The sequence below is a fragment of the Spirochaeta isovalerica genome, from assembly GCF_014207565.1.
In the GTDB taxonomy this organism is placed as follows: domain Bacteria; phylum Spirochaetota; class Spirochaetia; order DSM-2461; family DSM-2461; genus Spirochaeta_F; species Spirochaeta_F isovalerica.
On the sequence record NZ_JACHGJ010000004.1, the window covers coordinates 288,358 to 340,827 of the forward strand.

Annotated in this window: 41 protein-coding genes (1 of these 41 only partly in view); 15 read left to right on the forward strand and 26 right to left on the reverse strand. The window is 46.6% G+C overall.

Going from position 1 to position 52,470, the window contains the following annotated elements; translation table 11 throughout:
* The 5 genes in view from HNR50_RS12775 to HNR50_RS12795 are tightly spaced (at most 36 nt apart) and all read right to left on the reverse strand, a layout consistent with a single transcriptional unit that may run on beyond the window.
* A protein-coding gene (locus HNR50_RS12775; RefSeq protein ID WP_184747152.1) for a SpvB/TcaC N-terminal domain-containing protein crosses the window boundary here: on the reverse strand, window positions 1-3,307 show its beginning. 6,848 nt of this gene lie to the left of the window's left edge; 3,307 of the gene's 10,155 nt are visible here — the first part of the coding sequence; its start codon is at window positions 3,305-3,307; the stop codon falls past the left edge of the window.
* 18 nt (window positions 3,308-3,325) lie between these two features.
* The gene (locus tag HNR50_RS12780; protein WP_184747153.1) at window positions 3,326-3,979 is read right to left on the reverse strand and encodes a hypothetical protein; all 654 of its coding nucleotides are present in this window, start codon (window positions 3,977-3,979) and stop codon (window positions 3,326-3,328) included.
* A complete protein-coding gene (locus HNR50_RS12785) occupies window positions 3,979-4,731 on the reverse strand; it encodes a hypothetical protein (protein WP_184747154.1) in 753 nt (250 codons plus the stop codon). The genes HNR50_RS12780 and HNR50_RS12785 overlap by 1 nt, the downstream gene beginning before the upstream one ends.
* Window positions 4,721-5,710 (reverse strand): hypothetical protein, encoded by a 990-nt coding sequence (locus tag HNR50_RS12790; protein ID WP_184747155.1) that lies wholly within the window; start codon window positions 5,708-5,710, stop codon window positions 4,721-4,723. Before HNR50_RS12790 ends, HNR50_RS12785 begins: the two co-directional genes overlap by 11 nt.
* 36 nt (window positions 5,711-5,746) lie before the next feature.
* A complete protein-coding gene (locus HNR50_RS12795) occupies window positions 5,747-6,871 on the reverse strand; it encodes a tetratricopeptide repeat protein (RefSeq protein ID WP_184747156.1) in 1,125 nt (374 codons plus the stop codon).
* Window positions 6,872-7,606: 735 nt separating this feature from the next.
* Here HNR50_RS12795 and HNR50_RS12800 point away from each other — a divergent pair.
* From HNR50_RS12800 to HNR50_RS12815, 4 genes are all read left to right on the forward strand, one after another.
* Entirely contained in the window at window positions 7,607-11,992 is a 4,386-nt protein-coding gene (locus tag HNR50_RS12800) for an acyl-CoA dehydratase activase (protein ID WP_184747157.1), read from the forward strand.
* Window positions 11,993-12,088: 96 nt separating this feature from the next.
* Window positions 12,089-12,745 (forward strand): response regulator transcription factor, encoded by a 657-nt coding sequence (locus HNR50_RS12805; RefSeq protein WP_184747158.1) that lies wholly within the window; start codon window positions 12,089-12,091, stop codon window positions 12,743-12,745.
* The gene (locus HNR50_RS12810) at window positions 12,742-14,166 is read left to right on the forward strand and encodes a sensor histidine kinase (RefSeq protein ID WP_184747159.1); all 1,425 of its coding nucleotides are present in this window, start codon (window positions 12,742-12,744) and stop codon (window positions 14,164-14,166) included. The genes HNR50_RS12805 and HNR50_RS12810 overlap by 4 nt, the downstream gene beginning before the upstream one ends.
* 25 nt (window positions 14,167-14,191) lie before the next feature.
* Window positions 14,192-14,878 (forward strand): hypothetical protein, encoded by a 687-nt coding sequence (locus tag HNR50_RS12815; RefSeq protein WP_184747160.1) that lies wholly within the window; start codon window positions 14,192-14,194, stop codon window positions 14,876-14,878.
* Between the two features lie 24 nt (window positions 14,879-14,902).
* On the opposite strand, the gene HNR50_RS12820 is transcribed toward HNR50_RS12815, so the two are convergent.
* The 5 genes from HNR50_RS12820 to HNR50_RS12840 all read right to left on the reverse strand — a co-directional run bounded on the left by HNR50_RS12820 (window position 14,903) and on the right by HNR50_RS12840 (window position 20,498).
* Window positions 14,903-15,793: a hypothetical protein gene (locus tag HNR50_RS12820; protein WP_184747161.1), complete on the reverse strand. Its 891-nt coding sequence runs from the start codon at window positions 15,791-15,793 to the stop codon at window positions 14,903-14,905.
* 68 nt (window positions 15,794-15,861) lie between these two features.
* Window positions 15,862-16,671, reverse strand: coding sequence for a GntR family transcriptional regulator (locus HNR50_RS12825; protein ID WP_184747162.1), 810 nt, complete (start codon window positions 16,669-16,671; stop codon window positions 15,862-15,864).
* The gene (locus HNR50_RS12830; RefSeq protein WP_184747163.1) at window positions 16,661-17,932 is read right to left on the reverse strand and encodes an MFS transporter; all 1,272 of its coding nucleotides are present in this window, start codon (window positions 17,930-17,932) and stop codon (window positions 16,661-16,663) included. Before HNR50_RS12830 ends, HNR50_RS12825 begins: the two co-directional genes overlap by 11 nt.
* A 93-nt stretch (window positions 17,933-18,025) precedes the next feature.
* Window positions 18,026-19,996: a bacteriohemerythrin gene (locus tag HNR50_RS12835; protein ID WP_184747164.1), complete on the reverse strand. Its 1,971-nt coding sequence runs from the start codon at window positions 19,994-19,996 to the stop codon at window positions 18,026-18,028.
* 70 nt (window positions 19,997-20,066) lie between these two features.
* On the reverse strand, window positions 20,067-20,498 hold the full coding sequence (locus tag HNR50_RS12840; RefSeq protein ID WP_184747165.1) for an ATP-binding cassette domain-containing protein: 432 nt from the start codon (window positions 20,496-20,498) through the stop codon (window positions 20,067-20,069).
* A gap of 122 nt (window positions 20,499-20,620) precedes the next feature.
* Here HNR50_RS12840 and HNR50_RS12845 point away from each other — a divergent pair, with 122 nt between their 5' ends.
* Window positions 20,621-21,622 (forward strand): Gfo/Idh/MocA family protein, encoded by a 1,002-nt coding sequence (locus HNR50_RS12845; protein WP_184747166.1) that lies wholly within the window; start codon window positions 20,621-20,623, stop codon window positions 21,620-21,622.
* Between the two features lie 19 nt (window positions 21,623-21,641).
* A complete protein-coding gene (locus HNR50_RS12850; protein WP_184747167.1) occupies window positions 21,642-22,814 on the forward strand; it encodes an MFS transporter in 1,173 nt (390 codons plus the stop codon).
* Here the strand turns inward: HNR50_RS12850 and HNR50_RS12855 are convergent.
* From HNR50_RS12855 to HNR50_RS12875, 5 genes are all read right to left on the reverse strand, one after another.
* Complete coding sequence (locus HNR50_RS12855; protein ID WP_184747168.1) at window positions 22,783-24,720, reverse strand: two-component system sensor histidine kinase NtrB; 1,938 nt, start codon at window positions 24,718-24,720, stop codon at window positions 22,783-22,785. The two genes, HNR50_RS12850 and HNR50_RS12855, sit on opposite strands and share 32 nt — an antisense overlap.
* 385 nt (window positions 24,721-25,105) lie before the next feature.
* A complete protein-coding gene (locus tag HNR50_RS12860) occupies window positions 25,106-25,438 on the reverse strand; it encodes a DUF4180 domain-containing protein (protein WP_184747169.1) in 333 nt (110 codons plus the stop codon).
* 22 nt (window positions 25,439-25,460) lie between these two features.
* Entirely contained in the window at window positions 25,461-25,862 is a 402-nt protein-coding gene (locus tag HNR50_RS12865; protein ID WP_184747170.1) for an excisionase family DNA-binding protein, read from the reverse strand.
* A gap of 147 nt (window positions 25,863-26,009) precedes the next feature.
* Window positions 26,010-29,159: an efflux RND transporter permease subunit gene (locus tag HNR50_RS12870; RefSeq protein ID WP_184747171.1), complete on the reverse strand. Its 3,150-nt coding sequence runs from the start codon at window positions 29,157-29,159 to the stop codon at window positions 26,010-26,012.
* Window positions 29,143-30,351, reverse strand: a complete 1,209-nt coding sequence (locus HNR50_RS12875) for an efflux RND transporter periplasmic adaptor subunit (protein ID WP_184747172.1) — start codon at window positions 30,349-30,351, stop codon at window positions 29,143-29,145. Before HNR50_RS12875 ends, HNR50_RS12870 begins: the two co-directional genes overlap by 17 nt.
* A 226-nt stretch (window positions 30,352-30,577) precedes the next feature.
* On the opposite strand from HNR50_RS12875, the gene HNR50_RS12880 reads away from it, so the two are divergent.
* From HNR50_RS12880 to HNR50_RS12890, 3 genes are all read left to right on the forward strand, one after another.
* Window positions 30,578-30,937, forward strand: coding sequence for a hypothetical protein (locus HNR50_RS12880; RefSeq protein ID WP_184747173.1), 360 nt, complete (start codon window positions 30,578-30,580; stop codon window positions 30,935-30,937).
* An 80-nt stretch (window positions 30,938-31,017) separates the two neighbouring features.
* Window positions 31,018-32,472 (forward strand): MocR-like pyridoxine biosynthesis transcription factor PdxR, encoded by a 1,455-nt coding sequence (pdxR, locus tag HNR50_RS12885; protein ID WP_184747174.1) that lies wholly within the window; start codon window positions 31,018-31,020, stop codon window positions 32,470-32,472.
* Window positions 32,469-33,107: a hypothetical protein gene (locus HNR50_RS12890; protein ID WP_184747175.1), complete on the forward strand. Its 639-nt coding sequence runs from the start codon at window positions 32,469-32,471 to the stop codon at window positions 33,105-33,107. The genes pdxR and HNR50_RS12890 overlap by 4 nt, the downstream gene beginning before the upstream one ends.
* Window positions 33,108-33,131: 24 nt before the next feature.
* Here HNR50_RS12890 and HNR50_RS12895 read toward each other — a convergent pair whose 3' ends face one another.
* Entirely contained in the window at window positions 33,132-33,716 is a 585-nt protein-coding gene (locus HNR50_RS12895) for a redoxin domain-containing protein (protein ID WP_184747176.1), read from the reverse strand.
* A gap of 280 nt (window positions 33,717-33,996) precedes the next feature.
* Between HNR50_RS12895 and HNR50_RS12900 the strand changes: the two genes are divergently transcribed.
* The 3 genes from HNR50_RS12900 (at window position 33,997) to HNR50_RS12910 (ending at window position 36,323) form a co-directional block, all read left to right on the forward strand.
* Window positions 33,997-34,530, forward strand: coding sequence for a thioredoxin family protein (locus tag HNR50_RS12900; RefSeq protein ID WP_184747177.1), 534 nt, complete (start codon window positions 33,997-33,999; stop codon window positions 34,528-34,530).
* 68 nt (window positions 34,531-34,598) lie between these two features.
* On the forward strand, window positions 34,599-35,450 hold the full coding sequence (locus HNR50_RS12905) for a bifunctional methionine sulfoxide reductase B/A protein (RefSeq protein WP_184747178.1): 852 nt from the start codon (window positions 34,599-34,601) through the stop codon (window positions 35,448-35,450).
* Window positions 35,451-35,465: 15 nt separating this feature from the next.
* Window positions 35,466-36,323, forward strand: a complete 858-nt coding sequence (locus tag HNR50_RS12910) for a YitT family protein (protein WP_184747179.1) — start codon at window positions 35,466-35,468, stop codon at window positions 36,321-36,323.
* Here HNR50_RS12910 and HNR50_RS12915 read toward each other — a convergent pair.
* The 5 genes from HNR50_RS12915 to HNR50_RS12935 all read right to left on the reverse strand — a co-directional run bounded on the left by HNR50_RS12915 (window position 36,313) and on the right by HNR50_RS12935 (window position 43,635).
* Window positions 36,313-37,176: a hypothetical protein gene (locus tag HNR50_RS12915; protein ID WP_184747180.1), complete on the reverse strand. Its 864-nt coding sequence runs from the start codon at window positions 37,174-37,176 to the stop codon at window positions 36,313-36,315. The two genes, HNR50_RS12910 and HNR50_RS12915, sit on opposite strands and share 11 nt — an antisense overlap.
* Complete coding sequence (locus HNR50_RS12920; protein WP_184747181.1) at window positions 37,169-37,774, reverse strand: TetR/AcrR family transcriptional regulator; 606 nt, start codon at window positions 37,772-37,774, stop codon at window positions 37,169-37,171. Before HNR50_RS12920 ends, HNR50_RS12915 begins: the two co-directional genes overlap by 8 nt.
* A 184-nt stretch (window positions 37,775-37,958) precedes the next feature.
* Window positions 37,959-42,101, reverse strand: a complete 4,143-nt coding sequence (locus HNR50_RS12925; protein ID WP_184747182.1) for an acyl-CoA dehydratase activase — start codon at window positions 42,099-42,101, stop codon at window positions 37,959-37,961.
* Window positions 42,101-42,952 (reverse strand): AraC family transcriptional regulator, encoded by an 852-nt coding sequence (locus HNR50_RS12930; protein ID WP_184747183.1) that lies wholly within the window; start codon window positions 42,950-42,952, stop codon window positions 42,101-42,103. Before HNR50_RS12930 ends, HNR50_RS12925 begins: the two co-directional genes overlap by 1 nt.
* A 245-nt stretch (window positions 42,953-43,197) precedes the next feature.
* Window positions 43,198-43,635 (reverse strand): Hsp20/alpha crystallin family protein, encoded by a 438-nt coding sequence (locus HNR50_RS12935; protein WP_184747184.1) that lies wholly within the window; start codon window positions 43,633-43,635, stop codon window positions 43,198-43,200.
* A 400-nt stretch (window positions 43,636-44,035) separates the two neighbouring features.
* On the opposite strand from HNR50_RS12935, the gene HNR50_RS12940 reads away from it, so the two are divergent.
* Window positions 44,036-44,995, forward strand: coding sequence for an L-threonylcarbamoyladenylate synthase (locus HNR50_RS12940; protein ID WP_221439870.1), 960 nt, complete (start codon window positions 44,036-44,038; stop codon window positions 44,993-44,995).
* Between the two features lie 5 nt (window positions 44,996-45,000).
* Here HNR50_RS12940 and HNR50_RS12945 read toward each other — a convergent pair whose 3' ends face one another.
* The 4 genes from HNR50_RS12945 to HNR50_RS12960 form a co-directional block, all read right to left on the reverse strand.
* Complete coding sequence (locus HNR50_RS12945) at window positions 45,001-46,431, reverse strand: histidine kinase dimerization/phosphoacceptor domain -containing protein (RefSeq protein ID WP_184747185.1); 1,431 nt, start codon at window positions 46,429-46,431, stop codon at window positions 45,001-45,003.
* Window positions 46,424-46,768, reverse strand: a complete 345-nt coding sequence (locus tag HNR50_RS12950) for an Hpt domain-containing protein (RefSeq protein ID WP_184747186.1) — start codon at window positions 46,766-46,768, stop codon at window positions 46,424-46,426. The genes HNR50_RS12945 and HNR50_RS12950 overlap by 8 nt, the downstream gene beginning before the upstream one ends.
* Window positions 46,769-46,920: 152 nt before the next feature.
* Entirely contained in the window at window positions 46,921-48,099 is a 1,179-nt protein-coding gene (locus tag HNR50_RS12955) for an MFS transporter (RefSeq protein ID WP_184747187.1), read from the reverse strand.
* A gap of 123 nt (window positions 48,100-48,222) precedes the next feature.
* On the reverse strand, window positions 48,223-49,359 hold the full coding sequence (locus tag HNR50_RS12960; protein ID WP_184747188.1) for a bactofilin family protein: 1,137 nt from the start codon (window positions 49,357-49,359) through the stop codon (window positions 48,223-48,225).
* A gap of 170 nt (window positions 49,360-49,529) precedes the next feature.
* On the opposite strand from HNR50_RS12960, the gene HNR50_RS12965 reads away from it, so the two are divergent.
* Window positions 49,530-50,519, forward strand: coding sequence for a sensor histidine kinase (locus tag HNR50_RS12965; RefSeq protein ID WP_184747189.1), 990 nt, complete (start codon window positions 49,530-49,532; stop codon window positions 50,517-50,519).
* On the forward strand, window positions 50,501-51,247 hold the full coding sequence (locus HNR50_RS12970) for a LytR/AlgR family response regulator transcription factor (RefSeq protein ID WP_184747190.1): 747 nt from the start codon (window positions 50,501-50,503) through the stop codon (window positions 51,245-51,247). Before HNR50_RS12965 ends, HNR50_RS12970 begins: the two co-directional genes overlap by 19 nt.
* A gap of 43 nt (window positions 51,248-51,290) precedes the next feature.
* Here the strand turns inward: HNR50_RS12970 and HNR50_RS22625 are convergent, their stop codons facing one another.
* Entirely contained in the window at window positions 51,291-52,091 is an 801-nt protein-coding gene (locus tag HNR50_RS22625) for a tyrosine-type recombinase/integrase (protein ID WP_184747191.1), read from the reverse strand.
* Between the last annotated feature and the right edge of the window lie 379 nt (window positions 52,092-52,470).

Below are 52,470 nucleotides of genomic sequence, written 5' to 3' on the forward strand. Positions count from 1 at the left end.
GGTCATGATAATAAGAGGAAGAAAGCGATTCAATAAAATGAAGAACAGGCTCTTCTCCATCACGGACAATAGGCAGAATGGCATTTTCAAAAAGTTCCGAATCGACCATATCAGGATATTCAGCCGACGCCAGAGTATAAATATGTTCAACCTGATTCCTGGTAAATGATATTTGTAAACCGTTCCTCTCGAAATCCAGCTCTCGGGACTGCAGATCGGAATCGATCTCCTGAAGACTCAAATGGCCCTGGTTATCCCTGTAGAGAAAGAAATCCCAGTATTTTTCATTAGATTCGTCAACGATTCTGTCCAGATAGATACGGTTATCCAGACCGTAAGATTTGCCCAGATCTGTTTCATCGGGAAAAGCGGGAATATCATTGAACAGAATGCTGTCCATTATATCGAATCGGCTATATCCGGTCTTAGGCAATCCTGCTGAATCCATATCCCAGAATTGCGGCGCTCCATTGAAAACAGGCAAAGCCATTTGGACCAGCTCGCCGCTGTCAAAAAGTGAGACCAATTGGCTTAAGCAACTTTTAATCTTTATGATTATTTCACGTTCATACCCTTTGTCGAGCTTCTGCAAAACAAACCGGTCTATCTTCTTATCGTAGGGATAGAGAATATGCATCCACGATTTCTGGAATTCAGAAGCCGCGTTGTATATTCTCCGGAACTGATCAAATGTCAGTTCGGGGGGAATAAAACTTCCCATGCCTGTTAATTCCAGAATCACTTTTTTCTTTGACTCATAGTCAAGATCTTTCAGGTCGCTTTCAGCAGAATCAGATAAAGCCCATCGATCCGGATCATTCTCATCTTCCTTAGCTATTTTTGAGTAGAAAGAATTCAGAACAGATGACGGTTGAACATATAATGGTTCCGGAAAATAAAATGAGGCCTGCCTGCGGCTGTTTCCCTGAAAGATTTCGATTGCCTCATACTCTATTTCTGTCGACCAGAACAAATCATCACAGTACGGATCTGAATTTTCTTCATCATTATCCTTGATATCGCTGCCCGAATCGAGGAGCATATAAATAAACTCTCCCGATTCCACAATATGATTTTCAGTGAAAGGTTCGCTATCCGGATCAGCAGACTCCACGTTATAGGTAACAGTTCCGTCATCGGGATACTGAACAACAGCGCGAACGCCGTCATCAGAACTGACTGATCCATCAGCCTTATATATTTTATGGGTTACATTAATAACACCCGGTTTATAGGCTTCCCATCGTTTTACCGGTTCTTCTACATAATAGGCTTTTTCATAATCATCCCTTTCTTTATCGGAGACCACCCTTACCGGTCCCTGCTCCATACCTTCAGACCAGGGAATGGATTCAAAATCGCCCTTGCCTTGAAAACGGGAAAAATTATTCAGACCTTTTGTGACCACATCTATAAATCCATCGCCATTGATATCGGACAAAGCGGATTTGGAATAGGAGTTGGAGTGCTGAATGGTCAAACCTCCGCCGACTCCGGCCGCCGATGCTGAAACGCCGGCATTAAAGGAATCCTGATCCCCTTTATTGAGAATCCCCGGAAAATTTCCAATATCTGCTGACCCGGAAAAGCCGTCTCCCCGATTGGTGATACCATGAAGAGAACTGCCGTTCTGCCAGACAAGATCGGGCAACCCGTTACCATCCAGGTCCGCCATTGTGCTGTTGCCCCAATTAAAAGTATGACTGTATCCGCCGCTCAATCCGAAGCTGACCAGAGGAAACCTCTCAACTCCCCAGAAATAAAATTTCCAGAAATCAATAGATAATCCAAGGTACAAATCCAGGCCTATGGAAGCGGAGCTGCTCTTTTCCATCGGTCGGGTCGTACCTGTGTACCAGGTTTCGGTTTTATCTCCGAACCCTTCAAACCCGCCGGATCGCTCAGGCAATGAAGAATACTCAAAACCATACTCATACAGAACACTGCCTGTCCCGTCACCTTCACTGTAGGAGGTCATCTGTGTCTGCCCGAAAATGTTGTACTCGTAATTGAAGGAATAAGTCCTGTATACCTGCCCGTTATAGGACAAATCAAGGGATTTCAACCGCTGTGAGAGCTTTGATATATATTTACCCCTGTTATCGATCCTGCGATCCTGCCTGGCTTCAAGTTCAAAATCCGCCGAGTACAATCCTTCATCCTGACCATGCCCAGACCAGCTGATACTTGCGGGATATGTATAGCCATCAATAGTTGTGTAGTGATAACGGACAAAATTCCCGTTACTGTCCCGTTTCTCCTTCAAATACCATGTATAAACCTGATTTCTATTATTACCGTTCCAGGCATCATCTGTTCCGTAAATGCTGACCGTTCCGACCTTATCGGTCACTTTCCACCAGTCCGCATCGTTTTCTCTGTAATGGAAAATCTCTTCAAAAGATCCTTCGTTCCGTTTCAGATATTTAGACACATCTCCTGCGCTCTCCTGAAGAACCAGAGCCGCGCCATTCAGCATATAGTCATCGTCCCCATCATAATCCGGAAGCCCGAAACGGGTATCGGTTGTAATGGAGGGAATTGAAATATCAAACCCCTTGCCCAGCCAGCTGTTAGCACTATTGACATTGTAACTGAGAGCTAGCTGAGGAGTCGCTTTGCCCCGGCCGGGAGTCAACCGGAAAGGTACGGAAAATGATCCGCCGCCAAAAGGTCCCGGTTCCAATCCCTTGATTTGTGGAACTACCGAACCGGGGTCGGCAGCTTTCAATTCCTTAATGCTCGTCGGATTAAAATTGATGGGAGAGGGAGACTCGGGCAGAGTCAGTGTTGATGTAATCATATCGGTAAAGTGATTGGTCAACGCTGTAATCGTACGGTTGTCCTTATCCACCGTATAATCGGGAAGCCCTTCCCAGCATTTCTCATCTTCATTATAAAACCAAATACCCAGATTGGATAACTCGGTTTCCGATGTACCGGCGCTTCGGGAATAGGGCAGTGAAACCTTAATGTTTTTCTCAAATGTAAAGGGATGAGGACTGAACCGGTAACCCGACGCTCCCTCTGTCACGTTTTCCATACCCTGATTAAGCGACCGGACACGATTAAGCTTTTCTATGGTCAGTTCAACCGGCTCTTTTACAGCACCGGCGGGGATTTCCAGAGACACTGAGCCGAAACGGACAAGATGGTCTTTATCCGGTGTAATCGTGTAGGAAATTTCTTCCTTAACATCTCCGGAGGAATACACAGGCGGTTCCAATGCATAGACAAGAGGATTGCTGGTCCATAAAAATGATACGAGGACAATGAATGCTGATAAACGTGTTGCAGAATCTTTCATGGAAGCGGCTCCTGATTGTTATTGTTTTTCAAATTCGATTTTGACGGGGACGGAGGGAAAGTTTTCCAGAGGAGAGACGACAGCCAGATATCCGAATCCTCCGCCTGTATGTGCCTCTTCTGAAGAATCTTCAAATGAGTAAACTTCCTCTCCGTTGATTATAATTCTGTATTCACCTGTATCGATGGCCTCAACAGAGAGGATATTATTCAGGCTGTATCCATAGGAAAGGGAATCGGAATCGGTCCACTCTTTGATATAGGAAAAAGTCCCCTGTTCAATCAGTCCGACACAAAATTCTCCGACTGTATTGATAAAAACGGCAAGGGCGGAAAAGTCAGCAGTTCCGCTATTCCTCTGGGCGAAAAACACACCATATCCCCCCAGTGAATGACCCGAATTTTTCGTCAGCCTTACAGCAAAATCGGAGAATACCGGAACTGGTATCTCCTCTTCTATCCAGTAAGTTGTTCCATTACCGGCACCGAACTCAAAAACGTTAGTGGAGAAAAGCCGAACCGAATCATTTAATTCGAAAAGAGTGTTCTCTTCTACAAACTCCGGAAGCTCAGGTTCAGGCGGTTCATATGTCGAATTACCCGTTGGAGAGGGGCAGGCGGTGAAAAATGACACTGTTACAGTCAGGATAAGAAATGGTAGTATCCGCTTCATCACAACTCCTGTTCCGCAGTAAAGTCAAGATCGTATTGAATAATCTTCCCTCCCCCGCTGCTGCCGGTCAGAATGTTGGCGCCGTATGGGTAGATGCAAAAATTAAAAATCTTGCTTTCCATGGTTGTATTGACGATGGTGATTTCCGATTCGCTATCCAGTCCCTGAGGCGTCTCGGGCTGGCAATAATATTCAAGCTCCTGGGATCCGGTACCCGTGTACAGAACCTGAAAGGTGAAGCTTCTCCTGGGCCCGACTTCCACAGAATACCAATCGCGGTCTTCAAGAATATGCTGCTTGGTGTTATCTGCGTAATATTGAACATTGGCCGAAAGATCGTAGAGAAAGGGCGTGGCGTTCTCTTCCCTGTCATTGGATTCAAATTCATCTTCCATTGTCATGCTGGCGACCCCGAGAACGGGAAGAGAAGGTCCGAAGGCTTCCTCGCCTCTCATTTTGACCAGAGTATAGAGATAGCGGCCCTGCTCAGAAACATCGGAATCAAAGAATTCAAGTGAAGTTCCCTGGTAAATTTTCTCATAAGTTCCGATATTGTCGTCTGCTCTATAAAGTACGTACTCATCGGCTCCGGGATCCTCTTCCCAACTGATTTTTATTTCCAGTTCTTCAGTAAAGGATTGAACCCACGGCTTTTGAACTTCCGGATCATCTATAGTCCGGCTCATATCTTCAAAAAGACTGGCAGAACATCCGGCAAGCAAAAACAAAAGGGGCATCAGTCTACTTTTCATCATTTTTCTCCTTGAAGTGAACAACTTTGTAAGAAATGGAAATTGAGGGTTTATAGCTGATCAGAAGATCATCATAAAAAGCGAAATCTAAAGCGTTGATAAGTCCGATGCTCAAATTACCGGCAACAGGATTGTAACCGTATGTGAAAAAAGCACTGAGAACAAAGGCTCCCGATGTACTGGTATATTCATCTCCGTACTTTCTGCTCTGTACCAGATAATCAATCTGATACCCGGGAGCGACTCCAAGCCGTAAACTGTGATGGGCATTCAGATCCAGAGAAAGATCCAATGGGATGGAAATCATAAATGAGTGGCTGAAAAAGTTTTCCACAGTCGATTGATTTCCCGCCAGTCCGTAGTCCAGCGATAAACCGAAGCGGGGATACATCTCATGACCGTTAAAACAGAAACGCGGCTCTGAAAGAGCCACAAATCCGCTCATTCCAAAATGAAAATATCCCATCATGATCTCATTCCAGGGTTCGAAAAAGATTCCCCGGTAACCGGGATTGATAGAGAGCTCTATATAACCGGGGGATTTGTCCTTAATCCGCCGCTTTTCTATGGCGAAGCGGTCATAGAGGTAGCCAACCAGCTTCCGTCCAGCTTCATCCATTAATAGAGAGGAGAGACCGGCATCGGATTTACTGTAGATAACAGCAATGACGCTATCCGATTCCCGCTCATAGAGGGAAAGCCGGACTTCATGCCAATCCTGCCGGAGTGTCAGAGTCCCGTAAAGTAAATAATCATAAGACTCTCTCATGGCCAAAGAACCGGCATCGATAAGGGAGGCAATAACCTTCCCGGAATCTATTTTGCGTAATTGAATATTATTGAGAGCATCATATATGCCGACAGCTTCTTTGAGTTCTTTAGAAAAATCTCTATCATCTGAATCCAGACCGGTATGATTATCAATTTTCAGGTCAGAACAAAAAACCTGGAGAGCGTTCAGATTTACTCCGGAAACCAATAATAATATTAGAAAAAACACTCTGCATTTTTGCATTTAAACACCGCCTCCAGCCGATTTCATGGCTGTCAGTTCCTCATCGTAGGGAGAATCGGGATACCGTTCTTCAAAAAGACGGAGTTTCTCCTCAAAAAGCTTCTCTTTCCCACGACTGAGCAGAGAGCTGAGATAGAAATAGAACACATCCGCATCTCCGCCTCTTTCTTCAACGGATCGATAGAAATCCTCAACTTGACGGTACTGTCCTGTCTCAACAGACAAGCGCGCCATTTTTCCATAGAGGCTTTTTATTTCTCTATCTTCTTCAACACTGAACCCGTCATATTCCCTCAGAGCGGCTTGCCATTGAGACAAAGCTCCTCCGGACTCTCCCTTTAAATAGAGAAGATCTCCCAGAGATGTGGCTATATGGGGGTCGTAATTCAGTTGAAGAGATTTTTCAAAGGCTTGTTGAGACAAAGTGAAAGCTTGATTCTTCCAATAGATTTCACCGGCCAGGTTGAGGGAGACCACAGATTCTCCATCGAGAGAAAGAGAGGCCTCAATAGCTTCGACAGCATTACCCACTTGATCGCTGTCCAAATAAGAACGGGCAAGACTGTTGAAATAGAAGGGATTTTCAGGCTTAAGCCGGGTGAGTCTATTATAAAGGTATACAGCTTTACTGTAATCACCCTCTTTAAGACTTATCCTGGCCAGTAGAGTGTAGGCTTCTTCATTAAAAGGCTCCTGTTCCACAAGCTCTTCGAGATAGCTACTCGATGAAACAAGATCTCCTTCTTCGAAAAAGATTTCCCCCAGAGTCATTAATGCTCTGCCGTCATCGGGATGTTCTTCCAGACGGACAATAGCCCACTCTTTTTCTCCCTTTAGGAAATTTTCTTCTGGAGGAACAACCGGTTCTGATTGAATATTTGAAGTCAAAGAACTGATTTTTTCTTCCAACACATCAAGTGTTACAACCCGTCGCTCCAATGATAATACTTTCCCGACAGCTCTATCATGAAGCGTTTGATTTTCGTCACGAAAACGTCCGATAGATACATTCAATGCCTCTAAGTCAGTCAGAAGAGCCTTGTTCTCTCCCTGGATTGTTGAAAGCTCCTCCCGAATCTGGGAATTCTCATCAATCTGTTGCAAGACTAGACCTGTTAATGTCATCAATTCCTGTTCAACTTTGCTATATTTTCTTTCAATAAAGGAAAAAAGAAGCAAAAGGATTAATAAACAAAAAAAGATTCCGAAATATATAAACCATTTTTCTCTTACATAGAGTTTCATACAAAAGAATAATACAAATGAAATGTTTCAATTACTCAAACCTATAAACAATTTTTAAATATTTAATATTTTTCAATCAAATATTCGACCATATGAAAGTAATAAATCAAAAATGAAACAAAAAAAACACATTGAAACATTATTATGATATATGATTTTCATTTTTACAACACTTATTATAAGAAATATTTTTACGAATAGCATTAATCCGGAATCAGTATAAGAAATCCCACATATTTCAGCCGCGGTTCACGTTTGTTGAGTACCATACATGGGTATTACAGGAGAAAGATCTTTATTGCTTCAAAAAAACGGAAATTTGTTTATTATTTTAAGATTTCCAGTAAAAAACAAACTTCAAATACCAGAACTTCAGACATTCATCCCTTTCATACCTCCAACATAGCCACCCCTAATAAATGACACATGTCACATTTGTTAATCAAAATTTTATATTTCTAGAGCGCCCAGAATTGGGTTAGAATCATTATTTTCCGGTAATACCAAAAAAACTCTTTGATTTTTTAAACAGTTTCGATACAATTCCTCTGATACTTACGGGTTTCGAAGCCAACAGCCCGGTGCCCGGATAGAAAAAAGTGTAAAGAGGATTTCGTGCACAGTTTAGGTATAAACATAGGTTCATCGAGCCTGAAATCGGTACTCCTGAAAAACGGAGAAATTATCTGGACTTCGGTTATTCCCCATGACGGGAATTTTACCGATGCCGTGAACAGAACTCTCGGTAGTCGGGAGATTCCGGCAAACTGTCCGACTCTCGTTACGGGAACGGAAGGTCGTTATCTTTTCAGTCTCAATAATGTTATTGAACCGCTCTGTATAGAGAAATCCCTAGAGGCACTCCGGGAAAAAGTCGACGCCATCGTCACAATGGGCGGCGAAGACCTCATTGTCTACACCATCAGCGATGAAGGAAAAATCGTAAACAACTTCTCTGGCTCCAAATGCGCGTCCGGTACGGGAGAGTTTTTCAAGCAGCAGCTGGGAAGAATGAATATGACTCTCAGCGATGTAAACGGCGTCAGCGATGACAGCCAGGTCGTTACCCTGTCCTCCCGCTGTTCCGTTTTCATGAAGAGCGATTGTACTCACAGGCTCAATAAGAAAGAATCGACACCCGACGATATCGTCGTGTCGCTCAGCAACGTCATGGCCGTGAAGGTTATCGACTTCCTGAAAAAAGCGGGAATCCGGACCGGAAGGGTTATGCTGACCGGAGGGGTGACCCTCAACCGGCACATCATACGCTTTATGAGAGAACAGGCGCCCGATATCGATTTCATCATCCCCGAAACTGCTTCTTATTTCGAAGCGTACGGCGCGGCTCTCCTCGCAGCGGAAACAGGAACACCCTACCCGGGAACCGACCGGCTTATGAAACCCGGTCAGGTCAAGTTCTCGAATCTGGACGACCTGAAATCGGCCATGGACAAAGTTTCCTATTTTTCCGCTGAAGAAACGAAACTGGTAGAAAGCAAGGAATATATCCTCGGTGTGGACGGCGGTTCGACGACGACCAAAGCCTGTCTGATCGACAGGGAAACCAATCAGATCGCCGCCAGCCATTACGGTCGGACCCACGGCGACCCGATCAAAGCCCTGAAAAACTGTATTGTAGAAATCAAGAAAAAGATTAAGGAAGATATAGGTGACGGGAAGATAAAAATCACCCTGGCCGCAACAACCGGTTCATCGCGAGAAATTCTCGGTGTTTTCCTGGAAACAGGCGGCGTTTACAATGAAATTATCGCCCACGCCTACGGAACCACATTCTTCTCGGAAGATGTCGACACCATATTCGAGATCGGCGGACAGGATGCCAAATATGTTCTGCTGAAAAACAAGGTGCCCATAGACTACGCCATGAACGAAGCCTGTTCCGCCGGAACGGGATCATTCCTGGAGGAATCAGCCCATGGAGACCTCAATATCGGTTCAGCCGCAGAGATCGGCGATATTGCCCTTCTGGCAGACAATCCTTTGAAATTCGGCGAGCACTGTTCCGCCTTTATCAATTCCGATATCCGAAAGGCCATCCAGCAGGGCGCGACCCGGGAAAACATCACGGCGGGAATCGTCACCTCCATTGTTGCCAATTATCTGAACAGGGTCGTAGGCAATAGAACCATCGGAAACAAGATCTTTCTTCAGGGAGGAGTGGCTAAAAACAAAGCCGTACCTCTGGCATTCGCCATGTTTCTGGACAAGGAGATTCTCGTTCCGCCCAGCCCCGAACTGATGGGCTGCTTCGGCGTGGGAATCCTGGCGGCTCAGAAAAATTCCGATGGTTTCCTCGATAAGGGAGATTTTGATCTCGATGCGATTCTGGAAACGGAAATCACTTACGATAGAGTTTTCACCTGTAAATCCTGCGACAACTTCTGCCCCATCCAGGTGCTTAACGTCAACGGACACAAATATATGTTCGGCGGACGTTGTAACAAATATGCCAACAGCCGCCGGAAAGTCGATGAATCCGTAAAGGTTATCGATTATGTGGAGCAGAGGAATCAGCTGCTTTTCCACGATTGCGCAGCCGACCAGGAGAACATGACGGTTAAAAGAGATTTTACCGTCGGTATTCCCAGAGCTTTTTCCGTACACACCATGTACCCGCTCTACTCATGGTTCTTCCATCAGCTGGGAATAAAAACGGTTCTCTCCACGGATATCGCCCACGACGGCGTGGCCCGGGTGGAAAGTTCCTACTGTTTCCCGGCGGAAATAGCCCACGGTGCGGTTCAGGATATACTGGACAAGGGTTGCGACTACGTTCTGGTTCCCCATTACCGGGATATGGAAAGTCTGGAGAAAGATGTTCATGCCAACTTCTGCCCCATAACCCAGAGTCTCCCCTACTACATCAAAAAAGCTTTCCCCGAAGTGCCCGAGGAGAAGTTCCTTCCCCTCATTGTTACATTCAAATTCGGAGAAGAGAAAGCTCTCGAATACTTCATCCAGATGGGCGCCCAGCTCGGTATCGGTGAAAGCGAAGTAAAAAAAGCATTCCGTTTCGCTTTGGATAAACAGAAGGATTATTTCAGACAGGCTTACGAACTGGGCCAGAGGGCCCTTGATGAGGCACAGCAGCAGGACAGAGCAGTCATCGCTCTTCTCGGCCGCCCCTACAATGCTCTTACAGCCGAAGCCAATATGGGAATTCCCAGAAAATTTTCCACGAGAGGATATTCCATCATCCCCTTTGACATCATACCGGTAAGCGATGAAGATATTTTCTCCAATATGTATTGGTATTACGGCCAGCTCGATATGAAAGTGGCTGTGAAGCTCAAGGATATGGACAATGTCTTCATTACCTATATCACCAACTTCTCCTGCGCCCCCGATTCGTTCATTCTCCACTACATCAAGTGGCTTATGGGAACGAAACCCTTTCTGATTCTGGAACTGGACTCCCACTCCGCCGATGCCGGTGTCGATACCCGGGTAGAAGCTTTTCTCGATATCATCGAAGGTTACCGCTCCAAGCTGAGCGAAAAGGAAGGGGACCGGTACGACAACGGACTGCGATTCATTAACAACGGGGAAGAGGAAATCCATCTTCTCAATGTTCATGAGGACAAAAAAATCCCGATCAAAAACAATAAGAAGGTTAAGATCCTTCTTTCCAATATGGGAAAACTGTCCACAGAGATCGTCGCGGCTATTATGCGGTCCAACGGCTTCGAGGGAATAGCCCTCCCCGGCGCCGATCAGGAAGTCCTCCGCCTCGCCCGGTCCCATGCCTCGGGAAAGGAATGCGTACCCTCCCATCTGGTACTGGGAAGCGCCTTGCGTTTCTTCAATTCTCCGGAATACAAAAAGGACGAGATCTACATGCTCTTTGTCCCCATTACGACAGGCCCCTGTCGGACCGGACAGTACTTCGTTTTCTACGAAAACCTGTTTAAGGACATGCAGCTTGAGAACGTGGTCGTCTTTACCATGAGCGCCGACAATTCCTATACGGAACTGGGTCCGGACTTCTCCAGACACTTCTGGAAAGCGGCGGCCGCTGCGGATTATATGAAGGATATCCAGACATCGCTCAGAGCCTGTGCGGTCGATCCCGCTTCGGCTCTGAACCAGTTCGACCAGCTGTGGAACCACCTCTGCGTTTCCGTCGAGAAGGATTTCAGAAATCTGATGCCCGAACTGAAAAAGGCGGCCGATGCCATCAAAGAGATTCCTCTGAAGAAAAAAATGGTCGACTGTCCCAAGGTTCTCATCGTCGGTGAGATCTATGTCCGCCGAGACGACTTTGCCGTTGATGAGCTTATCGAGCATTTCAGCCGGAAAGAGATTATTGCCAAAGTGGCCGGTATCGGTGAGTGGATCCATTACCTGGACTTCGTCAGAACCTACGACCTTAAAAAACGGCTCAGGCTTCAGCCCTGGTGGAAAAAATTCCTTAGCAAAGAGCGCTTTGATCTTATCAGGCTCAGCATTGAAAAAGCATGGAAACACAGCACGGAACACGCCATCAAGGAAGTCCTGGCTCCTACCGAGCTGATTCCCGACTCTCCCGATGATATGGAAGTGATGATGCGCAACAGCTCGGATCATTTCGTCAACCACGAACTGAACTCGGAGATTACCGTTTCGACCGGTTCCGCCGCGACGGCCATGCAGAGCGGCTATTCCGGCGTTGTAAACATCTCTCCTTTCGCCTGTCTGATCGGACGGGTTATAGAGGGATTGTACACTCCCTGGGCCAGAAAGCAGAACTTTCCCACCATGTCTCTCGAGGTGGATGGAAACCAGCTGCCGCCCAATATCATCAACAAGCTCAACATCTTTATGATCAACGTTCTGCGTTTCCGCGACAACCCGGGAATCGCCGAGCTGATCGAGACGGAAGAGCCGATTTACGGCCAGGAAGCATCGGCCTGCAGTACAGAAGCCTGCGGAACCGATTCCTGTTCGACATGCGGGACCGAGTACAGTAACTTCAACGAGTTCATCAAGAACGCTGATTGATTAGTTATTTAAGCAATATAAAAAGGCTGCCTTTAACCGGGTGGCTTTTTTTATTTTTTATTGAACTATTTTTTGACCGGAACTACAATTGTCAGCATGAATAACGTGCTTCTGGTTGAAGATGATCTGGCGATCAGCGATCTGCTGGAGATTAACCTTTCCATGTCGGGATTTACGGTTGAATGCTCTGACGGGATTCAGGCTGCCGCAGAACTGATTAATGAAAAAGAATTTTCTATTGTCCTCCTGGATCTCTCCCTGAATGACGGATACGGTCTTTCCCTGATCCCCGTCTGCGAATCTTTCAAAATCCCTGTTCTGATCCTTACAGCGGACAATTCCCTTAGAACAAAGATCAATAGCCTGAATCTCGGCGCTGATGATTATGTCGTTAAGCCTTTTGAAACAGCCGAATTGATTGCCAGAATCCATGCTATTCTCAGACGGTCGGGTCAAGTCGAAGGCCCATCGGAAGAAGTGATCGATGACATTATCATTGATGTGGAGAGAAGAGGAATAGTCCGGGACACAGAGGAAATATACCTGACTACCAAAGAGTGGCATCTGCTTCTGTTCCTGCTCAGAAACAGAGGATATGTTCTCAGCAGAGATGTGCTTCTCGACAAAGTCTGGGGTTACGATTATTACGGAAACAGCAGAACTGTGGATATGCATATACAGCGCCTGCGGAGCAAGCTAGGAACCGATAAGATTTCAACTGTCTATAAAGAGGGATACAGACTCGAATTATGAAGTTTCGTCATGCGGTGCTTCTTCAGATTATGCTGGTATCCTTTTTTTCATTGTCTTTGTCTGGAATTTCATTAATTCAACTTAACCACGCTTTCAATATAAAACAGGAATTGTCAGGTCTGCAGAAGGAAGCAGAAGTTCTCAGCCTGTTTATTGCAGAAAAAGTGGTAGAGGATTTCAATGAATATAGATTCAGCGAAAGCTTGGTATTCAAACTGCTGAGACCGGCGCTCATTGAAAAACAGAATATCTACTCCACTTGGAGAATATCTTTCAATGTAATTCAAAAAGGCGTTCCCCTTTTTAAAAATCCATCCTTCGATATTTTGAACTTACCGGAAGAGGTAAAGACTGCAGAACGGGGCGGCAATGTCTGGGTGCTGCGAAGGACCGGAGATTCCTGCTACTTAAGAGTCGCCATGCCTCTAGATATTTTCCGGGGAGAAACAGTCATTACATTTGAGAAAGAAATCTCCCAATTATTTGAACAGAGACAGAAACTGATCGGATATATGCTGATTTTTATATTGGCATTTATGTTCATATTTGTTCCTTTATCGCTGCTGCTATCAAGGACGATAACTCTGCCGCTTGAAAATATTCTTTCACAGATGGAAAATTTCGTCAGCGATAATAATTTTGATACAAGAAAGCTTTCGGTCTTTGAAGAGATCAGGCAGTTGCAGAAGCATTTCGCCAGTTTATCGATGGATATATCAAGTCAGATAGATTTCCTGAAGAGAGAGAGCGAATCGAAAGAGCTATTCCTTGCCAAAGTGAATCATGAAATTAACACGCCGATAACTTCAATAAAAGGCTTTGCCGATCTCCTTCTCCGTTCGCCATATGACGAACAGTTATATACCAAGGCGCTTAGCCATATAAGCCACGAAAGTTTACGCATCAGCGAACTCAACGGGAATCTGCAGAAATTGGTTATACCTTCCGATGAGTACCTCTGGGAGACATTTTCGCTAAATAGCGTTATAGATGATGCTGTCGAATCCCTCCGCTTTCTTTTTGAGAAAAAAGGCGTGAGGGTGGAAAGAGAAAAAACCGCCCGGAATATCCGGGGAAATCTCCCTTTACTGGTCACTGCTTTTAAAAACTTTATCCACAACGCTATAAAAGCTTCTTTCAGGGAGGGAATAATTTTTATAAAAGCCGAAGAGAGCAATGGTGAATTGAAGGTCTGCATCATCGACGGGGGAATCGGTTTTTCCGGGAATAGAGCGGAAGAAGCAAACCTATACGAATCTTTTTCCGGATTGGGTCTGGCTCTATGCGATGAGATTCTGCGCCTCCACAAATGCCATTGGCTAATTACCCCCCTTAAGAATGGCGGAACAAAAGTCTGTCTGGATTTTACAACTATTTTACAAAAAGAAGATAAATCTGATATTCCTGCGATTCATCATTAGAAATCTTAATTCGAAGGAAACAGTTATGAGAAAGATTTTCATTATTGCTTTTACATTCACCGCGATCCTCTGGCTCTTGCCCTCTTGCATTCAGGAAGGGAAAATTTATGAAACCGAGAAATCTTTAGTAAGTGTCATAGAGGACATTCGCGAACCGGACTTTATAACCGAAGAAATCTACAGCTACAAAAAGACGCTCGGTGTTGATCGCATCTTTCACACATACACCCTCAAAGAGCCGAGCCGGGATTATCCGGCAGATGAAGAAGAACTAATCAGAAATCTAGAAAAGATCAGGCCTTCAGTCTCAACTCTTCCTGAGATTCTGAATCTCTTCGGCAAACCTCCCCGTGTAATTATTGCGACTAACACGAGCTCGGAATATCAGAATTATCATCTCAACCTGCAATATAATGATTTCACTTTATATTTTGGATCGGAAAAGGAAACACTAATTGAAATAAGAATTGAGGATGAGACTTCAATTTATGCCTATGATGGAAAAATTAAATACGGACAGTCATTGGATTACGTTCTGTCCTATATGCCGGCGACTGAAATCATAGAAGGCGAGGAAATCGATTGGGAGAAATCAGGAGTACTTTTTAAAAATATTGAAGGCCGTGAAAGTCTGGCTTATATCGATTACAAAGATAAGCGGATAAGAATGTTTTTCAACAATAACAGGCTGTCGGCCTTGTACTTATATTGAGCTAAGCTCATCAAAGGAGAGGGATTAAAACAGAACGACATCCCGGGTAAAACTCTCTTCGATATGTAGTTCCGAATACTCATCTCGTAGAGCCTGACGCTCTTCCTCGACCGAGAGTTTATCGACAATCTTCTGAATAATCGTACTTGTAAACCGGCATTCCTTCAATGGAAGGGGGCCGCCGAGATCATTCAGATTTGTTTCCACATCCTCTTTCAGACTGATACATAAAACAAGTTCCCGGTTGAGATCCTCTTGCAGGATTCTCAGCCTTTTAAAGAAGTTGCTGTACTGCTCCAGTTCAAAGGAAAGCGTTTTAGTGCTTTTTACGGCGGACAGCACCGCCTGGTTATTCTTTTTATCTGAACGATCTATCTCTTTTCTGTCATTATAGAGAGCAATAATTCTCGTATGAAGATCGGAAAATCTCTGGTCCATTATATCGACCAGATCGGTCAGGTCGTTGTTTATGTGCCCCATCTGCTTTTCCAGGTTATTGAGCAGAAAGGAAACGAGGGTAAACAGATGGCGGTAATCTTCCTTTAATTCGGACGAGCCCTTTTTCTTGTCAAAATCCTCAAAGAAAGCTTCGTCCTCAACAATTATCTCACGGACATCCGTAACCGCATCGACAAGATGATTCAGCTGCTGATTGATAATATCCTGCCTCTGCATTTCGATTATGATTTCAAATATGGGAATCCGCACCTGTCCGAGATCCTCCACAAGGCTCTTAAGCAATTCGGAGTCATCTTTTTCAGTTTCCTGAAGAGTTCTGATTTCTCCAAGCCTGGCTTCGATCTGATTCCCGACTATCGGCAGATTTTCAGATACATGAATAAAAATGCGATTAAATTCATCGATATAAAACCCTAAACTCGTTGAAAAGGTTCCTAATAATCCGGCAATATCCATCAGGACTCCTTAATTCGATCGGACGCAATACCTCTCTCTATAAACTATGGGAGAAACGCCGGAAAAACTCAAATTTTGTAGGAAGAATAGAGAATATCTCCCGGGATTTCCGGACTTGTACCTATGGGAGAACTTTTCAGGATATCAATTAATTCCTTGCTGTATCGGTAGAGCTTCTCTATTTTCTCAGCGGCTTCAATTCGAGAAGAGCATTCCACAGCACTGATATAGTTTTCGATTGCGGCTTTTTCAAGTTTGACAATATCATTGTCAGGATCGACATCGGTAATGGTTCTCCATTTTCTCATGGATATGAGAACTTCGCCCATCAGCTCAACCATTTTGTTATGTGTCGCTTTAAATACTGCCATCATAAAATCCAGAAAACAGGCCTTGGCTTCCGTTTCTGCAGCAGGGAGCTTATCCGTGAGGCTTTTCTGCTCCAGCTTGAACATGTCAGCATAAGCCTTGAGATAGTTTTCTCCTTTTTTCCGGATTTCCCTCTTCTCAGCAGTGGATGCCGATTCTGCGGCAAGACCGAATACCTGAGGCAGATAAATCTGTTCGAATTGTTCTACGTCCCAGACTGTAGCCTGATCGCGGCGCAGAGATGTCAGCAGAGCATCAGTGAAAGCTTCAATCTGGGAATGGGAGACATACATGCCCTTACCGTGCTTGACTTCCACAAGTCCCTGCGCTTTCAGCATCCTCACGGCATCCCGTATTACTGCACGGCTTACACCGAATTGTTTCTCCAGTTCCGGTTCGGTGGGCAGAACATCTCCGCCTTTCATTTCTCCCGTTAGTATGGATTCTTTTATAATCCGGCTGACTTTTTCCGGGAGTGTCTCCCTCCGGTCGATTTTTTCAAAACTCACTGTTCAAGCCTCCTGCATGTTTCTTTTGGTAATAGGGAATAAGCAGATATAGCGCGGCGGAAAGGATAATGACAATTGAAGCGACGATCCAGGCTCTTCCTATGTAATAAGTTTCGGCGAGAAAAGCAAGGGCGACCGACCCCGCTATTCCTCCGGTCTGCATGAACAGGGAGGAAAAAGAGAGAAGCGTGGATCTTTTCTCCGATGGAACCGATTCATTGAAAATTGAACTTTCCGGTGAAGACTGAACGCCGTTGAAGAGAAAAAGTGTAAAGTAGAAAAAGGCAAAGGGAATCAGTCCGCTCTGATATGCCAATATAAAATAGAGAGAACCCATCAGCGTTCTGGCGGTAAAGAGAGCCAGATGATACCGGTCGCCGAAGAGACGGCAGAAAGGAATGGACACCAGGCTTCCGACCGATGCCGCCAGAAAATACCCCGTTGTAAGAAGCCCGTAAATCCAGCTTCCTGTTCCGTCTCCGGCGATAGCCTGCACACGGGGTTGCCACAACTGCTCCAGACCGGATATGGAAAATCCCCAGGCAAAAGTAGCCAGAAGCAGAAGCAGCAGAACCGGGTGCCCCAGTCCGTATTTCACAGAGGTTCCGACGACTTCAGGTATTTTCCTGAATCCCGCAGCTAAACCGGCTTCTTCTCCATCGGGCTGTTTCTCATGAACCAGTAGAGATGTTGTTATCAACTGAACAATAAGAGCAATAATAAAAATGATGTAATTAGAAGCATAAACACTGTTGAAAATACCCTGACTGGTCCATTTTCCCAGTGCCATGGGGATAAAGCCGCCCAGGAGAGAACCGATCCCCAGACCGAGAGGAATAAATGTACCGATCCTGGCCATTTCCTTCTGAAGATTCACCACAGGATCAATCCTGTAGAACTCATCAATGAAATGAGCATCCATGGTTCCAGAGGAAAGGGACCGGGCCACCCCCTGGAATATGAAGCAGATCATCAGGGCGGGCAGCGAATTGACAAAAAGAACCAGAAGCGCTCCGGTTATCTGAAAAAGGAGAGAATATATATAGACTTTCTTTCGCCCCAGAGCATCGGCCAATCCGCCGGTAGGCAGCTCGAGGAGTACAGTTGCTGCCCCGTAAGAAGCAAATGTTATTCCGACCTGAGCCAGGGACAGACCCTTTTCCAGAAGGAAGAGCGTCATGACGGGGATAATTATCCCGAGGGTAAACCAGTGAAAACTCATATTCCAGGATGCCAGTAATCTCAATTTTTTCATTGTCATATTCATATCCTCATATGGTCATATGATGACCATATGTTAAAAATAACACCGCCATCTGAAAAAGTCAAATTCAGACTGCGGTGTAAAAGGATGTCAGGAAATATTTTTACCGGACAGGAAAGCGGAATACTGGGAATCGACTTTCATAATATGATTGACAACCCAGTCCTGGAGGAAGTCGAGAACTTCATTCGACAGGACGGCGCTGCCTTCGCGCATACCCTTCTGGAGCTCCTTTGCTTTGGCAACGAAACTTCTGTGCTGCTTTTTATGAGCATCGATTTCGGGATAGTTATATTTCTCAAAGGCTTTTTCCTCTGCGGAGAAGTGGTATTCCGTATACTGAACCAGTTCGTCGAGGATAGTCAGAAGAGGTGAAGTGCCCTCCCCTTTTTCCATTGACAGAAAGAGTTTATTAATCAGTTCTATCAGCTTCTTATGGTGGTTGTCAAAAAGTTCCACTTTTACGCTGATCGACTCATCCCATACCAGATTCTCGTTATAGCCCAGAGTTGTGAGAATCTCAATGATTTTATAGGATGTATCCTGAATGCCCCTGAAAGTCTTTTCCAGATCCTTTCTATTACCCTGCTTAACAGAATCCACAATAAAGGAAACATCTCTATGAATGTTATTGTGCCATGTTTTGAGATTCGACAGTTTGGAAGAATCGGTGATTTCCTGGGCTCCATGTTCTCTGATCCACACCCCCAGGCTGCAGGTGTCAGCTTCGAGATTTCCGAGACCCTCAGGCTCGATTGATCCGTCTATCAAAGCACGTGTCGTAGCGACCCAGCCCACATGAGCCAGAATCATGTTATTCATTTTTACGCGGCCTATGGAACCGGTTTTACCGGATTGATTGGTCAGGATATTTTCAACCATCGATTCCAGTGCTTCATTGGACTTGATAAAAGCCTGGGCTATTTTGGTGGAAATGAGATTGATGTCCTTCGAATTGCGGCTAAGCTCATTCATGCTGTTGTCCAGCTTTTCCGCCACTTCCTTGGAATCGGAGAGAATCTTTTCAATTTCTGTCGCTCCCAGTTCCATCTCATTCATACTGAGAGAGGTGATGGATGAAATTTCCTGCAGAGAGACTGTTGAATTGACCACTTCCTGAGTATTTATGGTAATGGCTTCCGTTCTATCGTTAATCTGACCGAAAGTCCGGGAAACCTGGGAAACCCCTTCGGCTATTCTCGTAAAAGCTTCCTCGCTTTCACGGCTCAGTTCACCGGCGCTCTGAATATTCTCAACCAGTTTTTTTAAAGTGACCGATATGTTTCTGGCGTTTTCCGCAGTCGATTCAGCCAGTTTTCGGATTTCTTCTGCAACAACGGCAAAGCCTTTTCCCGAATCGCCGGCATGAGCGGCTTCTATCGCCGCATTCATGGAAAGCAGATTGGTCTGTGAAGCAATCTCATCAATGACAGTTATAAGCGATAAAGCGTCGGTTACTTCGCTCTCTACAGTCTGCATAACTTCTGCCGAAGCCTGGACTTTTTCGCTTCCTTCGCCTGTAATGTCAACCAGATTATCAATATCCTTTGTTCTTCCCGTAATCAGATCGGCCACTTCTTTCAGAGAACTGTTTATCTCACCGACGGCTTCCGAAGTCTGATTAACCGCATCAGTCTGGATATTCACTTTATCTTTGAGGCTTCTTATCGATGCGTTGATTTCTTCTACGGCTGCCGATCCCTCGCTAACATTGGAAAACAGAGATGCGGCGATATTGCGGTTCGCTTCGGTTTCCATACTGATATCGGAACTGTAAATGAGAGATTTCTGAATATTCCTGGACAGCCGGGTTGCGCCGCGCTCGCTTTCATTGGCTTTGACCCGGGCATCGGCGTAAGCCTGATCTCTCAATCTATACCGGGCCAGATACCCCTCCAGAGCCGCATCGACCCTCCTCGGATACTTTTCCGATTCATTTCTTCTTTCGGATATATCACTCAGGACTTTTTTCAGAAGAGCTCTTTCTCTGAATAGTAAAAAAACAGACAGCGCTGTAGAGAAAAACAGCAATGCCATAAGAATGATTGATAATAAACTCATATTTTACCTGTTTTTGTGCTTGAAAATCTTCATCAATTCTAACCTCTATCAAGGGAGGACTCAAGCATTATTAAGAATTATTACTGCAATGCGAATTATCCATCAGTTTTTCCAAGTGCCAGTGTTTCATTATCTGACTCTGCAGGAATTCCCTGTTGTGGGAGACAAGAATAACAGCACCGGGATAGTCAAAGAGAGCCTCTTCCAGTACCGAACAGCTTTCAGCATCGAGATGGTTGACCGGTTCATCGAGCAGCAGAATGGATTTGTGAGGGATATCCTTTTCAAGGGCTATGGCTATGAGCAGTTTTTTCATTTCTCCTTTGTCGGGAGTTATGCGGCCTCCCAGAATCTGGAGAAGCGTGCTTTTCCCGGAACCGTTGGGGCCGGCGACAGCTGTCCAGCCGCCGGGGAATGAGATTGTCGTATCTGAAAATAGTATTTTTTCCTGATTGATATAACTGAAAGAAAGATGTTGTACCGATAGAACTGATTCTGACATAGATAACTCCTTATACTGCCGCGTGACGGGATTCTGTATGAGTTATCTGATAATCATTCCGGTAAAACTCCTTGTAATTTACCCCATAATACACTTTATACTATCGTAAGACGAGGTAAAAAATGAATAAAATCAAACTGGCCATAATTGGATGCGGAATTATAACCAAAGAAGCTCATCTGCCGGCATTAAAGCGGCTGACAGACAGGATGGAAGTCGCAGCGGTCTGCAACCGAACGGCCTCCAAAGCCGAAGATATAGCAGAGGAACTGGGTCTGGACCATTCGGCGGTCTGGACGGACTGGAAGAAAATGATCAGCGAATTGAAAGATCTCGATGCCGTTCTCATAGCCCTTCCCATAACGATGAATTATGAAGTGAGCCGGGCCTGCTGCCAGGCGGGACTAGCGGTTCTGTGCGAAAAACCCGCGGCCATGACCGCCCGGGAAGCCGAGGAAACTGCAACCTTCTCTACGCAATTCGGCGTCACCTATATGACAGCGGAAAACTTCCATTACGACAGAGGCTTTCTCAAAGCGGCAGAACTGGTCAAAGCCGGAAAAATCGGAAATGTCCATTCCATGAGCTGGAATGTTCTATCCTGGATGGAAGTGGATAACAAATATAATAAAACTGAATGGAGAGCCCACAACGAATACCCCGGCGGGTACGTTCTCGACGGCGGCGTTCATTTCGTACACGCCCTGCAGATGATCGGAGGACCGGTAGAATCGGTTTTCGCCCATACGGCTTCCGTTGACGGAAGACTGGGGACAATGGATACAGCCATGTCTCTGATCAGACATAAATCGGGATGCGTCAGCTCACTGAACATGGGTTGGCGGTCCGCCTCGGATGACGGGGCTCTGAGAATTTTCGGAGACAAAGGAAGCCTGATAATGGGCCGGGGAAATGTCAAGGAGCTGAAACCTGACGGGACGGAAGAATTGCACACATTTGAAGAGGAGAGCAGTTTCTACCTTCAGTGGAGTGCATTTCTCGATGCTCTGGAAGGAAAAAAGGAAGGTCTGATCCCTGAAAGAATGCCTGCTGATGATGTAAAAACCGTTCTGGCAATGATCGAATCAGAAAAAAACGGTATGGCAGTTACAATAAACAGCTGAAAAAACATATAATGACCCTATGAGCCATGATGCCCGACATCTGAAAACTTACGGGGTCTCTTATTTCTTTATTTTCGGTGCTCTGGCAGCGGTTTTCCCCTTTTACCCGCTTCTGCTTCAGCATAAGGGTTTTAATCCCTCCCAGATCGGTTACATAATGGGAGCCTATGACCTTATAAGCATGAGCGGGCTTTTGATCATGGGTTTTCTCTACGACAGGATCGGCGCACCGAAACGAACCATTACAGCTATAATCCTCATCAGCGCGGTTATCCTGCTCTCTCTGACTCTGACATCATTTCCTCCGGTGGTCATATTGCTAACCATTGTACTGGGGTTCTTTATTAAATCCCCCTCGTCTCTGCTCGATGCCCATTTCGGTCAGGCGCTTCCTGATCACAATGATTCCTACGGCAGAACCAGGCTGGGCGGGAGTCTTGGTTTTATGCTGATGGCTCTGCTTATCCAGGTTACCGGTGCAGTAAGCGGTTCACAGCCGGTATCGGTTTTTGCCGGCTACGGCATCACAATGATATTCACAATAGCGGTTCTTTTTTTCCTTCCCGTTGCTAAACCCCATGAAACACAGGAAAGCGGAGCGGAGAAGAAAAGCGGCTTTCTCAGCAGCATAAAAACCTTTCCCCGCCTATACTGGATCGGTCTGCTGATCGGCTTTCTCAATTCCCTGGCCCTTTCGGGGCATTACACGTTTTTCTCTCTTATGCTGAAAAACCGCTTCGGAATGGAGAATGTAAGCGGATTCTGGGCTATAGGCCCGTTCTTTGAAATCCCCATGTTTTTCTTCTCAACAATCCTGCTGAAGAAAATCAGACTGAGGACTCTCTGGTCTTTCAGCATGCTGGCCGGCACCACACGGATGCTGTTCTATGCCCACTCGACCACACTTCTTCCTCTCTACATCATCCAGATCAGCCATAGCTTCTCTTTCGGGATCAATCATTTCTGCATGATAAATCTTATAAACCGGAAAACACCGGCTTCAGAGAGAGGGCTGGCCATGTCGATTTTTACTGCTGTAGGAATGGGTCTATCCCTCTTCGCAGGAGGAATTATCGGAGGCACAATACTGAAATTCGGAGATTTTGCCCTACTCTTTCAAGTCTTTTCACTCTTTCCTCTTGCGGCCATCGCCATCAACTTTATTTTTCTGCCGAAGGAAGTTCGATCCTGAAAGTCGTACCGCTGCCCGGTTCGGAACGGACCGTCATATCTCCTTTGTGGTTACCCTTGATTATATAATAGGAGACGCTCAATCCGAGACCTGTGCCGACGCCTTCACTTTTTGTCGTATAGAATGGTTCGAAGATCCGCTTTCTCACCTCTTCCGGCATTCCCGGGCCGTTATCTTCAATCTCAAGGATTATCATTCCCCTGTTTTTTTCAAAAGAAGTCCTGATGGTAAAAGTCGGAGATTCGGTTTTGCCTGCGTGCATTGCCTGAGCCCCGTTGCGGAATATATTGATCAGCACCTGCTGGATCTCCGAAACAACACAACACAAATCAGGAACCTCACCGAAATCACGGATAAGAGCAATGGACCGGAAGTCGTAATTTTTTTTCAGATCATAATCGGAACTGATAATATAAAGCGTTCTTTCAATAAGCGATTCAATAGACGTCTCCTCAGCCTTCCCTTCACTCTTGCGGGAAAAGCTGAGCATATTATTGACTATATCGGTTATCCGCTTTCCAGAATCTCTTATGGACGATAACATGGATTGGATATTTCTGCTTTCCATGTAGACTCTGATTTTTTCTATATCGATTCCCGACTCATCCGCCGCTTTCCGGTTTACCGGCGAATCGATTTTATCAATCAGGCGGTTCTGAAGCACATTTGATGTTTGAATTATACCAGCCAGAGGATTGTTGATCTCATGAGCCATTCCTGCAGCCAAACCTCCGAGGGACATCATTTTCTCACTTTGGATGAGCACTTCCTGCGTCGCTTTCCTTTCGGAGATATCGTGGACAACGGCAATAATTTTCCCTGTTGTTCCAGGGTCAGAATACTTCAGATGAATCTCCGTCCAGAACAGATCTCCGCTCTTTTTAAGAGAGAGCCACTCGAATAAAACATGCCCCTTCTCTTTAGCCTCCCGAAGATAATTGCTGAACCGCGCCTTGTTATAATCGGAACTCCGGCTGTGAAACTTCTCCATAGTCCCGCCCAGCACATCTTGGCGGCTGCATTCAAATATAGTGAGCATGGAATCATTGACATCCAGAACCTGTTCCGACTGAATATCAAGGACTATAATGGCATCCATACTGGAATTGAAGATTTCCCGGTAGTCCTGTTCCTTTATATTCAGCTCCGATTTAGTTTCCTCTTCCCTCATCCGGCTGATGATAAGGGATTGGCGGATTTTTGCCACGGTTAATAAATCGTAATAGAAAATGACAGTCATAAAGAGCAGCATCCCGGTGTATCCGAATTCCATAAGATAGATCCAATGGAGATTAAAGGAATCGACAACTATATCGTTGACTGCCGTCAGAGTGAGCAGAAATGTCCCGATAAAAAGAAAAAGGGATGTATGCGTTTTTTGAGCAATGAAATACCGTCCAGCTATGCTTGTCATATAAAAAAGAACCACTAGAGCGAAAATGAAATAAAAAATTCCGAAGGGAGAAATATCCGCATCAATAAGGCTTAGCTTTTCTCCCCAGAGAAGCTCGGTGTACCGGATTCCCCTGACTGCCGTATATGTCAACGTAGTCTCGGAGAGAAGGCGGATGAAGGGGACAATGGAGAAAAATCCGATAAGAATCACTTGGAAAATCCGGCTTCCCAGATGGGTATAACGTTTAATAAAAATATAAAGGCTGATGATAATAATCGCGGAGCAGAACATATCTATCCGGTTGAATTGCATAAATTCAGCGGCGTTTCGGGCTGAATAGAGCCTTGTATTGGAGAGGGAATAAACCATAACGCCCAGGGATGAGATGGTGAGCATAAGCGCGTCGAGTTTGACGGGACGCTCCTTGACTGCACTGATTCCATTTAAAAGAGCCAGCATAAAACTGGCGCCGCTGAGCATGGAAAGCATGACAATAAACAAACCGGGCAAAAGTTACCTCTTTTCACATATCTTTTTTTATTATAGTACAGAAATAAGTCAATTGCCCTGTTGAAAGATATGAGGGAATAAAGCGAATAAGTTTGAAAAACCAGTTTTTGTGTAATAAAATTTTATATGCAAAAAAGATTCACTTCTAAATTCTTTTTCTACCTGGAATCCGACCCTACATCTTTGATTGAAAACCATTGACGGAACAGCATATGTTGTATCATTCGGTTATATCCTGAACGACTATACCTATGGTTATTTTGCAAATTCTCAGGCATATAATGTTTCCATCTCCTCAGACAGCGACGGAGCCGGATTTAATTTTACAGTAGACTGATAAATCATTCCCGTCGCCTCGGCCTCGAATCGCAGCGACGGGAAATCTTTATTTATCCAGCCAGTCTCCCGCAGCTCCGGCATCTGTAAAGTAGGCGATATTGCCGCCTTTGTTCGCTTCCAGAACCATTTCCCGGAACCGGGGATGATTCAGATGGGAATCTTCAAGAACGATTGCCGCCCGAACCGAATAATTGGAAAGCTTCTGAAGAAATTCTCCCGCCAGTCCGCTTTTCAGATCAAAGAATGCATCGGGGAGATGAACCGAATGGATTAATACTCCCGAAGCATTTCTGTATCCGGCATTCCCGATGAGATCGAGGAAATCACCGTTGTCTTTCAAGATCTCCGTCGATTCGTAATACTGTGCTGTTTTTTCCATGTGTTTCCTCCTTGTTTGAAAATCAGTATCTATCTATCAGGGTGAAGAAATCCTTCATAAAGGAGATGCTTCCCCAGAGAACAAACCTGACGGTCTGTTCCTCACTGTTATAGAGACAGTCAACTCTGTGATTCGATTCTTTCCCGCGGTTTCCCCTGCTGTTGAGCGCTGCCATGACTAGTGTTTCATAGCGGTAGGCTTCCTCCCTGCCGGAAACGGGTAGATCGATAACAGATGAAGCTGAAGCCTGCTGCTCCTTTTCCGGTTCTCCGGTTAAAGCCTGCAGGTCTTCCCTCCGGATACGCCATTGCCGTCCCACCTTCACCGCTTTCAGTTTCCCGTCACGGATAAAGCGGAGAACCGTTCTGCTGTGAACATCGAGCTTCTCCGCAGCCGATTCAACGGAATAAAAAGAATCGTCCACTATGTACCTCTATATACATTATTTATTGATTTTTAATGTACATTAATGAATATTATTTGTAAAGAGTGGTATCAATCAGCAAACAACAAAAAACGGGACCGCCCGCTCCGGTGACAGAGCCGACAGTCCCGCAGGGGTACATTTTCCCTAAACCGGAAGCGGGTCTGGATTCTTTTCCGCTTCAAAATCGGGAAGATACTGCTTATCAGTGCGCTTGTCCCGTCTCCGCTCTCTCATCTTTTTAAAATCGTCAATGATATAGAGAGCCGAAGGCAGCATCAGCAGGGTGATTGTTGTTCCGAAGAGCAGGCCGAAGGCGACAGAGACAGCCATGGGAATGAGAAACTGCCCGCCGATGCTTTTCTGGAAAATCAGAGGTCCCAGTCCTATAGCGGTTGTAAGGGTCGTCATAATTATAGGCCGGAATCTCTGAATTCCCGCCTGGTAGATGGCTTCTTCAACCGGAAGCCCCTCTTCCTTGTAGAGTTTGTTATATTTATCAATGAACACAACCGAATCGTTGACGATAATCCCGGCCAGGGCGATGCTTCCCAGAAAGCTGATAAAGGAGACGGGAATGCCGACAATGTAATGGCCGATAATCGATCCCATAAATCCCAGCGGAATAAGGGTCATAACCAGTCCGGCTTCGGCGAAGGATTTCATCTGAAACAGAAGGATGGTAAACATGATAATAACAGCCATGGCCATACTGAACACCATGGAGTTGATCATTTTGCTCACTTCTTCCGACTGTCCGCTGAACGATTTGGATACGCCTTCCACCTGGGACAGAACCCGGGGGATCACGTCATCGTTGATATCGGCCAGAACAACGTTCAAATCATTCCTGCTGTCATCGAGATTGGCAAAAACTCTGATGGACCGGTATCCGTTTTCATGGCGGATATTTTTTATGCCTCTTTCTATTGTGTAGGTCGCAATTTCCTTAAAAGGAACATAAGCACCTGTTGGAGTCATAATGGGCAGGTCCTCGATCTGGCTGATCGATTTTCGCGCTTCCCGGGGGAACTGAACGATGATCTTCACTTCGTCCCGCCCTTTCTGGAGGGTCATGACATCCTGCCCGTAAAACCCCTGTCGGAGCTGGGAGGTGACATCCATAAGATTGAGACCCAGAGCCTCTCCTTTCGGCTTGAGGGAGATGACGAATTCCCGGTCGCCGAGAGGCGTGTCGTCCTGTATATCCTTGACTCCGTCTATCCCCTTCAGTTCCTCCTTGAACAGCTCAGCGGCTTTGATCAGCTGATCGTAATCGAGACTGAGGAAGCGGACCGATATGGGGTTGCCTCCGAATGCCGATTCCCCTCCGACGGTTATGCTCTCCACTTCGGGGAAAAAGCCGAGGTTCTGGGAAAGTTGGTCGGAGAAATCCTTGACCGTAAAATTCCGCACCTCATTGGGAATAAGCGTGAGGAATATGCTGATAGTGCTTCCGTTGCTCCAGGAAACGTAATTGACGATTCCGTTGTCATATCCCTTATCAGGCATAGCGTACTCTTCGGCGAAGGCCAGGGAACGGTCGATAACGTCATCGCGGATCCGGTCAGAAATTGATGCCGATGTGCCGGAAGGTATTTCCAGATTGATGACCGCATAGGGCATTTCAACCTCGGGAAAAAAGACCGCTTTAACATGATTGCCCATAAAAGCGCCGGCCAGTGTGAGAATGACCGCCACCATAAAAGACATGACGGCCCATTTGTATTTCAGGCAGAACCGGAGAAAGGGACCGTAGATATTATGAATGAAATGCACGATACCGTTATTCATTTTCTCTCTCAGATAGTGCCGCTTCTGATCGGGACTCATCGATTTGGAATGGGCCAGATGGACTGGCAGAATAATGGCCGCTTCTATCAGGGAAAATCCAAGGCAGATTACCACGACCGTTCCGATCTGCCAGACATATCCTCCCATCTCACCGTACATAAAGAAATAGGGGGCGAAGGCGATCATAGTGGTAATGATGGAGACGAACACTGGTTGGATTACGTCGAGAGTTCCGTCGATAGCAGCTCTCATGGCCGACTTGCCTCCTTTTTCCCACTGGTAGAAAATGCTCTCGCCGATAACGATCCCGTCGTCGACAAGTATGCCGATGACCATGATCATGCCGAAGAGGGACATCTCGTTGATGGTGATTCCCATAGTCCAGATGACGAACATAAGGCCCGCAAAGGAGATGGGTATGCCGAGCGCCACCCAGAGTGACAGCCTGATATTCAGAAAGATCCCCAGTATCAGAACGACAAGGACGAGGCCGATCAGTCCGTTTTTGGTAAGAGTTCCCAGCCTGGTTTCAATTTCATCAACATCGCGAATAAAGGGTTCGAAAGTGACAAGCCCCTCATACTTTTCATTGTATTCTTCGATCTTGGCGTCGACGGCTTCGGCGATTTCGATTACGTCCTCATTGTTGTTGTACATGATGTTGAGGCCTACGGCGGTCTGTCCGTTAACTTCCGTATAGAAGACATTGTCGGGCCACTTCTCTTCCACTGTACAGATTTCCCGCAGCAGTACTTTCGTTCCGTCGATAGCCGAATAGACGGGGATGTTTCCGATTTCACCGGCTTCGTATTGCTTGCTGTAGGTTCGGATGAGAATCCTCTCCTGGTCAGTTACAATGGCTCCGGAGGATATGTTGAGATTGGCGCTTCCGATGGCCCTTGAGATATCATTTATAGTCAAGCCGTATCGGCGGAGCGATTCGGGAAGAACCTCCACATAGATATGACGGGAAGGCAGGCCCCAGCTGTTGATCTGGGAGATTTTACCGGACCGCAGCAGATCATCTTCAAATTCCTGAACAACATTCTTCAAAGCGCTCACATCTTCGGGGCCGTATATGGTAATAAGCATAGCCCTGTTCCAGGACGTTTCCTGATAGACGACAGGCGTTTCAGCCCCGGAAGGATAATTACCCACGGAACTGACGATGTTTCTCACTTTGTCGATCGATTTGGCCATAGGCTGGGACGATGATATGATCAGGAAGATATTCCCGTAGCCGTCCATGGAACTGGAGTAAACGCCTTCCAGCCCCTCCATCCCTTTCAGGTTTTCCTCGATCTTCGTAATTACGCCCTCTTCCACTTCCAGAGCCGAAGCTCCGGGATAGGGAACATCGATATTGATATAGTTGAGCTCCATTTTCGGCCAGATTCGCATTTTCATGTTGTAGAGGCCGAAGACTCCCGCCATGAGGATTATAAGCATAATCCAGTTGGCCAGAACGGCGTTTTCCGTAAAAAAATTAAGAATCTTTCTCATGGTTTCCCGCCTCGACCGCCGCAGCGATTTCCGCCTCATCCTCTTCACCGACCGGCGAAAGCTTCATGCCTATCAGCGGTTTCTGCAGTATGGTGGTAACGATCCGGGTTCCCGGAGGGAGGGTGTTTTCTATATAAACCGAATCATCCGATACGGCGCGGATAATAACATCCTCTCTGCCCAGTTTCCCCTCTTCATAGGTATAGACATAACTGTTATCTAGAACGGCATGGCGCGGTATCGCAGCTGTATTTGCCATCACCCGTCCTTCGATATGAACATCCACATAATTACCCGGGGCGAAATCGGGTTTCAGTTCCCGATTGGCGAAGCGTATCAGAACATCGATCATCTGTGAGGATCTTTCCAGCTCGGCATTGCGGCTGACTACTGTTCCATAGAGGCTGGAACCATTTTCTCTTGCCGATAGGATGGTTACCGAAGGCCCGGCACTGGAATCGATCCGTTTTAACTCATCAACAGTCAAAGGGACGGATATTTCAAGGTTCTCGGCATCGATAAGCGTAAAGAGCGGCTGACCTGCTGCTACAAAACTGTTTTCGGGAATACCTTCGCACCGGACAAATCCCTCTGAAGGAGCATAATATGAATGCTGTTCTACCATTATCTCGGCGTTTCTGACATTGTAGAAAGCCGAAAAGATTCCATAATTGCTGATAAGCAGCTTCTCCCTGGAACCGGCAGCCTCAGGAAGATCGGGAATTTCTCCCGATGTAAAATCAAGAGAGGCCAGATAGCGGTTCCACTTTTCATAGAGACCGCTGTCGGAAGATTTAAACTGGGGAACTAAAGCGGCAACAGCTTTTATCAGTTCCGAACGGGCCAGATTCAAGGTATTTTCCGCCTGACGGGAATCGATCTTCAACAGTAGCTGATCTTTTTCAGCATAAGTTCCTGAAGTGAGACCCTTATAGGAATAGGAAACCTTTCCCGAAACAGTTGAGCTGACCTGAAGCCGCCCCGCCGATTCTATCAGTCCACTTCCCTGGACTTCATAGGACAGGTCTGAAAATCGGGGAACCATCGTCTCCACTTTTCTTACAGGTGCCTCGACCTCCCTTTTATGGGCTTCGGCTTTCGTTGAAGCCAGAAGCTGCATGGCCGTGATTCCTCCGGCCAGAATGATAAGCGCCGCGCCTGTTTTCATCAGAGCGGATCTGGAAATTTTCATAAGTTTTACCCCTGCACTTTTTTTATGACATATGGAATTGCAAAAGATGTGCCAATAGCTGAAAAAGAATGATACAGCCCGGACAAACAACGCAATTTGGGTAAATACACCAATGGAATGGTATAAAAACCCTCATATTGTTAAACAAGCGGGAAACATGTTCCTGTTACCGAACTTGAACCGATCGGCAAAGTCCGATAGGATCTCATCCATCAGGAGGACAAATATGAACCAAGGCGATGCGTTTTTGAACAAAGTGAGAGAAATCACAATGGCCCACCTCAACAAGGTCGCTCAGGAAACGGGGGCTCTTTTCAGCTCGTCCCTTCCCGAAAGAGTGGACGGTGCGGCGCTTTACACCTTTCTCCAGGACAATTATGAAATGAACGAAGTACAGCAGATCGCCGCCTGTTTTGTCCGTCTTTTCAACCGCGATTACGATAACGGCCAGTTCTTTTTTACCGAGCTTGAATTTGAATCGATGAAACGGCTCCTGGTTTTCCAGAGAGAGAGCCTTCCCGCGGAAGATGTGAAGTACATAGGCGATCTGGTGAAAATACTGGAAAAAGGTTCGGCTTCCAAATAAAACTGATCTTAAAATTGGATGACTCAAAATAATAAAAATTGGTAGTTGCTAATGGTCCAATTTGATTTTATACATGAGTTATGTACGATATTTCCATCGACAGACTTTCGAAAGAACCTCTCTACCGCCAGATACGCGACCGTATAATCGAACTTATCAACAGCGGCGAACTTAAGAGCGGCAATCAGCTGCCCCCCTCGCGGGAGCTGGCCATGCAGCTGGGAGTCAACCGCACGACGGTGTATCAGGCTTACAGGGAGCTGTGGTCCCTGGGCTATACGGAGAGCCGTCCCGGATCCTATTCGATAGTGAGAAACAGAAAAGAGACCAATCAGCCTGTGAACAGACAATCAGAGCTGATCGACTGGAAAGCCCTGATCAATACATACGATCCCCCTTTCCGATCCTCCCCGGAACAGGATGAAGCTCTTTACGATTTCCGGACGTTTTCCCCATTAAGCGACGCTGAAGGAGCGGAGAAGTTCCGCAAATGCCTCAATGATGTTCTACGTCAGAAAGGAAAGGATCTTCTTCTCTATGGTGATCCCTACGGTTACCGTCCGCTGCGGGATTACATTTCCCTGATGATGAGCGAAAACGAAATAGATGTGGACCGCGAGAGGATTCTCATAACAGACGGCGCCCAGAACGGCCTTGATCTTATCTGCAAGCTCTTCAGGAAGGAAAAGTGGTCAATTGTCACAGCCGAGCCGTCCTATTCGGAGGCGCTTTCGCTATTTCATTATTACGGCGCGGAAGTGATATCCATACCCCTTACCTCTTCCGGCATGGATCTGGCCGAACTGCAGGAGAAACTGAAAAACAATACCATTTCCTTCGTTTATACCATGCCGAATTTTCAGAACCCCACAGGAATCTCATCGACTAGAGAAAACAGAGAAGAGCTGCTGGAAATCTGTGAGAATTCCGGAGTCCCAATCATCGAGGATGGTTTCTCCCAGGATATGAGAGGAACCATACTACCCATAAAATCGATGGACCGCCACGGCATCGTAATCTACATAGGAACCTTTTCAAAAGTGCTGTTTCCGGGAATACGGGTGGGATGGATTAATGGCAACCGGGACATACTGAAAAAACTGGCGGCCCTTCAATATATGACAAGCGTTTCGGGTAACCATATTATGCAGGCGGCTGTGGAAAGGTTCTGCCGTCTTGGATATTACGACCTTCACTTGAAACGGATACACCGCCGCTATCGCGAAAGAATGACCGGGACGCTTGATATCCTCAAGCAGCACTTTCCCCGGAAAGCGGGAACCTATACCTCGCCTGCCGGAGGGTTCTATCTCTGGTTTGATCTTTCTCAATCGTTCCAGAGCGAAGAGGAACTGATTTTGAAATTGAAGGAGAGGGGGATACTCATTACGGGGGGCAGCCTTTTCATGGCGGAGAGGAAGGGGGGAACCTGTTTGAGGATGTCCATTGCCAGGGGGGAAGCAGGAGATCTGGAAAAAGGGGTTATAGCATTCTGCAAGGTTTTGAAAGCCATGTTAAAGGAGGAACGCAAATGAAAGATTTGTCCTTTTATTCGGTAATTGCCGTCAATACGGTCATACTGGTACGCTACACGGTACTCACGGTCAGGAAGAGGATCGAACCCTCTCTGGCCATGTGGATTTTCTTCTCCATCGCCGTTGTGGGGTCCTTATTCAGTTATCTTTTCGATGGAGATTTTTCACCGCTCGACAACATTCTCAACACATCCGATATTGTATTATGCCTGACCCTGTCGGCAGTGATCTACTTTTTCGGAGGCCGTGAAGCGCGCTTTAACAGATTTGAGAAATTATGTCTGGCCCTTGTCTCCCTGATCCTGACCTACTGGTACTTTTCCAAAGCCCACTTTACGACAAATCTGTCGCTGCAGCTCATCCAGTTCATAGCCTATCTGCCGGTTTACTACCGGATGTGGAAAGCCGGGAGAAACACGGAATCCTTTTTGACCTGGACATTGCTCTTCATAGTATCGGTTATATCTCTTTTCGATGCGAAAGGAACCCTGGCCATGATCTACTCCATTCGTGCAACAGCCTGCACAGCCATTCTTCTCCTTCTCATGATCAGACTGGAGATAAAAAAAGAACCGGCCGAAGCCGGTTCCCGAAACAAAAAACGGAGGATAGAAAAAGATTTATCCCGCTGCTGAGGCAACGCCTCTGCAACATATATATCAGTGGGTCGCGAGGTAGTCGGATACCCCGTCACCCGTTGGGGCCATTGCATCGTCGCCCTTGTTCCAGCCGGCGGGGCAGACTTCGCCATATTTTTCAGTATGCTGGAGCGCGTCTACAAGACGGAGCGCCTCATCGACATTTCTTCCCAGAGGGAGATCATTCACAACCTGGTGTCTGACGATACCTTCCCTGTCGATCAGAAAAAGACCTCTGAGAGCTATTGATTCATCAAACAGAACGTCATAATCAAAGGAAATGGATTTCTTGATATCCGCAACAAGAGGATATTGAACATTTCCGATTCCGCCCTTATTAACCGGTGTATTTTTCCATGCTAGATGACTGAATTCAGAGTCGATTGAAACTCCCAGAACTTCTACATCCCGCTTTTTAAATTCTTCCAGCTTTCTGTTGAATTCAATTATTTCCGTCGGGCAGACGAAGGTGAAATCCAGGGGATAGAAGAAAAGAACGACGTATTTGCCTCTATAATCTTTCAGTTCGATATCCTGAAACGTATTGTCTGGCATAACCGCGGTTGCTTTAAAATCAGGGGCTTCTTTTGTTACAAGAACTGGCACTGCTGCTCTCTCCTTATTGATAATAATTACTATTACCTAGAGAATAATTAACAGGATTACTTATGTCAACCTAATTTAATAATTTTATTCTAATTGCTGGAAATATTCTTTTTTGCCATTGCTAAAACCGCACTTGGCATTACCATTTCATTTATAAAAGCAAAGGATGCAGGAGGCAAACAGAGACTGTCTTTATCATTTTATAGGGTCAAGTTTTGAAGCATCGCTTTTCTATTTGTAATAATTTCTATATATTATTATTTGTATACAGGAGTCAAACATGAAAAAAACCATATTAGTCATCAGTTTTATTATGATCATATCTTCCTACCTGACAGCGGAAGCCTATCCCCCTGAAAACTGGAATCCTTCTCTGGTCAACGCTGCTCAGCAGGCATCGGAAGAGAACAAATATCTCTTGCTGAATTTTACCGGTTCTGACTGGTGCATCTGGTGCACCCGATTGAGAGATCAGGTTTTTTCAACCGATGATTTTAAAGACTGGGCTGATGAAAACGCCGTACTGGTTTATCTCGATTTTCCCTCGGAAAGAGAACTGCCTCAGAACCAGATTACCCATAATTCCTATCTTCAGCAGTTTCTGGGAGTCAAGGGCTATCCCTCTATCTGGCTGTTCGACAACGATTTCACTCCCCTGCTCGTTACAGGATACAGGGAAGGGGGATCAGAAAAGTACATAACTCATCTGGAAAATGACAGATTGGATATTGAAGCCGACCAGATCAGCCAGTTCAAGGTTCAGATGAAGGATTTCATCGAGACATATCTGAAACCGCTTAACGTCACTCCCTGATCATGTTTCAGTTTTCTTTTAGGCTTCCCTGTTGTATATTTAATAAAAATATAAAGTAGGGTTGCCTAATGAAAGAGAAAAAATATAACAAACTGACAGCGGAAGAAGAAGCGGTTCTCATCCATAAAGGAACAGAACCTCCCTTTAAAGGTTTTTTTACAGATTACGGCGAAAAGGGCATTTACATATGCAAGCAGTGCGAAGCTCCCCTTTTCCGCTCGGAATACAAATTCCATTCGGGCTGCGGCTGGCCCAGCTTTGATTCCCAGATCGACGGCGCCATAGCCGAGCATCCCGATCCCGACGGCAGAAGGACGGAAATTGTCTGTGCCAATTGCGGCGCCCATATGGGCCATGTCTTCAGGGGAGAGAAGTTCACAGGCAAAGATACGCGACACTGTGTGAATTCCATCTCCATGAAATTTATTCCGGAAAGCGAAACGGAAACAGCTGTTTTTGCCGGCGGATGCTTCTGGGGCGTTCAGCATTATTTCCGGAAGCTTGACGGAGTATACGCCACAAGAGTCGGTTATACGGGGGGAACGAAAGAAAATCCCACATACAAAGAAGTATGCTATAGCGATACGGGCCATTATGAAGCTCTGGAGGTCCTTTTCGATCCGAAGAGGGTCAGCTTCGAGGAACTGGCAAAGCTCTTTTTTGAAATTCACGATCCGGAACAGAGAAACGGACAGGGCCCTGACATCGGCGAACAATATTTATCCGCTGTTTTCTGCCGGAATAGTAAACAGAAAGCTGTAACGGAGAAACTTATCGCTATACTTAGGGATAAGGGACTGGATGTGGCCACCGAAGTTCTGGAAGCCTCGACATTCTGGGAAGCTGAAGACTATCATCAGAATTACTACGCCAAAAAAGGCTCGGAGCCCTACTGCCACTTCAGAACAAAACGATTTTAAAAACCGGGAGATAGCATGGGAAAGGTTTCAACAGCTATAAAGGATTACATATTCATTTCACTGGGAGCCTTTCTCATAGGACTGGGCTGGTCGGCATTTCTTATACCGGCGAAAATCGTCGGCGGAGGTGTCGGGGGGCTGGCGACTCTCGGATTTTATATGTGGAATGTCACGCCGGGATATATCTATCTCGGCATCAATGCCATTCTCATACTCCTGGCAATTAAAATATTGGGAGCCAGTTTCGGAATCAGGACCATTTACGGGATTCTGGTTGTTTCCGCGGCACTCAATCTGCTTCCCATTGTCATTACCGAACCGATTGTCGACGATGGGCTGCTGGCCACGATACTGGGCGGGGGGCTCACGGGGATCGGAATCGGTCTGGCCATAACCCATAGGGGGAGCACCGGCGGAACAGAGATTATCGCCATGATCATCAATCACTATAAAAACATTTCTCCCGGCCGGATCATGCTCTACTGTGATGTTTTTATAATTGCTTCTTCATATTTCGTTTTCCAATCACTGGAAACAATGGTTTACGGTTACGTCTCTATGGCTGTAACGACATACGTTGTAGACAACTACCTGGAAGGTTCGCGACAGTCTGTTCAATTTATGATTATCAGTCAGACGAAAAAGGCCGTTATCGCCCAGCGGATCAACGACGAAGTTTCCAGAGGGATAACTTTGCTGAAAGGTGTGGGCTGGTACAGCGGAAAGGAAACCGACCCCCTTCTCGTTCTGGCGAGACGGACCCAGTTCAATCAGATCATGTCTATCGTCAAAAGCGAAGACGAACACGCTTTCGTGTCCGTCTCCAAAGTCATGGGTGTTTACGGGAACGGCTTCGACCGGATCAGGATTTAGGAACGGACCGGAGGACCGGTACCAGAAACAGGGAGTTCGCTGCGGTTATCGCCAGAAACACAACGATTTCCACAGGATTCATTTCAACACCCGCCAGTTTCTGACCGATGATCATGGCCACTATGGCCAGCAGTAGGGTCAGTGCCTTCATAATAATAATCCCCGACAGGAGATATCCCCATTCTCTTTTTTTCCAGAGCAGCCAGGCTGTCATCAGAGAAGCGGGAACAATTATCGCCAGATCGAGCACCTGAATGCCGAGCGTTGAATAGTGATCCAGCCCTTCGGGAATACCGCCGCTGATGAGAGCCGGCCCCAGTCTTCCCATCCACATAAGCCAGATAAGGATTCCGACGATGAGAAGATACAGGGCGATCGTCTTTCTCCTGAAGGTCTCTGCCATGATCCCAGCTAGATCCGATCGGGCCAGATCCTGCAATATGAGTATAAAGGCGAAAAGAGAAAAAGAGAGCAGCGCCGTATATACGGGAAAAAGCCGGTTGAAAGTGACGATAAAAGCATATGAGGCGTAGGTGTAGAGAAAATATCCCACAGTCCCGCCGTAAATGATGGAAGCGCGGCGGCTCCCCTTTTTATAGAGATGAAAACTGATAAGGAGCAGCGGAACAGCGAATGCCGCGGTAACCACATCCTGCGCTCTTCCCTGGGAAGCAAAGGAAAGGGAGTCATAGGCATAGAGTCCTCTCCCGTCGAGCTCGACAACGGCCCCTCTCGCCGAGACTACACTTCGGGGCGCTTCGGTTGCAAAGGGGACAAGCCCCAGAACAGAAGCGGCTCCTCCCAGAAGAGCGATAAGGACAGTCAATACAGTCAGAGTACGCCTATTAGTCATGAATTCCTCCTTCGAGTCCTTTCGTAATCAGATTAAAAAATGTTTCACCGGCTTTTTCCGGATTGATGTCGCTGCGATTTTCATTGAGAAGCGAGAGCGTATACATCCTCAGACTGTTCATCATCCAGGTGCGGAGAAAATCAGCCTCGCTTTCTCTTTCCCTTTCGAGCCGGATATAAGCTCTCAGAGCCTCTTGTACGGCTTCATTGATTTCCCGCTGAAAAGGTCCCGGCTTAAAATCCCGGCTGAAAGTCATGGACACGACAGCCCTGTAATAATTGGGATTCCCAGCCGCCATGGCTATATGGCCGGCAATCATCTTTCTCAGCATCAAGCCGGGATCAATGGAAGCCGCTTTCCGGTTGACCCGGATTTGTTCCGCCGTGAAGCGGAATCCCTTTTCCACGACAGCTTCCAGAAGATTCTGCTTATCGGCGAAATAGAGATAAATGGTCCGCGGGGAATAATCGATTCGCGAAGCCAGATCGCGTATGGTCAGATTTTCATACCCTTTTTCCGCGACTATGTCCGCTGCTGTTTCGAGAATGAGATTCTGCAGGGCTTCTCTCTCTTTCCTCTTTCTTTCCGAGATACTCATAAAAAAGGTATACATCGTTTACTAAATAAACACAATATACAAAGCAGATGGTTGCAGCAAATTAATGGGACAGAGGTCCTGCTCCCGAAGAAGCCGATCAGATATCAATCAGGGACAGAAATAAAAAAAAGCTGCGGCGATAGTTTCCTTCCGCCGCAGCTCCCTTTTAATCAGCCTCCCCTTTTCACTTGTTCGTCAGATAGAACAGCTGGGGCTTCAATACATCGTTCGGCTTGTTGTTGCCGTCGTAAAAGAGATCGATAACCGGAACTTTGTAATCCTCTTTGATCCGCTGGAAAATAGAGCTGGAAACCACTCCGGGACAGCAGAATACAGGGTTGATATGGACGATAGCCTCAACCTGCCTCTTTTCCAGCATATAGAGAACCCGTCCCAGAGATATGGCAGTTTCCCCGGCCAGCGCTCTGTCGCAACTGTACCGGTCGGCCAGTTTCGCGCATTCCTCCATGGCCGGTTCCAGAATATCTTCGTCAAGCATGCCCTTGAATACCAGTTCATAGCGTTTCTCAAAAAGAACAAAGCCTTTATGGAATTTTCTGTTGGCATTGTCTCTGACCACATCCTCGTAGAGAAAGTGATTGACCGTCTCGGTAAAAGCGGGAATGATCACTTCGGCACCGAGCTCCAGAATATCATCGGCCAGGTTCTGGTTGAGAATATTGTTGTATTTGGCGTAAAAGTCACCGACTAGAATGGCTCGCGGCTTCCGGGGCATATCGGCCAGTTCCAGTTTTTCGAATAGGGTTCTGACTTCCCTTAAAGCGTCCATAAGCGACCCCCGTTCCCCCATGGCTTTTTTTACAATGTTTATGGATCGGTTCAGAGCCCCTTTTGCCGTCCCCTTTACCTTTTCGTAGGGGGCGAAGCGGAAGTAGAGCTTGTAGAGCAGACTTCCCACGATCCCGGCCTCCATGATCATGGTATTCATCTCTTTGGACACATTATCGATCTTCTGCATCATATTGCCGTTGTAGACTTTCAGCCCCTTGAACTCGCTGTTTTCGCTGGCATTTTCTATAAGAACCGCATACTGATTGAAGTTGCATGACATGCAGAGCCCCGGCAGATAGACCGTACAGCGGGCCGGATCGAGATTATTCCTCTCGATGTGCTCCATAACCGAACCGATAATGGCCACATTAGGCATGCACTCGCCGCCCGAAGCGTAACGGTATCCCCGGTTTATCATAGACTGCTCCAACGGAATGACCGACGCATCGAATCCATTGGCGGCGAAAGCTTCCGCCTGAAGTATGCTGACGATATCGCTCACGAAAGGGACCAGAACCGTATCTCCCGGTGCAAAAGGAGCGGAATGGTCCCGTTTGTCCTCTACCGGTCTGACAGTTGCTGTTTTCCGGAAATGACTGCGGAACGTATCGACCGCCGCTTCAATTCTGGTTTGATAGCCCACATCGCTTGTATGTTCATCAAGTTGAATAACCAGGTAAGGCTTGTTATAGGCTTTGAAGATTTCCTTCACATAAGTGAGCAGATAGGAGTCGGGACTGCAACGGAAAAAACTGAGAAAAACCGGGTAGATGTTATCGCTTTTCGCGGCGAACTCGGCAGCCCGAAGTATTTCCTGGCCGTAATACCAGTGCATTTTCTCCATAAAGCGCTCCGCCACAGGACAGTCTCCTGCGGTTCCCTCCGCCATGGACTGATAAAGGAGATCGAAACCCGATTCTTCCAGCTTCAGGGGAATACCCAGATTCATCTGTTTATCATAAATGGAATAAGGGCGTCCCAGAAGCATAATCTTCATATCGCTGCCACCGGATTCAAGAACCTTCCTCCCCTCTTCCTTCCATTTTTTCTGATTTTCTCTGAATATTTCCAGACTTGAGGCGAACTGTGCCGCCAGAAACGCTTCCTCTTCATCGAGCCGACCCGCGAGGCTGGCAGCCACGACAGCCCCCAGCTCGCCATGGGACTGCTCGTCCATAAAGAGATTGGGAGCCACTATTTTCTCTCCCGATTCACTGTCGAAAACATTGCGGATGATGGAAGGAGCATAGCTGGAGTAATAACAGAAATAGCTGTCCCGGGCTTTTTCTCTGAACAGAGGCGAGCGCTCCTCTCCGTCGACCAGACTCTTTTCATTGACAAGCGCCGGTAAAAAGATAAGATCGACCCCTTTCTTCAAAAGGCTGTTAACCATTCCGTGAACCATGCCCATGGGAGCGCAGAAATCCGAATTGACAAGTTTGCCCCCCTCTCTCTGAACGGCAGCAGTGGAGCTTTCGAGAACGACCTCGCATCCGATGCTGCGGAAAAAATCTTCGAACAAAGGATAGAATTCCGCATGATAAAGACTTTTTACAAGACCGACCCGTACAGGCCTTTCCATTTCATAATCTTTATGACTGTGAAACGCGTCGGCAAAGCGTTTTTCAAGATCGCTGATGCTTTTTTTCGCGGCGAACTTCTTGTCTTCGTAATCGCGGCCGCACTTGAGCCCCCAGGCAGTGGTTCTCTCTCCAACTTTATAGAGAGTCAGTTCGCAGCGGTTATGACAGAGCATACAGGTTTCGCTGTCTGTAGTAAAAGTGAAGTCCAGACCGGCAAAGCTTGATTTTTCCAGTTCCAAAGCCCGGAGCATAACCGCTGTGCCGAGAGCTCCTGTCAGATGGCAATAGGGGGAGACCGAAATGGGCTTTCCGATATGCTGTTCGAAAGCCGCAACGAGAGCCTTGTTTCTCGCCGTGGCCCCCTGAAAGAAGATGCGGTTTCCAAGAGGCAGCTTTCCCACGACCTTGGAGAGATAATTGTCCCGGACGCTGTGGAGTACCGCGGTAATAATCTCGGCTTTATCGAATCCTTCGACCTGAAAGAGATTCAGGTCCCGCTCCATATAAACGGTACAGCGGTCACTGGTATAGGGAGCTTTCTGCCCCATCGCCAGCGCGGCGATTTCATCGAGCGTGATGCCCAGCCGGACAGCCTGCTCTTCGATAAATGATCCCGTTCCGGCGGCACAGACATAATTCATTGCGGCATTGACCACCTCGCCATTTTCCAACTGGGTAAACTTGGAGTCCTGACCTCCGATTTCGATAATGGTATCCACATCGGGATCGAGGAACAGAGCTCCTTTAGCATGAGCGGTTATTTCATTGACGACAAGATCGGCGCTGAGAATTTCCTTAACGAGGTTTCTACCGCTCCCCGTAGTCCCCACGCCTCGAATAACCAGCTCGGTTCCCGAAAAAAGTTCGCCGATCAGCCCCAGCAGTTTGCGCGAGGCTTCCACAGGAGCCCCGGCCGTCCGGGTGTACAGCCCCGCGAGGATTTCCGAACTGCCATAATCGATAACCGCGGCTTTGGTGGAAGTCGAACCGATATCGATGCCGATTATGATCTCCCGGCGGTCACCGGCCAGGTCGGCATATTCGGCGATTTCGACTCCCTCTTTCCAATATATATTGTCTCCCGAGAAATCGGGATAATCGGTCAGGGAAATGGTAAGCGGCTTGCGCCTCTCGTGAACATGTCTCATGGCGTCCATAAGCACGGAAGGTCTGAGGCCTTCCTCTTCTCCGAGTATGGCCGCGCCTATGGCGTTAAAAACAGTGCTGTGTTCTATAATTTTGATTTCTCCGTCAACCCGGTCTGCTATTTCCGAAGCGATCATCCTGTTGTGGCTGACTCCGCCGGTAAGGACGATTCCCCCCGAGAGGTCCCTGCCCTTTTTGAGCTGGGCGAGAATACTGGCGGCCATGCCTTCGCAGAGCCCCGCCGCGATGGCGTCTCTCCCGTAACCGTCGGCCTGGGCATGGATAATATCGCTTTTCGCGAAAACGGCGCAGCGCGTAGCTATGGACGGGCGTTTGCCTTTGAAGGCATAGGCCTTTTCCGAAAGCTCCTCTATGGTCAGACCGATCCTTTCCGCCTGCTGATCGAGAAAGCTCCCGGTACCGGATGCGCACATAGGATTGACTCTGTGCTCTTTGTAGTTCCCTTTTTCGTCCAGTATGATGAGATAGAAAGTCTCGCACCCGATTCCCATAATATTCCGGCAGCCGGTCTGAAGATAGCGGTTGGCCTCAACAGAAGCCAGGATGGAATCGACCGTTTTTATTCCATCAAGTTCCGAAGTTCCGCAGATTCCATAGGTATATTTTCTGGAACTTCCATATTTATCGCCGATCCGGTCCAGAACCTTTTTCAAAGCGTCAGGAAGATTTCCCTTATGATCGAAGACGTATGTCTCCTCTATGGCCCCTTTATTAAGTACGGCTGCTTTAAGGGTTTTGGAACCGATATCGATCCCCACTCTGATTGTATCAGGCGACTGGCTCATTAAAATTCTCCTGTTATGCCGAGTTTTGACGGACCGAACTGTTCCTTGAAATTTTTAATATAGTTCCCCGGCGTCTGACCGGTTATCTTCTTGAACTGTTTGGTAAAGCTGGGTAAATCGGGGTAATTAAAGCGGTCGGCGATGTCTTTCAGAGAGACTGATGAAATGGTCAGAAGCATTTTTACCTGTTCGATTCGCTGATTGATATGAAAGACACCCGGGGGCATGCCCACATGCTTAGTAAATCCCTGGCGGAAACTGGAATAGCTCATACTGAATTTCTCCGCAAAATCAGGAAGGGAAAAGCGGTTCTGGAGTTCTCTGCAGAGATCCCGCCTCACGGCTACCCAGAAATCGGCTTCTTCGTCGGCGGAATTGACAAGAAAACCTGTTGCATGGATTTCCGTAATGAGCTTGAGAGACTTTTCTATGACTTTAAATATCCGCGTCGTGGCCCACTGGTCAATCTCCTGGCCCAGTTTTCTGAATTTGACAACAAGATCGGAGTGAAGACCGATATGAATAACCGGCTCGTCGCTTCCGTCATAGGATTTCCGCTCATAGAGATTGTAGAAAATTTCCGGCAGAGTCAGAACGACTTGCTCGCTCCCCCGGCCGTTGAAGCTCAGCAGGCCGCTTTTCCCCGGGAGCCTCTGGATGACATCGCCCGGACCGACAGGGATTTCCCGGCCGTCGCCGATGCGGAGCGCCCCCTCCCCTTCAATAATATAGATAAGGGAACAGGTTCTCTCCTGCTCTTTTTTCTGATCATTCCATTTCTGAAACGTGATGCTCTCAAAATGACAAGAAAACTGTTTTTTAAATCCTCTTAAACCGCTACTCAATGCCATATATGACAATTTATTAGCTTCTGATCTGGTCAAAATTACGCTCCAAATTTCTTTAAAGGCTTTTTAGAGCTTATAACCACAGTAATGCTTTGTCAATTATGACAAGGTGAATTGCTTAATTAATTTTTTAACTATGTCAAATATGACAATTATCTACGCTTTGTGTGCAAAAAAAAACCGTCCGGGAAAACTTCCGCGGACGGTTTCTGATTTGTAAAATTCATTAAGGGGACTGGTTTGGTTTATCAGTTGATTTTTATTGTAACCGGCTTCGCTTCCGGTTTTTTGCCTATTGTAAGATAGAGAAGACCATCCTTCAATGATGCTTTAATAGCCTCTCTGTCCGCATCCTTCGGAAGAGAGAAAGATCTTTTAAACTGTCTGTTCACTCTTTCTCTCAGAAGATATTTTACATCTTCTTTCTGTTCATCGGTTTTTTCAGCTTCTTTTAACCGGGAAGCCGTAACAGTCAGCAAACCCTCGTTAAGAGTGATTTCCACTTCGTCATCTTTGAAACCGGCCAGCTCCGCTGTCAAAACATAACTGTTTTCCTGTTCCTCCACATCTACGGGAAAGGAACTGTACACAACAGCGTTCTGCGAACGGGAAGGCGTTCCGTAGAAAAAGGAATCGAATAACTCATCCATTGTATTAACAGGTCTTGTTTTTGTTACATATCTCATATCAGGCCTCCATTTGCCAATTTGTTTTATTTTTCATTCACAATAATGCAAAAGATATGCCAATCTTTAGCAACCAAAACTTATCTCCTTTCTATATATATAATTAAATTACTTTTTATTTTTTTAGGTTTCACAAACCTGTTAATAGTCATGAAATCTTCCTTTTTGCTGCAGTCTCACAGACCTTCAGTTGTCTCAAAACGATTCCAGAATATACAAAATGCGCCATAAATACTCACAGGGGTGTATCATTTTTACACACAACACTTTTCAGGAAGAAATTCTGTGCCGAAATTCGCCACAATAATTGCCATTTTGCTTCTCACAGACCAGAATTTCCTATTGAGAAGATAAGGCTCTTTCCGCTATTATGGCCTACGCATCGACTAACTATGGAGGAATGATGATTTACGAAAGCACAAGGGAAAACATTGAAAAAGCGGCCCGCGTGATACTCGACGGGAGACTGGTCTCCTTTCCCACTGAAACTGTTTACGGACTTGGTGGCAACTCACTCGACCCGAAAGCAGTGGCCCGTATTTTCGAAGCCAAAGCCCGCCCTTCTTTCGATCCGCTCATCACCCATATCGCCGAGCTGGAAATGCTGGACCGCATAGCCGATGTGAAGTCAAGCCGCACTTTTGATATCATTGAACGGTTCTGGCCGGGATCCCTGACTCTGATCGTGCCTAAAAGGGATATCATTCCCGATATCGTGACATCGGGACTGGATACCATGGCGGTGAGAATGCCCGATCATCCCACGGCGCTGGAACTGATACGTCTTTCCTCGGGTGCCGTAGCCGCGCCGAGCGCCAACCCGTTCGGATACCTGAGCCCTACGACAGCCGCTCACGTGGACGAACTGCTCGGCGATAAAATAGAGATGGTACTGGAGGGAGGGACCTGCCGCATCGGAGTTGAATCGACCGTGCTCGATGTTACGGGAGAGCGCCCGATCGTTCTGCGTCCCGGCGGAATCGCCCTGGAAACCATAAGGGAGCTTATACCTGATGTGGGTATTTTTAACAGGGAAACGACATCCCCCACGGCACCGGGTCAGTTGAAGATGCACTATTCGCCGACCAGACCCCTTCATATCGTCGATTCGGTTAACCTTGTTTCCGAGCGCGAAAGGTGCGGAGCGCTTCTCTTCAAAGACGGCCCCGATGTCTCGGGCTTCAGCGCCGTAGAAATACTTTCGCCCGAGGGCGATCCGGTTGAAGCGGCCGCCCGCCTCTTTGTAGCGCTCCACAACCTGGACAGAGCCGGAATAGACAGGATTTATGCCGAAAAGATTCCCGAAGAGGGATTGGGACGGGCTGTTATGGATAGAATCTACAAAGCCTCTGAAAAATAGGCACCTTATTCAAAAATAATCGTGAAAACCGTCCGCTCTTTTCTGTTCAGTTCGATTTTCCCGTTAAGCTGATCGACCAGCAAATTGATAACCTGGAAACCGAGCTTGTTTCCCTTTCTGATATCGATATTCTCCGGAAAGGGATGGCCGTTATTGCCCACGGAAAGCCGTTTTAACCCATCGCCATTCTCTTCAAGAGAGATAGTAAGAAGATTGGGTTCGCTGTTATCTCTGTAAAAGCCGTATTTGACAGCATTGGTTATTAACTCCGCACAAATCAGACCGAGCGAAACGGTTTTGTCCGTTTCCAGCGAGAGCGGGGGAATGCGAACTTCAAGATCGATGGAAAAATCGCTGCCGCTCATCATACCCAGAAGAAGTGAAGCCAGTTCCTCCATATAAAGGCTCAGATCGATATTGGACAGATCCTCATTTTTATACAGCTTATCATGAACGAGAGAAATCGACTGGAGCCTGGGCTGAATCTCCATCATTATTTCCCGGGCCGTGTCATCGGCAATCATGGAACTCTGAAGGCTGATAAGACCTGAAATGATGTTGAGATTATTTTTAACCCGGTGGTGTACTTCCCGGATGAGCATCTCTTTCTCTCCGAGCGCTTTTTTCAGACCGGCTTCTTTCTCTTTGAATGTGGTAACGTCATTGAGGAAAATGATTTTCGCTTCCACTGAACTGTCTGAAATGCGATGGATCGATGTGCGGACGAAATGCCCGTTTACAGGAATGACCATATCGCTGACCGCTTTTCCGCTGTCAAAATCATCCATAAGGCTTCTAATGAACTTCGCTTCCTCTTCCGTAAAAGCATCATACAGATTATGGGAAAGCATGGTGAACTCGCCGGTGCCGAGGATTTCCGCTGCTGCGGGATTAATGTACACGATACGGTTATCACCGGAAACTTCAAGAATTCCCTCCCTCATATTGGCCAGCAGGACCTCAAGATGTTTGACGGAAAAAAGCAGCTCCTTCGTGATATGCCTCGGAGAGATCTCATTAAGGCCCAGGCAGTTTTCCGGATGGCTTCGCCTCTTTTTTTTACTGAACTGATCTATGACATCGAGAATATGTCCCGCCATCAGCTTCAAAGGACCTTTGGCGATAAAGGCGTCGGCATGGCTCGGTATGTCTATTTGTTCCGATTCGCTGGCGATCCCCGATAGAATAACGATGAAGGAATCGGCGAACTCCTCCTGCGCCCTGATATAGCGGCTCAGTTTATCGCCGTTGATATAAGGCATTATCAAATCGATAAAGAATATTTGCGGTTTAAAGGTATCCATGATGTCGATGGCTTCGAGTCCGCCTTCCGCCTTTCTGACATCAAACCGCGGGGATGTGAGCAGACCTCCGATCGATTCCAGAAAAAGGGGATGGTTATCTACAATGAGGATTTTCAACGGGTCTTCAGTCAAGGTCCTTCTCCTCTGCTATCTGAAGTTTCAGATTCTGAAATTGAGTCAGCAGCTGGAGATACAGCTCCTGGCAGATGGGGCTGATATCCCCTTCGTCGCAGTTCAGAACCATCAGACGGGCGCTTTCGACCATATCTTCGATCTCCAGATTCAAACTTGCCCCTTTTATATGATGGGCCTTATCCCTGATCGCCGAACGGTTGTTTTCGGCTATCAACTGTTTTAATTCTTTAAGATCTGTTTCCGTCTGATTAATGAAAATATAGTATAGGGAAAGGAGCGAACTTCTGTCTATACCAATATCTTCAGCCTGTTCTGCCAGATTTAAGAGTTTCATATTTCCAGTATAGGTTCGACCACAGGTAATAACAAATAATTTCACTACCGGCGTTCCGGCTTCAGACCAGAGAGCCGGCCGGTCATAACCGGATGAGAAAAATATGATTTAAAACAGATATATATATTGATTAATGGACAGAGATTTTTTTTCTACGCCTTATGTCCTCTTGAAATAAGGATGGAAAGGAAGAGAAGAGCCAAAGCCGCCATCATATAAAGAGGAATAACCTCGAGACCGTAGATCCTGGCGAGAACCCCGGCCAGAGAAGGAACCACGGCCGCTCCGAAACCGGCTGCCGATATCTGCATTCCTATCGTATTGGAAACGTGGCGGATACCGACCCTGTTACCCGTATCGGATATGAGGCTGGGAAAGACGGGGGCAATGGCAAAACCGATGATGCCGATTCCCGCAATGGTCAGCCAGATCCCCGGATTGAGAGCTACGAGAACAGTCCCCGCCAGAGCCAATCCTATACTGGAATAAAGAATTGTCCGGACAGACATCTTCCTGGTATACCAGCCGGCCAGAATGCGGCCGACCGTAAACATGGCCCAGTAGCTACCGGTAACCAGACCGGCGATTTCAGGCCGGACACCCCGGGATATGGTCAGCAGAGAATAAGACCATAATCCGAGACCGAGCTCGACGCCAGTGTATATAAAGAACATCAGCATGCTGAGAAGAGCTCTCAGCTGCCTGAGCGTTTCCCCGATGGCTGCATCCTTCTCACGATGTTCCCGGGCCTGATCTGCTGGCTCATCTTTCTGCCAGGAATGAAGAGAGGTAAAAAAAACAATAGCCAGTGCAAACTGAGCCAGACTGACAATAAGATATCCGGGACGCCATTGTCCGGTCAATGCAATTCCCGCCGTCATGACCAGAGGCCCCAGAGTCACGCCGACTCCGAAACTGGCATGAAGCCACTGCATCATCCTTTCGCTGTAATGCTTTTCCACATAGGTATTGATTCCCGCGTCTATGGCTCCGGCTCCCACGCCACCCAGAAAAACAGCCGGAAGGAGAAGATACCAGAGAGGAGAGAGAAAATAGATCATCAGGGCGGCGGCGGTAAGGCTGCAGCTGAGCCCCAGGAGCCCGCCGATTCCGTAACGGCGAACCAGGAAACCGCTGAAAAAACTGGAAGCCATATATCCGGCTGTACTGAAAAGGAGAAGCAGCCCCAGCGCATCAAGGGGAAGGGAAAAAGTATCGCGGATTCCCGGCCAGGCGACTCCCAGAAGTCCGTCGGGCATACCGAGCGATATAAAAGCAATAAAGGAAAGAGCAATAGCTGCCTTCCCGGCTGTTTTCTGTCTGATTGTCATGGAGTCATTCTATTCGGGACAACAGGCATATTCAAGAGGGACTTCATTCTGCATTAATGTCAGCTGATATATGCGGAATAAAAAAAAGACGGCTCTGAAGCCGCCTTTTTGAATTAGCTTTTTTTACCATTCGGTATTAAAAGTACTTCTGATCAACTGTCCCGAACCGAGCGCCGTAATGGCAAGACCGACCAGGAATCCCAGATAGGGAACCATTGACAGGATCACATAGATTCCGAAGGCAAGCAGAAAATACAGGAATCGATTTTGATTTTCCCATTTGAAAACTCTGAAAAGCATCCGTCCTGCAAGAGCCAATCCCACAATGATGGTCAGCATCCACAGAGGGAACGCCGCAAGGGCCAGACCGATAGACAGGGGGAAGAGCGGAATGGTCACGACAACCGCGACAGGATAAATAAACAGCGGGATAAGCCCCCAGAGCGCCGTTTTACCACAGGAGCGGAAATCTCTTTCTCCTGCCATAATCTCTTTGAAAACGGGAAGCAGAAGAATAAGAAAACCAGTCACGGCCATTCCGGCAAAAAAGAGCAAACAGGCGAAAAACTTGAATGTGGAAAACTTTTCCGTATCAATCTCTTTATTTTCCTCAAACTTCACCGTACCGCTGACTCTGGCTTTCTCCTCCTGGGAAAGAAGACTATTGGATCCATAGGTAAGATTTCCACGAATCGAACCGCGTTCGGTGATAATCAATTTCCCAGTGCGGACATTGACATCCCCATTGACGGGACCGTCGATGATAATCTCTCCCGCCCCGGCGAGAAGACCGTTGCGGAGTTCCCCCATGATGTGCAGAGTACTGGATCCACTTATCAGAGTTCCTTCCACGACAGCGTTATCCGTTACAGTAATATCCTGACCGGCGACAAAAGCCGTATCGCTGATAGTACCGGTAATGCGGACATCATTTCCCGCGGAGTGGAGGTTGTTCCCCACCTGGCCGTCAATTTTAATCGAATCTCCAAAAGCAGTAAGAGTTCCCTCGGACAGGCCCTCAAACTCAATGTTGCGACCCATAAGATACAGATCATCGGCCAGACCTCTGAAATCAATCCGGTATCCGCCCCAGAAATAATCGCCGTCGAAATCCCGGGACTCTACAATGGAAGACTCCTCTTCATTTCCCGCGACATTTATACTTCCGGCATTAAAATCCATCGATTCGGCAGTAAGAATCGCCGTTGTTGAAAAAGCCATAATCACCATCAGGTAATAAGCAAAAATCATTTTCTTCATTCAATCCCTCCTTAAGGGTTTTTCTTTTGATGTCCTAAATATATCTTTATGTAAAGGGTTCCCGTTTTTTTGCCGGCCGAACGGTCGGATTTTCCCTTTGAACGGTCAATCAACCAGTCCGGACGGTTTTCCGGTTGCCCCCTGAAAGGTGATGCGATACTATTCAAAATATGAAAAAAAGGCAGCAGACCGAACTATGGACCTCTCTTATCGCCCCGGTTTTTCTCATGACCATTCTTTTAATGCCTCTCCTCTTTATCATGGTCAAGCGATATTACTCTCCGGAACTGATTCCCCTGGCCCTTGTCAACGGGATCATCATGACCGGCGGGCTCATGCTCAATATCTTCGTCTACAGCCAGCTGACAGGAAGAATCCATAACCTGCTGATTATTTTTCTGATCATTCTCAGTTCCGCCGGATTCGCCATGAGCGGAGTCCTGTACATAAGCATTACCAATTCCCTCTTTTTTCTTTACGGCCTGGAAGTGATGGGATCCTATATGGCTGTTATCTTTTTAATAATTACATCGCTCAGCCTTTTAAGCAGCGGATTTATCAATTACCAGCGCATCGTCAATGAAGAGAGAGCCAAAAGCGAACACGAACTGAAGCTGCGGGAAGAGATGGAAAGACAGATCCATTCGTCACGGATAAACCCCCACTTTCTCTTCAATTCCCTCAATCTGATGATATCCCTCCTGGACGACAGGGACAAAGCCGAAGAAGTCCTGATCGGACTCTCGGAGCTTCTTCGCTACAACCTCGACGTATCGAAAGAGAGGGAGATTCCCCTGTTCCGAGAGATGGAAAGCGTCCGGAAATACCTGTTTATTCAGAAGGAACGTTTCGGAGACCGACTCGATTTTAAGATTGATGAGGGCGACAGCACCGCCATTCCGCCCCTTATTATTCAACCGCTGGTGGAAAACTCCATAAAGCACAATCTGGACCATTGCAAACACCTTTTCATAGAAGTGCTGGCCGAACGAAGCGAAGACCAGATAATCCTGACCGTTCGCGACTCGGAAGCCCGCCTGGAGGAGGAGAAGATCGGCCTGGGAACAGGGCTGGAAGTGACAAAACAAAGAGTTAACCTGGCAGGAGGAAAACTGTCAGTCAAAAAGGGAGGAGTGGAAATATGCCTGCCCATAAAATAAAAGTCCTTATTGCAGATGATGAAGCTCCGGCCCGAAAGAGATTGAAAACTCTGCTTGAACCCTATGAAAATCTGCAGATCTGCGCCGAAGCGGAAGACGGAGACCAGGTACTGAGGCTCATTATAGAGAAAAGTCCTGATTTGGCTTTTCTGGATATCAATATGCCGGGAGCTTCGGTGTTCAACACCATTCCCTCTCTGAAAAGCCCGCCCCTTATCGTATTCCAGACTGCGTACTCTCAATACGGAGCCGACGCCTATAATATCGATGCTATTGACTACCTTATGAAACCGGTAAGCCGGGAACGTTTTGCCCGGGCCATAGATAAAGTTATGGAAAAACTGGACATGACGGGAAAAGAAAAATTCACACACAATCCGGACACCCATCCGGAAAAAAACAGCGATGTCATATCAGTAAAATCCGGCGAGTCTCTCCGTATTATCCGGATCGATATGATTAGAAGAGTTTCCTTTGAAGATGGATTCAGCTTTATCCATAGCGGAGATGAAAAAATCTACTCGGACAAACCTCTCAGCCATTTTGTTTCCCAACTGGAAAACCGGGGATTCTATCAGGTGAGCCGCAGCGACCTGATCAGCCTGAAAAAACTGGCAAAACTCCATCCTTTTTTTAACGGCCAGTATGTCGCGGAAATGACCAACGGGGAAAAAGTTCACGTCTCGCGGCGTCGAGTTCAGGGCTTGAAAGAATTAATCGGAAGCTGATTTTTTTGTGTTGTAACAAATACTGGAGTTATCACGCAATGCGTTATAATGGACTTGAGATTTTCCTGGATACAGGGTCAGACAGCTTTATATACACCATCGTCGTTTTTATGGATTTATGCCCCAGCAGCCCTTTGACCGTTTTAATGTCGACTCCCTGTTCTACCAGATGTGTTGCAAAACTATGACGCAAAGTATGGCATGTGGAGCTCTTCTGCAACCCCGAGCGGGCAAGAGCATCGGAAAAGATTTTCTGTACGGTTCTGACACTATAGGCTGAGCCTGTCTGAGTTATAAAAACAAAATCTTCCCCTTTTCTGCCATCGATTAGAATCTTCAACGGACTTTGCATTTTCATAGAAAGCAATGTAATCCGGTCTTTACAGCCTTTTGAGTTTTCAACGCGTAAACACTGATTTGAAAAATCCAGATCCCTTATACGGATTGCACAGACCTCACTGACTCGCAGACCGCTTCCATAAAGCATACTGATCATCGTCCTGTGGGTGGTGTTTCTTATTGACTCCAATAAGCAATGAATCTCATTGTTTGATAAAATATCAGGCAGTCGCTTTCTGCCCCGCACCTTATCCAGCTTATAGGGACATTCCTTTCGGAGAACAAGCTTATAAAAAAGTTTTATAGAAGACCAGGCCAGACGTCTTTGCTCAGGAGTATTTTTCCTCTTTTCAAGAAACAGCGCAATCCGTCTTGAAGGTTCAAATCTATTCTCCCGGCTATAATCCAGAAATTGTTTCAGATTGTTCGAATACAAACGGATTGTATTGGCTGAATAATTTCTGTTTTTCATCTCTCGGATAAAATCTTCTATGTACGGCTTCACGATATTGACCTCTAAGATTCATTACATCAAAAAGGTAGTCCATGCTTGTGTATTAGAAAATTTCCTCTTAAAATAAAGCGCAATGCGTATAATTGGAGTTAGATGCAAGAGTAAAATGCTAGCTTTTCTCTGTTTAAAACTCCTCCGCGACAAGATCAGCTTAAGGAATTTTTTTGTATTAGGATTCATTTCGTCCATAGCTTCCTTAATCAATGCAGCCAGAAGTAACCATGAAACTTTTCTGCTTTATTGTTCTAAACTTTACAGTTGTCCCCATTCCTCTCGCTGGTGGTTGAAACCGTTTTTCAGGTAGCTTTTCGATGTCGCGAATTATCCAGTAAGAACTGAAAGCTTATTAATCCTGAAAAACGGAATCGCT

Bases quoted from the DNA above. Each gene is read 5' to 3' on its own strand.
- HNR50_RS12780 (WP_184747153.1), bottom strand. From the start codon at position 3,979: ATGAAGCGGATACTACCATTTCTTATCCTGACTGTAACAGTGTCATTT.
- HNR50_RS12785 (WP_184747154.1), bottom strand. From the start codon at position 4,731: ATGAAAAGTAGACTGATGCCCCTTTTGTTTTTGCTTGCCGGATGTTCT.
- HNR50_RS12795 (WP_184747156.1), bottom strand. From the start codon at position 6,871: ATGACATTAACAGGTCTAGTCTTGCAACAGATTGATGAGAATTCCCAG.
- HNR50_RS12805 (WP_184747158.1), top strand. From the start codon at position 12,089: ATGAATAACGTGCTTCTGGTTGAAGATGATCTGGCGATCAGCGATCTG.
- HNR50_RS12810 (WP_184747159.1), top strand. From the start codon at position 12,742: ATGAAGTTTCGTCATGCGGTGCTTCTTCAGATTATGCTGGTATCCTTT.
- HNR50_RS12815 (WP_184747160.1), top strand. From the start codon at position 14,192: ATGAGAAAGATTTTCATTATTGCTTTTACATTCACCGCGATCCTCTGG.
- HNR50_RS12820 (WP_184747161.1), bottom strand. From the start codon at position 15,793: ATGGATATTGCCGGATTATTAGGAACCTTTTCAACGAGTTTAGGGTTT.
- HNR50_RS12830 (WP_184747163.1), bottom strand. From the start codon at position 17,932: ATGACAATGAAAAAATTGAGATTACTGGCATCCTGGAATATGAGTTTT.
- HNR50_RS12835 (WP_184747164.1), bottom strand. From the start codon at position 19,996: ATGAGTTTATTATCAATCATTCTTATGGCATTGCTGTTTTTCTCTACA.
- HNR50_RS12840 (WP_184747165.1), bottom strand. From the start codon at position 20,498: ATGTCAGAATCAGTTCTATCGGTACAACATCTTTCTTTCAGTTATATC.
- HNR50_RS12845 (WP_184747166.1), top strand. From the start codon at position 20,621: ATGAATAAAATCAAACTGGCCATAATTGGATGCGGAATTATAACCAAA.
- HNR50_RS12850 (WP_184747167.1), top strand. From the start codon at position 21,642: ATGAGCCATGATGCCCGACATCTGAAAACTTACGGGGTCTCTTATTTC.
- HNR50_RS12860 (WP_184747169.1), bottom strand. From the start codon at position 25,438: ATGGAAAAAACAGCACAGTATTACGAATCGACGGAGATCTTGAAAGAC.
- HNR50_RS12870 (WP_184747171.1), bottom strand. From the start codon at position 29,159: ATGAGAAAGATTCTTAATTTTTTTACGGAAAACGCCGTTCTGGCCAAC.
- HNR50_RS12875 (WP_184747172.1), bottom strand. From the start codon at position 30,351: ATGAAAATTTCCAGATCCGCTCTGATGAAAACAGGCGCGGCGCTTATC.
- HNR50_RS12880 (WP_184747173.1), top strand. From the start codon at position 30,578: ATGAACCAAGGCGATGCGTTTTTGAACAAAGTGAGAGAAATCACAATG.
- pdxR (WP_184747174.1), top strand. From the start codon at position 31,018: ATGTACGATATTTCCATCGACAGACTTTCGAAAGAACCTCTCTACCGC.
- HNR50_RS12890 (WP_184747175.1), top strand. From the start codon at position 32,469: ATGAAAGATTTGTCCTTTTATTCGGTAATTGCCGTCAATACGGTCATA.
- HNR50_RS12900 (WP_184747177.1), top strand. From the start codon at position 33,997: ATGAAAAAAACCATATTAGTCATCAGTTTTATTATGATCATATCTTCC.
- HNR50_RS12905 (WP_184747178.1), top strand. From the start codon at position 34,599: ATGAAAGAGAAAAAATATAACAAACTGACAGCGGAAGAAGAAGCGGTT.
- HNR50_RS12910 (WP_184747179.1), top strand. From the start codon at position 35,466: ATGGGAAAGGTTTCAACAGCTATAAAGGATTACATATTCATTTCACTG.
- HNR50_RS12915 (WP_184747180.1), bottom strand. From the start codon at position 37,176: ATGACTAATAGGCGTACTCTGACTGTATTGACTGTCCTTATCGCTCTT.
- HNR50_RS12920 (WP_184747181.1), bottom strand. From the start codon at position 37,774: ATGAGTATCTCGGAAAGAAAGAGGAAAGAGAGAGAAGCCCTGCAGAAT.
- HNR50_RS12925 (WP_184747182.1), bottom strand. From the start codon at position 42,101: ATGAGCCAGTCGCCTGATACAATCAGAGTGGGGATCGATATCGGTTCC.
- HNR50_RS12930 (WP_184747183.1), bottom strand. From the start codon at position 42,952: ATGGCATTGAGTAGCGGTTTAAGAGGATTTAAAAAACAGTTTTCTTGT.
- HNR50_RS12935 (WP_184747184.1), bottom strand. From the start codon at position 43,635: ATGAGATATGTAACAAAAACAAGACCTGTTAATACAATGGATGAGTTA.
- HNR50_RS12940 (WP_221439870.1), top strand. From the start codon at position 44,036: ATGATGATTTACGAAAGCACAAGGGAAAACATTGAAAAAGCGGCCCGC.
- HNR50_RS12950 (WP_184747186.1), bottom strand. From the start codon at position 46,768: ATGAAACTCTTAAATCTGGCAGAACAGGCTGAAGATATTGGTATAGAC.
- HNR50_RS12955 (WP_184747187.1), bottom strand. From the start codon at position 48,099: ATGACAATCAGACAGAAAACAGCCGGGAAGGCAGCTATTGCTCTTTCC.
- HNR50_RS12960 (WP_184747188.1), bottom strand. From the start codon at position 49,359: ATGAAGAAAATGATTTTTGCTTATTACCTGATGGTGATTATGGCTTTT.
- HNR50_RS12965 (WP_184747189.1), top strand. From the start codon at position 49,530: ATGAAAAAAAGGCAGCAGACCGAACTATGGACCTCTCTTATCGCCCCG.
- HNR50_RS12970 (WP_184747190.1), top strand. From the start codon at position 50,501: ATGCCTGCCCATAAAATAAAAGTCCTTATTGCAGATGATGAAGCTCCG.